The sequence below is a fragment of the Ochrobactrum sp. BTU2 genome (genome assembly GCF_024539785.1).
In the GTDB taxonomy this organism is placed as follows: Bacteria; Pseudomonadota; Alphaproteobacteria; order Rhizobiales; family Rhizobiaceae; genus Brucella; species Brucella anthropi.
In genome coordinates this window covers 1-57,347 of the sequence record NZ_JAHWRG010000004.1, presented here as the reverse complement: position 1 = coordinate 57,347, position 57,347 = coordinate 1, and the positions used below count along the sequence as shown (strand labels likewise).

The window sequence follows — 57,347 nt, the reverse complement described above, 5'->3', positions numbered from 1 at the left end:
AAGAACAGACCAATGGACAGAATAGACAGCACAATCGAGACGCCAATGCCGATGAAGCGTGCATTCATGAAGCTGATATTCGTCTTCTCAGGAACGAATTTCAGGAACGGCTCGATGACGAGCACTTTCAGCTTACGCTTGCGAACGTACCACGCCATGACCATGCGTACCAACGTCACATCAGTGAACATGGAGATCGCGATACCGAGCATCATGGTAATCGCAAAGCCGCGAACCGGGCCTGTGCCGAAGGTGAACAACAGCAAGGTCGAGATCAGGGACGTGACGTTAGCATCCACAATGGTGGAGAAGGCGCTATGGAAGCCCTTGTCCAGCGCGGCCATGGCTCCGAGGCCGCGTCGCGTTTCTTCGCGGATACGTTCATTGATGAGAATATTGGCGTCAACCGCGATACCAATACCGAGAATAATACCGGCGATACCGGGCAATGTCAGCGTTGCGCCAATGAGGCTCAAGGCAGAGAAGGTGAGCAAGGTGTGGAGCAACAGCGCCACGTTGGCAATCGTGCCCCAGACGCCATAAAGGAGCTGGATGAAGACCGCGACGAGTACGAAGCCCACGATACCTGTAATCAGACCCATCTTGATGGCATCGCCGCCAAGATCAGGACCAACAGTACGTTCTTCGATAACGGTCAGCGGAGCGGGCAGGGCGCCAGCGCGCAGGAGTGCCGAAAGAACAACTGTGTCCTGAACCGTAAAGCTGCCGGAAATCTGGCCCGAGCCGCCGGTGATCGGTTCACGGATGACCGGGGCGCTTAGCACCTTGCCATCGAGCACGATTGCGAACGGACGATTGACGTTTTTCGTCGTAATGTCCGCGAACTGGCGAGCACCGAGGCTATCGAAACGGAAAGATACGATCGGCTCGTTGGTGCGCTGGTCGAAACCTGCACGCGCGTCGGTGAGACGCTCGCCGGAAAGGGCGATCTGATCCTCGATCGGGTACTTGATGTTCGGATCCTTGGAATCCGGCATGATGGTCACGCCCGGAGGCGGCGCATCGTTCGGATTGGCATCGGCGACCATATGGAAGCTCATTTTCGCCGTGCTTCCGAGAAGCTGGCGAAGCTGCGCCGGGTCTTGAAGACCGGGAAGCTGAACGACGATACGGTCCGAGCCTACGCGCTGGATGGACGGTTCTGCAACGCCGACCTGGTCGACGCGCTGACGGATGATTTCAAGGCTCTGCTGAAGAGCGGCATCAAGACGATAGTTGAAACCTGCCTCGGTGAGGGTCAGGCGTACCTGATTGTCGTTCGAGGCAACATCTATGTCGTTGATCGCCGTACCGAAACCGCTGGTATTGACCTGCGAAATCAACGTGCGAAGTGCAGTTTCCGCCTTGGAACGCTGGTCCGCATCAGGGATGGTCACAACGACCGCATCGCCGACAGCACGGATCGACTGCGGCTGGATGCGTTCGGCACGCAGCTTGCTGCGGGCATCGTCAAGCAGAGAGCGCAAACGGTCTTTCTTCAGGCTCGCTGCATCGACTTCGAGCACGAGATACGAGCCGCCGCGCAAGTCGAGGCCGAGCGTGACCTGACGCTTCGGGAACCAGGACGGCATTGCCTCAAGTTGCTTTTGGGTGAAAAAGTTGGGCAAGGCAATGATAACGCCGATCGCAACGATCAGGCTATAAAGCACAACCACCCATTTGGAAGTACGCATGGATTAAGGTTCCGGTTGGTACGCCCCAATTGCCACTCATCAAGCAGCGGTGCGGGCATCGTTTGTAATGGTGTCAGGATTGGTTAAAGCCAATCTTCGAGGATGGCATATTATGCGCTTTTAGGAGGCGCACGGGCAGAGCCAAAATGTCTCTGCAAAACTGCGAGGCGCTGGAAATTCAGCGCCGCTTTGGCTGCTGCCGACTTTGGAAGAGCAAAAGCCACTGCCGCCACGGGCAGCGCTGCTCCGGTGCCATCAAGGTAAACAGCTTTGATCTTGGCTGCGATCGCTTCGATCAAGATCGCCCGCATGGGCTGCGGCGAGGGGGTGGATTGCTGGCGAACAGGGGTTGTCGGAGTGCCTTCGACCTGTCTTGCGACGATGCCGCCGGAGTGACCACGGGCAACATCTTCGTCCGGCGTTGAAAAATCCACGGCAAACAGAAAAGCCGTAAACGACAGAACGCACGTAACGAACAGCATGAAACCATGCCGCTTGTGCTGTTCCGTGTTTTTCATGCCCTTCATCAAATCGCCAAGACTTTCTTTAGAGTCGATCCGTGGAGTTGAGCCAGCTTTTCACACTCATTGCGAATCCTCATTAATCATTTGTGTTCGCACGAACAAGGAAATACTGGCATCAAGGCTCGTCTTATACGTTATGGGTCCGCTTCCTGCGCACCGTGAAATCTTGTAGACGGCCTACGCCTTGCATCCGTTTTAGGGCGCTTTATGTTGAAACCATGTCTTGTTTAACGGCAGAATTGAATTGGCATATTCATCGACGTTTCGTGTTCTTGCATTTTCTCTTCTGATCGGCGTTCTGTCGCCGGGTGGCATTGCGCCTGCCTTTGCGCAGGATAACAAGCCCTCGACTCCGCCGGCGGCACAAACTGCGCCCGCTGCCGCTCCGCAAAACGACTCAGCCCAGCAAGCGCCCGCTGCCACCGATCAGCAACAGGCACCAGCACCTGTTTCCAGCGTTGTTCAGCAACAAAAGCCTGTCATCAACGATCTGAAGCAACAGACGAAACGGATCAGTGATCAGCTTCCCAAGGCCACTTCGAACGATGAAACGCTGGCCAATCTCAAGCTCCAGCTGGACTCTCTTTCGAAGAAGCTTCTGGATGCTGGCGTTTCATTCCGTCCGCGTCTGACCGAAATAAATACGCGGCTGGAACAGCTTGGCCCCGCACCCTCTGGCGATCAGCCGCCAGAACCGGCAATCGTCAGTGAAGAACGCGCGCGACTGACCGCCGAAAAGGCCGAGATCAATGCCATTGTCGGCGAGACGGAAGACACATCGCTTTCCGTCAATCAGATGTCCGCAAAGATCGGCGACATGCGCCGAGACCTTTTTGCACGCACACTTTCACAACGCGTGAATCTCGATACGACGCTGGGTACAGAGGTTGCTTCGGCTGCCAGTAACCAGATGGTTTCACTCTGGCGCATCGTTCAGTCGTGGTGGCGTTTTGTAAGTACGTTCAAGCTCAAGTCATTTCTCGCTGCCGCGTTTTTTGCGTTTGCGGCGGCGCTGGTCATCCAGCTGGGTGCAAGACGCGTCCTCGGAACGCTCTATCAACGCGATCCAACGATCGAATCGCCCTCCTATCTAAGTCGCCTCTCAGTGGCTTTCTGGTCTACGGTTATACCGTCCGCTGCTGTGGGCGTATTCTTGGCGACGACTTACTTTTTAATGAACTATTTTAATGTCTTGAGAACAGATATTGCCGCTCTGATTCAGTCGCTTTTTCTCGTTCTTGGGCTCGTTTTCTTCATTCATAGACTGGCGTCTGCCTGTATCAGCTCGGATATGCCGCAGTGGCGACTGGTTCCGGTCGCACCACGTCCAGGACGCGTGTTGGGGTTGCTGATAACTGCCACGGCGCTGACAAGCGGGCTCGATTCTTTCTTCGGAAAGGTCAACCAGATTTTGTCATCGCCTCTGTCGCTGACGATGGCGAAAAGCCTGCTTGCTACGGTGATGGTTGGCGTTCTCATCCTGGCGATTGCGTTTCTGAAACCGGTTGAGCGCGAAAAGGATGGCGCTGTCCGCTCATGGCCGCGCGCATTCAGAACATTCCTGATCATATTGGGGCTTTTACCCATTCTGACCGCGCTGTTTGGCTATATCGGCATGGCGCGCTTCATATCGCAGCAGATCGTGGTGACGGGCGCATTTCTGGTTACGATGTATATGGGCTTCCTGACTGGGCGTGCAATTTCCGAAGAGCAGGCTTTCGCATCCAGCCAGATTGGCAAGGCAATGCGGGAGCGGTTTCATTTCGATGACGCAACCCTTGATCAGCTTGGCCTTGTGGCGGGCATATTGATCAATCTCGTCGTTGCCTTGATCGGCATTCCGCTCGTTTTGATGCAGCTCGGCTTCCAGTGGGCCGAACTTAAAAGCACCTTCTATCAGTTGATGACCGGTTTCCAGATCGGCAATATTTCGATCTCGCTCATGGGACTATTGACCGGCGTGCTGCTGTTCGTGATCGGCTATCTTCTGACGCGCTGGTTCCAGAACTGGCTCGACAACAGTGTTATGGCGCGCGGGCGGGTGGATTCTGGCGTACGCAATTCAATCCGCACAGTCATAGGCTATGTTGGCCTTTGTCTTGCCGCTCTGGTCGGTGTATCGGCAGCCGGGTTCAATATGTCGAACCTGGCTCTTATCGCTGGTGGTTTGTCTCTCGGTATCGGTTTTGGTCTCCAGAATATCGTCCAGAATTTTGTTTCTGGTCTCATTCTGCTCGCCGAACGTCCGTTCAAGGTCGGCGACTGGGTAGAAGCCGGCACGGTCAGCGGTATCGTCAAGAAGATCAGCGTGCGCGCAACGGAAGTGGAAACTTTCCAGAAGCAATCGATCATCGTGCCGAATTCGACGCTTATCAACGGTAACGTCGGCAACTGGACCCATCGCAACAAGCTCGGGCGCATCGATATCAATGTGCAGGCCTCTTATACGGAGGAGCCGCGCCGGGTCCACGCTTTGCTTCTCGAAATTGTTCGTGGCCATCCGTCGATCTTGAAGAATCCTGAGCCGTTCGTTTCGTTTCAGAACATGAACGATTCACTGATGATTTTTGATATCTACGCCTATGTGGCCGATATTACAGCGACGGGTGGTATCAAGAACGAGTTGCGATTCCAGATTGTAGAGCGCTTCCATGAGGAAGGATTACACCTGTCGTCTACTAGGACTGATCTCGTTCTCAGTGTGCCTGAAATCGAAAAACTCTCCGATTTGATGCAGAAGGAGAAAGAGCCTTCATCATCAGCCAAGAAGAAAAAGGCCCTGACAGAGAAGCCGGAAGTCGACGAGGATGCCGACGACCGGGCTTGATGAACGTTTCGTTCAGTTGCAGTTCAGTTTTGTCCGCTTATAAAGGGGATGACAGAGGGCAATAGGGCTCTTGCGACATTGGACATATCGCGGCGGGAGCGATGGAAAGGTCGGGACGGTATGAACAGAAATCAGGCCAACAGCTTGGGGAAGCTTGTTCTTGGTGCAGCAATCGGTTTTGCAGTTTCAACTGGCAGCGCTTATGCCGCGCAGATTTCCAATAATGATAGCGGCCCTCAGACGATTGTCGTTACGGAAGGCGCTTCTAAGCGCGAAATGATTGTCGCGCCCGGTGAAACTGTTGAATTTTGCGCCTCGGGCTGCTTCGTAACGTTTCCGAACGGGGACCGCGAAGCGTTGACCGGCGATGAAACGATCACGATCAGTGGTGGCAAAGCCACGTTGAAATAGTTTTCCCATTGCGGAATGTGAAAAGCCGAGGTGTTGCCTCGGCTTTTTTGTATGGAAAGTGTCCCGGTCAGCTGCGAGGCTTGAGGTTTTCCGGGTCGTAGAGAGGCTTGTAACCTATCGAAAGCACTTCAACCGGATAAGTCTCACCGAAATATTCCACATTCAGCTTGCGACCTTCCTGACAATAGGCCCATGGCAGGTACGCGAGCGCGATGTTCTTGCCAATCGTCGGGCCATAGGCGACTGAGGTCGTGAAAGACCGGCGGCCAAGTTCGTCGATGAGTGTATCTCCGGTACTCGGATCCTGTACCGGCATAATGCCGACAGGATACCTGGCCACACCTTTCGAATCGACATTGTCGGTTATGGCTAGCGTGCAGAGTATGGCAGGCTGATGCTCGCGGGCGCGATATTCCACATGCTTTGCCTTGCCGCGGAAATCCGCCTCCTTGACCTTCGGGCGAGCAAGATCGGCTTCGAGAAGGTTATACTCGGTCAGCAGATCGGCATTCTGCAGGCGTAAGCTCTTTTCCATGCGACGCGTGTTGGCATAGGTCTCGACGCCTACCGCAATTACGCCGGTGGAGCGAAGCGCATCCCAGACGGCAAGGCCGTCTTCGTAACGCATATGCAATTCCCAACCCTGTTCACCGACATAGGAAATGCGGAACGCGGTAACATCCTTGCCCGCAATCCGGATTGGCTTGATGGCAGCGAAGGGGAAGTTTTCCGCATCAAGACCTTCAGGGCTCTCAACGACCTTCTTCAGATTCTCGCGCGCATTCGGACCCCAGATGCCGATGGTGACGTATTTTTCCGTCACATCGGTGATCGTAACGTCAAAGCCCTTATCTTCGGCCACGCGACGCATATAGTGGAAGTCGCGAGGTCCGGCATCGGCACCATTGATCATACGGATGCGGTCTGCCATGCGGATTACCGTGAAGTCGGCCCGCACCATGCCTTCGTCGTCGAGGAAGTGGGTATAGATGCCCTTGCCGATATTGGCATCGCCGCCGATTTTAGCTGCACAGAGCCACTCCATCAGCTCGACATGGTCGGGGCCTTCAATGTCGTACATGGCGAAGTGCGAGAGATTGATGATGCCGCAATTCTCGGTCAGTTCGAGGTGTTCGGCATTGGAGACGCGCCAGAAGTGGCGGTTATCCCATTCGTTTTCGCGCACTGGTACGCGATCACCATACTTTTCGAGAAGGTGTTCATTGGCGGCATAGCCGTGCGCGCGCTCCCAGCCGCCAAGCTCCATGAAATGGCCACCGAGTTCGACTTCGCGTTCATAGAATGGTGAGCGGCGGATATTGCGGCCCTTGGAGAAGGGTTCACGCGGATGAACCGCCGGATTGTACACCTTCATCGCCGTTTCCGTGCAGCGATCCCAGATGAACTGCTCGGTCATCTGATGCGGGTAGAAACGGGAATAGTCGACGGCGTGATGATCAATGGACGTGCGACCGTCGGTCATCCAGTCGGCAATGAGCTTGCCCATGCCGGGACCGTCCTTGACCCAGATGGCGACTGCATACCATAGGCCGCGCACCTTCTGGCTTTCGCCCATGGATGGGCCGCCATCAGTCGTGACCTGCAGGAAACCGTTGAAGGAGTGGCTTTCATTATAGCCAAGCTCGCCCAGAATGGGCGTCAGCTCGATGGCGCGCTCAAGCGGTTCGAGAATCTGGTCCATCTCAAGATCGCGCTGTGATGGCGAGAGACGTGCTTCATGCTTTTCCAGAAGGTCACGCGGATGGCACAAGCGCGGGTTCTTTTCCTCGTAATAGCCCCATTCGATCTGGCCGCCTTCGGCAGTTTTCGGATCGCCGGTGTCGCGCATATAGGCGGAGTTACCCTGATCGCGCATGAGTGGCCAGCCGATTTCCTTGCCGGTGCCTTCAAACTCGTTATAGGGACCGAAGAATGTTAGCGGATGGTCAATTGGCATGACTGGCAGGTCTTCACCAACCATTTCGGCAATCAGACGTCCCCAAAGGCCAGCGCAGATGATGACATAGTCAGCTTCGATGGTGCCGCGATGCGTGACGACACCCTTGATGCGCCCGTTTTCGACGATTAGCGACTGGGCCGGGGTGTTGGCGAAGCTTTGTAGCTTGCCTGCAGCTTCAGCCTGATCAATCAGCTTGCCAGCGACGGTCTGCGAGCGCGGGATGACCAGACCGGCATCGGGGTCCCACAGGCCGCCTTGAACCAGGCTTTCCTCGATGAGCGGGAATTTTTCCTTGATCTCTGACGGTTCCATCAGGCGAGCACGAGTGCCGAAAGCTTTACCCGATGCGACCTTGCGCTTGATTTCGTCCATGCGGGCATCGTCACCGACGCGCGCTACCTCGATGCCACCGACGCGGGCGTAATGCCCCATCTTTTCATAGAAATCGATGGAGTAGAGCGTTGTCCAGCACGACAGGAAGTCATGGCTGGTCGCATAGCAGAAGTCGGACGCATGGGCAGTAGAGCCGATGTCGGTCGGGATACCCGATTTGTCGATGCCGACGATATCGTCCCAGCCGCGCTCGATCAGATGGTGTGCCACCGAGGCGCCGACGATACCGCCAAGCCCGACGATCACAACTTTTGCCTTCTTAGGAAACTCTGCCATTTTATGCGTCCCTAGAGCATTTCCAGCAAAAGTGCGTAGCGGTTTTGCGTCGGATAATGCGTGAAAAAGATGGATAGAGCGGTTCCAACGACTCCGTATTACCTGAAACCGCTCTCGTTGGTATTTGACAAAACCATAGTCGTTGGCTGGGCGCGACATTTGCCTTTATACGACATATTCGCAGCGTCAGACGACTGCATCGCAGCTTCTGGAAATCCCGGAAGGTTGAGCATCGGCTGTCCTGTTCGCGACATATCCAACAATCCTGTATCCACAGATGGTTCGATCTGTAGAACTGATTCCGGAAAAGCCTGTATGGTTTTGATTTTATTTTGAAAGCTGACAGGAGTGGAGCTGCTCCATTCAAGATGCAGCTCTATCTTTCTTTAGTGTCGTGCTTAAGCGGCGATGAGCATTTTGCGCTCTGCCCGTTCCTGTTGTGGCGAGCGTCCGTATAATTCCCGATAGCATTTGGAAAAATGCGACGCCGAAACAAAGCCACAGGCGACTGCGACTTCGACCACAGGCATGGACGATTGCAACAACAGATGCCGCGCGCGATCGAGGCGAATTTCCAGATAATAGCGCGCCGGAGACCGGCCCATCTCCTGTCGGAAAAGACGCTCCACCTGACGCCGCGAAAGACCAATCGTGTGGGCCACATTGATCAGTGCCTGCGGCTCTGAAAGATTGGCTTCCATCATCTCGATGATGGTGAGCACCTTGGAGTTCTGAATGCCGAGACGGGCCCGCAGCGGCAGGCGCTGGCGATCCTGCGGGCTGCGGACACGGTCGGTCAGTGCCTGTTCACAGATCTTGTTGACCAGATTGGCGTCGAAATCATCTCCAATCAGCTTCAGCATCATATCGAGAGAGGCGGTTCCGCCCGCGCAGGTGTAAAGGTTACCATCGACCTCGAACAGATCGGCATAGACCTCGGCCTTGGGAAAGGCTTCCGAGAAACCGGGGAGATTTTCCCAGTGAATGGCACAGCGTTTGCCAGATAGAAGCCCGGCCGCGGCCAGTATATGGGCGCCGGTACAAAGTCCACCGACTGCCACGCCGCGATTATATTCCTCACGCAGCCACGCAAAGACCGACTTGTTTCTGAATTCTTCCACGTAGACGCCGGAGCAGACGAATACCATCGAGGGGCGTTGCTCGCGCTGCAGGAAACGTCGCTCGTCTTCCAGCGATGCATTGACGGCGCATTCCACACCGTTGGATGCGGTCACCGGTTTTCCATCAACCGATGTCAGTCGCCATCTATAGGCATCATAACCCAGCATCCGATTTGCAATGCGCAATGGCTCAATGGCCGTTGCGAATGCAATCATCGAAAAGTTTGGAACCAGGAAAAAGACAATAGACCGCTTAACCGATGAAGCTTGGATCATGCCCGATCGTTCCCATTCTCGAAAGGCTCTGGCTGCGGTTCCCGACGCAGTTGAAGCCTTGTGTCTCCGTCACGACTCCGGGTCTTTTGGGCCCGGTTTTCTCCGGTCGCTTTCAGACCGGCAACCTTGCTGCGTTGGCCCGGTTTCACAGGGGGAGGGCGATGGCGCAAACAAGATAGTGTTCTATTGAGACACAGAACGGGTAGGTTGCAAAGTGCGGCTAAATGCCTGCCGCGAAAAGGTATTTTAATGTCGGGAAATTGAGGGCGGATCGCATGATCGCCCTCAATTGGCTTTACTGCCCACGCTTGAACTCTGCTGTGTTTTTGGCGATGCCCGGCAGACGATCATCCACGTTTGGCCAGCCGATATCGTGCAATATGTGTTCAGGTAGCGATTCCAGCACACGACGGCTGCGCTTCACCCGACGTTCGTACGACCAGGCTTCGATCCGTTTTTGCACTTCGGAGTAAAATGCCAGAAACCATAACTGTGCGTTCGCAACGGATGACGTTGATGTAAAGCGCACGACTGATGCCCGGCCGTTGGGAGCGGATTGGCATTGAACGGTCATTTTCTCTCTCCTCATTCAGGAAGTTCGGTTGATACGCTCGCTGCAGCTCTGCTTGTTCGTGTCCTCAATGTGCATTCTGCTTGACGTTCAATCAAACGAAATATAGAAAGGCTTAAGATCAGAAAATTTGAACAAAGAGCGGAAAAAACGGAGTCCGTCATGACAGCGCCCGTTCAACATCCCCTTCCGATGCTCGATATCGATGTGCTGCGCACATTTGTGGCAATTGCCGATACGGGAAGTTTCTCCTCTGCTGCGAACGCGGTGTTCCGCACGCCCTCTGCCGTTTCGATGCAGATCAAGAAGTTAGAGGAACAGATTGGTGTTGCAGTTTTCGATCGGGACGCACGCTCGGTTACGCTGACCAGCGATGGCGAGATTCTGCTCGGATATGCGCGTCGTCTTCTGGCTCTCAATCGAGAGGCAGTCTCGAAATTTGTTGCGCCCACAGTGACTGGAGTGGTTCGGCTAGGGTCGCCGGATGATATCGGCGAATGCGTATTGCCGCTCGTCTTGAAGCGTTTTGCCGAAAGCCATCCGGGCGTAACAGTGGATGTCGTGATCGACCAGAGTAGCAATCTGCGCAAGCGGCTCGATGAGCGGCGACTCGATGTTACGCTGATCAACATGTCCCATACGATACTAAACAAAGGCGATGTGGAAGTTCTGCTGGATGAGGAACTCGTCTGGGCGGGTGCCAAGTGTGGTACGGCTTATCGTCGGGAGCCTCTGCCTCTTTCGATTTGGGAAGAAGGATGTGCCTGGCGCGGCAATGCGCTTGAAGCGCTTGAGACTAGCGGCCGTCCTTACCGCATTGCCTATATGAGCTCGCATTCGACAGGACAGCGGGCTGCGATCATGGCTGATCTTGCCATTGCGCCATTTGGTAAAACGCTATTGAGCGATGGAATTGTCGCTCTGGGGCCGGAACATGGTTTGCCCGCTCTGGGACGTTATCAGCTGGGTATAATTGTGAAGCCGGAAGCCGGGCCGCACATTCAGGTCGTTGCTGACCATCTGCGGAATGTTTTCGAAGGTTATCGCCGTTCCGGCCGGTTTGAGACTTTTCGTTCCAGCTGATGACAGATCACAGTTTATTGGGACGGGAACTAATGCATTCTCTTGCCAGCGAAAAACGCTGCGCTAGATTTCTTTTGTGACAGCCGAGTGAATCGGCTTCACCGCCAGATGCCGGGCAGGGGCTTCGTATGTGGCGGGAGGCATAACTGGTTTGAATAGACTTGGAACTCTATGCACCTACCCCTGAAAGGGGAGGATTGCACATCCCATTGGAGAGACTGTCATGAAGCTGACCCGACTTGTCCCAGTTGCTATCGTTCTCTGCGCATTCACGCTTGCGTCCTGTGCAAATACTGTTCGCGGCGTTGGCCGCGACGTAAAAGGCACCGCTCATGCGGTTCAGGAAACAGTAGAATAAGAGAATAAATGGCCCGGGTTTCCCGGGCCTTTCCTTTATGGAACCAGAAAATAGCTGACGGTTATGTGCTTGTCTGGTCGGGTTTTATATTCAATTTCGGTGGTAGTGATACCGTCATGAGGTATTGTGATGTTCGCATTTTGCAACAAAGCAGCAATGCGTTCATTGGGTTCAGCGCCACCGAACCACATAACGAGTACGGGTGATGTCAGGTAAGCTCTGGCATCGGGCGTTTCGGGATGAACCACGCGCAACGACGAATCAAATAGTCTGAAATTGCCCGGTATCTGTGCATTGTCCGTCAGGATCGTCTTGAACGGTCCTTTCGCCTGCACTTCCTCGTAGAAATGACGATAATCGAGCTGGCCGTAAGGCGGAGAGCTGGAGCCATAGGTCAGGTAATAGCTCAACACTGGCGGGACGATAAGCGCTACGACAGCGCTCACGACAGCGAAGTCGATCAAGGCCCTGTTTCCGGTCCTGTAACGAGCAAAAAGGCTTGCCATCAGTGCCGGAGTGAGGAACAGAACGGGCTGCAGCCAGCGATCTTTCACGTTGTTTGCGCCGGTGGCGATAACGCCAACGAGAACAATAACCAGTCCGACTAGGATCAGGAGCCGCAGGAATTTCTCGCCGGTGGTGAGCGGAACGGAGGGGGCGGTTTTCTTCTGCCAGTGAATGAGTGCGATGATACCCGCGATTGCCAGGGCAAGGATCGAGAACAGAAAGGCTGCTTCTATCAGGCTCTCGACGCCCATCAGCCGGTCGAAGAAGACATTGCCGGAAGCGCCGATTTCAAACTTACTCGCGCGCGCCATGACGCTGGATTTGTGTGCGAACATCCAGAGCGCAGTTGGTCCGAAGCAGATGGCGAATGCCAGAATCGTAACGAAACTCAGCTTGGAGAGCAGTATCCGGCGGTATTCGGGAATGAGAAGTCCTGTCATGATCAGCATGATCAGGAAGAATGAGGCATTGAATTTGCCGAGGATAGCCGCAGCCATCGCGATGCCTAATGCGGCGGCAGAGACGACACTGCGCCTGCGCATATGCCAGGCAAAGGCCAGGAAGGCCCAGCCACAACCGGCGGTGCCTGCAACTGAATGGGTCAGGGCGCGTTGTGATTCCCAGCCGATTTGCGGGATGAGAAACAGACCAAGCATACCGGCTGACGCGACAATGCGCGAAAAACCGAGCAGTCTCATAGCGCCGTAAACGCTTAGGAACAGGCTTGCAAGAATGCTGAATTTCACGATCTGGAGTGTGAACATCGATGTGCCCAGCACCGATGCAACCAGATTGGTAATCCAGGTATAGAGAGGGGGTTGTGATCCGCCATACCCCCAGTCCAGGTAGCCGATATTGGCCAGCTGCTCGGCGTCATCAAGGCCTGCGCCGTTGGAAACAACGGTGACAAGAATGGTTTGGAACGCGAAATAGCACAGCACGAAAATTACAGCCAAAGGCAGGCCGAAAAGTTTCTTATCGGCAGTGGAAACAGCGGTGGCTGGTCGTTGTGCAGTCAAATTCATTGCCCTGAATAAAAATCACCTGTGTAGCAGGCTTCATTGGAAGCGCTCTGCATTTCACAGGATTATGTCCGGATTTCAATCGAACAGCTCTAAATGCTTTGTAACAAAGGCGTGTAATTGTGCATTCCCTGATGATCAAGGGCAACGGGCCAGTTTCAGGCAACTATTTGTAGGTTCAAATGGCAAAAACCGCGCTGCCAGAGGTGCACGGTTTTGCCAATTACGCATGGCATCTCCGCCGAACAATACACTGGCGGGATATACTGAGCTCCGGTACGCAGTACCAGATCCGGAGCGTTGAGCCGGGTGAACCCGTCTCGTGCTCCTTTCTAGCCCAACATCGTTACCGTACGGTTATCAGAGACTTAAGCAAATCTAAACAATGCGATTTTTTTGCGTGGGCAATTGTTTAATCTGCTCCAGATTTGGAGCGCAGGTAATTGATGATGCCTGAGAAGTCTTCGGCGCCATGGCCTTCACCATCAAAAAGACTGTAAAGTTCCTGTGCATGTGCGCCGAGCGGTGTTTCAGCGCCAGCGCTTTGCGCGGCTTCCTGCGAGAGCTTGAGGTCTTTCAGCATCAAAGCTGCCGCAAAACCGGGTTTATAGTCGCGGTTTGCAGGTGATGTTGGAACCGGTCCCGGAACCGGACAGTAGGTTGTCAGTGACCAGCATTGCCCCGATGATGTTGACGCCACATCGAAGAGCGCTTGGTGGGACAGGCCCAGTTTCTCAGCCAGAACAAAGGCCTCGCTGACACCGATCATCGATATGCCGAGGATCATGTTGTTGCAGATTTTCGCCGCTTGTCCTGCGCCGTCACCGCCGCAATGCACGATCTTTCCAGCCATTGGCTGCAGGATCGGCTCCCCGCGTGTGAATGCGTCGTCGCTACCGCCAGCCATGAAAGTCAATGTCCCTGCGGAAGCGCCACCGGTGCCGCCGGAAACAGGCGCATCAATGGAAAGATGTCCGTGGCTTGCGGCCAGCTCATGTGCCTTGCGTGCTGAATCTACATCGATTGTCGAGCAGTCGATGAAAAGTGAGTCTTTTCGAGCATTTGGTGCAATGTCCTCATAGACGGAGAGAACGTGCTTTCCGGCGGGCAGCATGGTGATCACCACGTCAACGTCGGCAACCGCATCCTGCGCGCTCGAGGCTATCGAGAGACCATTGGCCTTTGCCTCATCGAGATGTTGCGGCAGGAGGTCGAAGCCGCGAACGGTGTGACCGGCTTTCACGAGGTTGGCGGCCATCGGGCCACCCATATTGCCAAGGCCGATAAATGCTATTGTGGCCATAAAAAATTCCTCCCTTGGCGGTTACTAATTCAGAACTAGCGTCCGATCATCTGGCGTGCGATGATCACACGCATGATCTCGTTCGTACCTTCGAGGATCTGGTGTACGCGCAGATCGCGGACAAGCTTTTCGATCCCGTATTCATGCAGATAGCCGTAGCCGCCGAAGAGCTGCAGCGCTTCGTTCGCCACATTGAAACCCGTGTCAGTGACAAAGCGCTTGGCCATTGCCGACCATTTGCCCGCATCGTGGGTTTTTCGATCAAGCTTGCTGGCAGCGGAGTAAAGAAGAAGGCGTGACGCGGAGAGTTCCGTCTCCATGTCCGCCAGGCGGAATTGCAGCGCTTGAAAACGGTCAATTGTCTGACCGAAGGCTTTGCGCTGGCTGCAATATTCCAGTGACTTGTCGAGCGCCGATTGCGCGCCGCCGAGCGAACAGGCAGCAATATTGAGCCGACCGCCGTCAAGCCCGGCCATCGCTATGCGAAACCCTGTTCCTTCTTCACCGAGAAGGTTTTCAGCCGGGACGCGACAATTGTCGAAAATGACGGTTCTTGTCGGTTGTGCGTTCCAGCCCATCTTGAATTCATTTGCACCAAACGAAAGGCCGGGTGCATCTTTTGGCACAACGATGGTGGAAATCCCCTTGGGGCCGTCCTCGCCGGTACGCACCATCGTCACATAGACATCCGTGGCGCCTGCACCGGAAATGAACTGCTTGGAACCGTTGAGGATATAATGATCGCCATCGCGTGTAGCGCGTGTTCTGAGCGCCGCCGCATCCGAACCCGATCCGGGCTCGGTCAGGCAGTAGCTGGCAAGCCATTCCATTGACGTGAGCTTTGGCAGAAAGCGCAGGCGCTGTTCGTCATTGCCGAAAGTGTCGATCATCCATGCGGCCATGTTGTGGATGGAGACGAAAGCCGAGAATGAAGGGCATGCAGTTGCCAGTGCCTCAAAAATGAGAACTGCGTCGAGCCGCTTCAGCTCCGAGCCGCCCACATCTTCACGCACATAAATGCCGCCCATGCCGAGCGGTCCAGTCTCTTGCAATACGTCGACGGGGAAATGCTTGTCGCGGTCCCATTGCAATGCATGCGGGGCAACGCGATCACTGGCGAAGGCTCGCGCCATGTCCTGAATGGCAAGCTGATCTTCGTTCAGTTCGTACTGGTTCTGGTCGGCAGCATCCATGGTTTCCTCCCTGTAGCACCGCACCTTTTCACCGGACTAGATCATAACCGTGTGAGACTGCCAACGCTCCATTGGAATAATGTTGCTCACATTTGTAATAAACTGATGCGCATTTTTGCATAGACGCTCGCCGATTGAGGTCCCGTTGCCAGAAAGTTCAGTTTAAGCTACGCAGCAGTCCATGGCACGCGCAATCATGTTTCAGGGAACGGGTTCGGACGTCGGCAAAAGTGTTCTTGTTGCCGGACTATGCCGGGTTGCGCGCAATCGCGGCCTGAATGTTCGACCGTTTAAGCCGCAAAACATGTCCAACAATGCGGCAGTCAGCGACGATGGTGGCGAAATTGGTCGGGCGCAGTGGTTGCAGGCGCTGGCTTGCGGTGTGCCGTCGTCTGTCCATATGAATCCGGTACTCCTCAAACCGCAGACTGACATGGGTAGTCAGGTTATCGTCCAGGGACAAGTGCGAGGCGAGGCGCGCGGGCGCTATTATCAGGAATTGAAACCGCAGCTCATGGCGGCTGTCATGGAATCCTTCGCCAGGGTCAGCGAAGGCGCGGACCTTGTGCTGGTGGAAGGGGCGGGGTCACCAGCTGAAATCAATCTGCGGGCCGGTGATATCGCCAATATGGGGTTTGCCACACAGGCCGATGTCCCGGTTGTTCTGGTCGGTGACATAGACAGAGGTGGCGTGATTGCGTCTCTCGTCGGCACGCACACAATTCTGTCCGAACAGGACCGCGCCATGGTTCGCGGATTTCTGATCAACAAGTTCCGGGGCGATATTTCGCTTTTTGATGACGGGCTGGCTGCCATTACCCGGTTTACCGGCTGGCGTTCTTTCGGCGTTGTCCCGTGGCTGAAAGCGGTATCGAGACTGCCAGCCGAAGATTCTGTCGTTCTTGAACGTGCCGTTCGCGGAGACAAGAAGTCGCTCGTGGTTGCTGTGCCGATGTTGCCGCGCATTGCCAACTTCGATGATCTTGATCCGCTAAAGGCTGAACCGGATGTAGAAGTGGTCATGGTGCCGCCTGGTTCGAGCATTCCCGGCGATGCGGGCCTTGTCGTTCTGCCGGGGACAAAGTCCACGATAGCCGATATGCAGGCGGTTCGGGACAATGGCTGGGATCGCCAATTATCTGCCCACGTGAAACGAGGCGGTCATGTGCTTGGTATCTGCGGCGGGTTCCAGATGCTTGGTCACCACATCAGCGACCCTGCTGGTATCGAGGGGCATGTACGCGACATTGATGGTCTTGGGCTGCTCGATATCGAAACGGTGATGGAACCTGAAAAAGTGGTCCGCAACGTGCAGGCGACCGCGCTTCTCCATAATGTGCCGCTGGAGGGCTATGAAATCCATATCGGCCGCACGACTGGACCGGATATGGGGTGGCCTTTCGCTCGAATTGGCGAGCATGACGACGGAGCCATATCACCAGATGGGCGCATCATGGGGACCTATCTCCACGGTGTTTTCAATGCGGATGAATTTCGCCGGAGATTTCTGCAGAATCTTGGTGTGCAGAGCAGTTCAGTGAACTATCGCGCCGGCGTTGAAGCTGCATTGGATGAACTGGCCGAAGGGCTGGAAGCATGTCTCGATATCGATGCACTGTTTAATTTGAAATGAGGTCGTCAATCATCGGTCGCGATTGACGACGATGGGGCGAAAGCCTAGTGTCGAAACCATGCAACAGGTTTTTGCCGGGACGAATCCCGGCAATACCAAAAAGGGAATGCGACGGACGGACCCAATCCGGGCGTCTTTATCGCAGCCGACCCCGCGACTGTAGAGCGGAGAGGGATGAGGCAAACCGGGCAACCGGTAACCACTGGAGGCTGCAAAGCTTCTGGGAAGGTAGCTTCAATCCCCGCGACCCGTGAGCCAGGAGACCTGCCTGTTGCGTGAGGGCATTGAGCCCGAACCCCATGGGAGGTTTTTCCCTGCTGCCTGCACGGAGGTTGTCATGGCTGCACGTACTCAAAATTCTGTTTCCAGCACACTCGCAATGCCGCTCGCTGCCCGTCTGGGCACGGCTGTGGTTTCACTGCTTCTCGGCGCGTTCCTGATCTACGGCGTAGGGCTTGCCCATTCTGATACGTTGCACGATTCAGCGCACGATACGCGCCATTCCTATGGTTTTCCCTGCCACTGAGCAGTTTAACATCTTTCGGAATTGAAGCTGAGCAAAGCTCGATGGTGGACGGCCATCGGCGCGAAATTGCTATTGAGGGACAGAAATGTTGATCCGTTATTTGTTGGCGACGCTTGCTGCCGGGCTTTTGGCCGGGCTGCTGGTTACTCCCGCCATGTATTTGAAGACAGTGCCTTTGATCCTGCAGGCCGAAACCTATGAAGATGCTGGCGGTGGCCATAGTCACGGCGAGGCGGAAGCCACACCGCATGATCATGGTGCCGCTGCCGAAAGTGCCGAGGAAGAAGGGGCTGAATTACCATTTGGGCGGTTGGGCAATACGATCCTTGCCAATCTCGTAGCAGGTGCAGGTTTCGCCTTGCTGCTTGGTGGCGTGGCTTTGCTTCTCGGACGCCGCATTACGGTGCAGAATGGGATTTATTGGGGCGTTGCCGGTTTCTTCGCGGCCGCGTTTCTGCCTGCATTGGGTTTATCGCCGGAATTACCGGCAATGCCTGCGGCTGATCTGGCTGAACGTCAGCTCTGGTGGCTCGCTACCGTGGTGCTGAGCGGTTTAGGCCTCTATCTCATCGTGTTGCGCCAGGAAATCTGGGCAAAGACCCTCGGTCTGGTGCTGATCGTGGCGCCGCATCTTTATGGTGCTCCGCATCCCGAAGACATCTCGTCACCGATTCCATCACTGCTTGCTTCGCAATATGCGGTCGCATCGCTGGCGACGAACCTGTTCATGTGGGCCGTGATCGGCCTCGCACTTGGCTGGTTCATCCAGCACTACGCATCGTCCGAGATTGAGGGCTGATGAAAATGGCTTCGCCGGGAAAATCGGTTCTGGTTCTTGGCGGAGCCCGTTCGGGTAAGTCGTCCTATGCCGAGAAAATGGTTGAATCCTCGGGACTTCAGCCACTCTATCTGGCAACAGGACGTGCCTTCGACAAGGAAATGGAAAACCGCATTGCCATTCATCGCGACCGACGTGGTTCCGAATGGCAGACGGTGGAGGAGCCACTCGATCTGGTCGGTGCACTGACATTGAATGCTGCTGCGGATCGGTTCGTGCTGGTCGATTGTTTGACCCTGTGGCTGACCAATCTGATGATGGCCGAGCGCGATATAGCGACAGAGACGGCAAGTCTTGTCGCCATGCTGCCGGATCTTGCCGGGCCTGTGGTTTTTGTTTCGAACGAAGTTGGACTAGGGATCGTGCCCGAAAATCGCATGGCACGGGAATTTCGCGATCATGCAGGCTTTCTGCATCAGGCAGTGGCCGCGATTGCGGATGAAGTTTATTTCATGGCGGCAGGGTTGCCGCTCAGGATGAAGGGATAAATCGATGCAGGGACAGAAAATTCCCGCAACAGTCATCACGGGTTTTCTCGGATCGGGCAAAACGACGATGATCCGCAACCTGTTGGAAAACGCCAATGGAAAACGCATTGCGTTGATCATCAATGAGTTCGGCGACCTCGGTGTCGATGGCGGTATTCTGAAAGGTTGCGGTATCGAGACTTGCCGCGAAGAAGATGTGATCGAACTCAACAATGGTTGCATCTGCTGCACCGTTGCCGATGACTTCATCCCGACCATGACCAAGCTTCTGGACCGCGCTGATCGCCCCGATCATATCGTGATCGAGACGTCCGGTCTGGCATTGCCGCAGCCGTTGGTCGCGGCTTTCAACTGGCCAGAAATCAAGACGCAGGTAACAGTCGACGGTGTAGTAACCGTGATCGACGCCGCAGCGGTGGCCGAGGGGCGTTTTGCCGATGACCACGACAAGGTGGATGCGCAGCGCGCAGCGGACGAATCTCTTGACCATGAAAGCCCCTTGGAGGAACTTTTTGAGGATCAGATTCATGCAGCCGATCTGATTGTTCTCAACAAAGCTGACCTGATCGACGCCTCAAGGCTGGATAGTGTGAAAGCCGATGTGGCCGAGCGTTCGCCCCGCCGCGTGAATATGGTTCCTGCGAGCTTTGGCAAGCTTGGGGCTGATGTTCTGCTCGGCCTCGGCGTTGGCACGGAAGACGACATCGCCAACCGCAAATCCCACCATGAAATCCATCATGCAGATGGACATGAGCACGATCATGACGAGTTCGAGAGCTTCGTAGTCGAAGTGGGCTCTGTGGGCGATCCCAAGCTGTTCACGGAAAAGCTGAAAGCGGTCATTGCGGAACACGATATTCTTCGTTTGAAGGGCTTTGTCGATGTGCCGGGCAAGCCGATGCGACTGGTCGTGCAGGCGGTTGGTCCGCGTATTGAGCATTATTTCGACCGTCCATGGGGCAAGGATGAAGCGCGCTCCACGCGACTGGTCGTGATCGGGTTGCATGATATCGATGAAGCAGCCATCGCCAAGGCCGTGAAAGACGCTGTCTGACCGATGCATCTTCTTCTTGCCCAGAAAGGAACAATCAGCGACGGCAATGAAGCCGTCGATCTCGGCCAGACGCCGGGAGAGATATTGTTCCTTTCCGCTGCCGATACCGAACTGGCCAGTTTGGCGCAGGCACACAGACTTGCGCCGGATTTGCCAAGCTTGCGGCTGGCCAATTTCCTGAGTCTCACCCATCCCATGTCGGTGGACGCTTATGTGGAGCGTACTGCCAGATATGCGAGCCTCATCGTGGTGCGCATCATTGGCGGCGAGACATACTGGCCTTACGGGTTGGAAGCGCTGCATGCTTGTGCACTCAATCACGGTATCAAGATTGCCGTATTGCCGGGAGACGACAAGCCGGATCATGGGCTGGACCGGTTTTCAACGATCTCTGCGCACGAGCGAAATGAACTCTGGCAGTATCTGATCGAGGGCGGGGCTGTGAATGCCGGTGCATTCCTTCACTACTGCGCTGCGCTGATAGCGGGTTCCGAGAAGCCGGAAAGTGCTGCACCTCTGCTCAAGGCTGGTCTGTGGTGGCCGGGAGAGCATGTCTCCTCGCTGGATAGTATTCGCACGCACTGGAGCGATGCAAAAGCACCTGTCGCTGGCATTATTTTTTATCGGGCGCTGGTGCAAAGCGGACAGACGCAGCCGGTCGATGCGCTGATTGCTGCTTTGCAGGCAAAAGGTCTCAATCCGCTTCCGATATTCGTTTCGAGCCTCAAGGATCGATTGTCTGCGGCAGTCGTCGACGGTCTGTTCGAGGATTGTCCGCCGGATATCGTTTTGAATGCCACGGGGTTTGCAATTTCTTCGCCGGGGGCGGAGCGCAAGCCGACTGTCCTCGATAAGCGCGGCAATGTGGTGTTGCAGGTGATTTTTTCCGGCACGCCGAAGGCGGTTTGGGAAAGCTCGCAGCAAGGTCTGCTTGCGCGTGATCTGGCGATGAATGTCGCCTTGCCGGAAGTGGACGGGCGTGTGCTTTCGCGTGCCGTTTCCTTCAAGTCTGCAAAGCAGTTTGATGCGGCAGTGGAAGCGAATATCGTGACACACGAGCCGCATGAAAACCGCGTGGGCTTTGTGGCGCAACTTGCTGAAAACTGGGTTCGGTTGAAGCGAAAATCACCTGATGAAAGACGTGTTGCGCTTATCCTCGCGAATTATCCGAACCGTGACGGACGGCTTGGAAACGGGGTAGGTCTCGACACGCCTGCCGGGACGGTTGAAGTACTGCGCGCCATGGCGAAGAATGGCTATTCCGTCGCTGACCTTCCCGTAGACGGTGATGCATTGATGCGTGCCTTGACGACAGGACCGACCAATGCTGCGCATGACGGGCGTGAAATCCGTGACACGATTTCACTGAATCAATACAAGGCTTTCTTCAAAAAACTTCCCATTGCGATTCAGAAAGAAATCGAAGAGCGTTGGGGTGCGCCGGAAAACGATCCTTATTTTGCGCAGGAGCTTGCCGCTTTCGCATTGCCGTTGATGCGGCTGGGTGAAACCTTCGTGGGCATTCAGCCGGCACGCGGTTACAACATCGACCCGAAAGAGACATATCATTCACCTGATCTGGTGCCACCTCACGGCTATATTGCCTTCTACGCTTTTCTGCGTGAGGTCGCAGGCATCGATGCCATTGTGCACATGGGGAAGCACGGAAATCTGGAATGGCTGCCGGGGAAGGCTTTGGCGTTATCGGAAAATTGCTATCCCGAAGCTGTGTTCGGCCCCACGCCGCACATCTATCCTTTCATTGTGAATGATCCGGGCGAAGGCACGCAGGCCAAGCGTCGCGCCAGCGCGGTTATTATCGACCACCTGACGCCGCCGCTGACGCGCGCTGAAAGTTATGGGCCGTTGAAAGACCTTGAAGCGCTGGTGGACGAATATTACGAGGCCTCCGGCGTCGATCCGCGCCGCCTGCTCAGACTGAAAGGACAGATACTCGATCTCGTGCGCGACATCGGGCTTGATCGCGATGCGGGCATTCACGACCATGACGATGAGGACATGGCGCTGCAAAAGCTCGACGCCTATCTCTGTGATCTCAAGGAAATGCAGATACGTGACGGTCTGCATATTTTCGGGCTGGCGCCTGAAGGCAGGCTGCTGACGGATCTTCTGGTTGCGCTGGCACGTGTGCCACGCGGTGTTCCTGTTTCGCTCGGTGTTGCGCCGGGAGATCAAAGTCTCCAGCGTGCAATCGCTGCGGATTGCGGGCTTGGCGAAACATTCGATCCGCTGGACTGCAATATGGCAGAGGCGTGGACAGGTGCCAAACCGGAACTCCTGCTGGCTGCGAGCCCTGCAACATGGCGCATTGCGGGTGATACGGTGGAGCGTATCGAACTGCTGGCAGCCAGCTTTGTTGCAGGCGCGATAGAGTGCCCCGCAGACTGGCCGCAGACGCAGGCGGTTCTCCAATCCATTGAGGCGCATCTGCGCCCCATGGTGGTTTCCTGCGGGCCTTCGGAAATAGATGGATTTCTTGCCGCACTTGGCGGGCGGTTTGTGCCGCCGGGACCATCCGGCGCACCGACACGCGGCCGTCCCGATGTGCTGCCAACCGGTCGTAATTTCTTCTCTACTGATAGTCGCGCCGTTCCCACTCCGGCAGCATGGGAACTTGGACGCAAATCGGCGGAACTCCTGATCACCCGTTACACGCAAGATCATGGTGAATGGCCGACATCGTTCGGCCTGACCGCGTGGGGCACATCGAATATGCGCACCGGCGGTGATGATATTGCGCAGGCTTTGGCGCTGATCGGCGTCAAGCCGCTCTGGGATATGGCGTCACGCCGGGTGACTGGATACGAAATTATTCCGATTGCAAAGCTTGGTCGTCCACGTGTCGATGTGACATTGCGCATTTCCGGCTTCTTCCGCGACGCGTTTCCAGAACAGATTGCATTGTTCGACAAGGCCGTGCGTGCAGTAGGCGCTCTTGATGAGGATGCCGTGGACAATCCAATCGCAGCGCGTATGCGAATTGAACAGGTGCGTCTTGTTGCAGAAGGGTCAGACGAAAAGACTGCGGAGCGGCGTGCGGGCTATCGTGTCTTCGGGTCCAAACCCGGCGCTTATGGAGCAGGCCTGCAGGCCTTGATCGACGAGAACGGCTGGGCGGGACGCAACGATCTGGCGGAAGCCTGGCTTGTCTGGGGCGGTTACGCCTATGGCGCAGGCGAGGAAGGGCAGGCTGAGCGCGGCCTTCTCGAAGAACAGCTGCGTTCGGTTCAGGCTGTTGTGCAAAATCAGGACAATCGTGAGCACGACCTTCTCGATAGCGACGATTACTACCAGTTCGAAGGTGGGATGGCTGCGACCGTTGAAAGCTTGAGTGGCGCAATGCCTGCGGTTTATCACAACGACCATTCCCGCCCGGAAAAGCCGGTCATTCGTGCGCTGGAAGAAGAACTTTCGCGCGTCGTACGTGGTCGCGCGGCCAACCCCAAATGGATCGCAGGCGTCATGCGCCACGGCTATAAGGGCGCGGCAGAGATTGCGGCAACTGTCGACTATCTGTTCGCCTTCGCGGCGACCACCGGCAAGGTCGGGAACCATCATTTCGAGGCGGTCTATCAGGCTTATATCGCCGACAAGTCGGTGCATGATTTCATGGCCGAGAAAAACCCGGCAGCACTTGCCGAGACGGCAGCGAAACTCAACGATGCTATCTTGCGCGGCTTCTGGACACCTCGCTCCAACTCTGCGCGGTTCGAGCTGGAAACATTGAGTTCAAATCTTCAAAAATTGAATCCGGAAAGGGCGGTAAATGGCTGAGAAATCGGAAAAACTTCTTTCGATGACGGAAGAGGAACTGAATGCACGCCATGCGGACAAGATGCGCAAGAAGAAAGCTGCCCGCGACAAGATTCAAGCGACAAAGACTGAAGAAAAAGGGCTGGTGATCGTCCATACCGGTAAAGGCAAGGGCAAGTCGACGGCCGGTTTTGGGATGGTTTTCCGTGCGCTGGGTCACGGAATGAAAATCGGCGTCGTGCAGTTCGTCAAAGGCTCGTGGGACACGGGTGAGCGCTGGGTGCTCGAAAAGTTCCCCGAACAGGTGACTATTTCAGCACTAGGCGAAGGCTTTACCTGGGAGACTCAGGACCGAACGCGAGACATCGCCATGGCGCGTGGGGCATGGGAACAAGCCAAAGCCATGATATTGGATGAAAGCTACGATATGGTGCTCTGTGATGAGCTGAATATCGTGCTTCGCTACGATTATCTGCCGGTTGAGGAAGTGATCGAGGTTCTCGAAGCCAAGCCGGAGATGAAGCATGTCATCATTACCGGTCGCAATGCCAAGGACGAGCTGATTGAAGCGGCCGACCTCGTGACGGAGATGGAAATGATAAAGCATCCGTTCCGCTCTGGTGTGAAGGCACAGAAGGGTATTGAGTTTTGATGATTGCTAGCTGGCAATTCTGGGCACTGATGTCGGCGGTGTTTGCCGCATTGACCGCCATCTTCGCTAAGGTCGGTATTCAGGGCATCAATTCTGATTTCGCCACGCTCGTGCGCACGCTGGTCATCATTGGCGCGTTGTGCCTGTTCCTGACCGTTACCGGCCAATGGCAGAAACCCGGCGAGATTTCCGGAAAGTCGTGGCTGTTTCTGGTGCTGTCAGGTCTGGCGACCGGTGCTTCGTGGCTTGCCTATTTCCGGGCCTTGCAGATCGGGGATGCATCGCGCGTCGCGCCGATTGATAAATTGTCGGTTGTGCTGGTGGCACTGTTCGGTGCGGCATTCCTTGGCGAGCGCATGTCCACCCTCAACTGGTTTGGCATTCTGCTTATCGGCTGCGGCGTGGTGCTGGTCGCGCTTCGGATTTAGAGCGTATCCCGAAAAGTGTGAAACGGTTTTCGGAAAAGATGCGCGATTCAAAACAAATATTTAGAGCGCCGATCTGATCCAATCAGATCGAAATGCGCTCTAAAACCCAACCCACTGGCGCAGCGGATTGGTTCCGTCCATCAAAAGGCGAACTGCCAGCGCCAGGCTGACAACGATCAAAAGCGGTTTGATAATGCGTGAGCCGACCTTCATGGCGAGGCTTGCGCCAATCTGTGCGCCGATAAACTGGGCGACGCCCATACAGATACCGATCTTCCAGTTGATGACGCCGACAGCGGCAAAGGTTGCAAAGCCGCCGACATTGGACGCACAGTTGAGAAGCTTCGTGTGCGCGGTGGCTTTCAGCACACCGAAGCCGGCCAGCGCCACGAAAGCGAGCATGAAGAACGAACCGGTCCCGGGGCCGAAAAGGCCATCATAAAAACCGATCAGCGGAACGAGTGTTACGCCGAAAAGAAACGGGCCGATACGTCGCGCACGATCAACATCGCCAAGGCTCGGCTTGATGGCAAAGTAGACTGCAATCGCGATGAGGAGGATTGGCAGCGCTGCACGCATGATGTCGACCGGCAGAACCGTTGCGAGTAAAGCGCCGAACACTGAACCGATGAGCGATGCAAGTGCTTCAGGCCACTGTTCCTTGATGTTTACATGCCCTTTGCGTGCATAGGCGATGGTTGCCGATGACGAGCCGAACAAGCCTTGCAGCTTGTTCGTGCCAAGCGCTTCAACGGGTGGAATTCCGGCCAGTAGCAAGGCGGGGATTGTAATCATTCCGCCACCACCGGCGATGGAATCGATGATCCCGGCGATGAATGCCGCAGCCGTCAGGAGCAGGGTAAGTGTATCGAAAAATTCAAGCATAGGGGAAGCCCAAGGGAGAGGTGGGCGCAACATAGAGCAGCTGCTTTCCTAACGCTAGTCGGACAAGGATAATCTTCGAAGAAAGCCAGTGCGTTGAGCGCGATTGTTTTCCGGTGCATCCGGCGTTATTCATTATATTCAGGCTGAAAGTTTTGAGGGGTTCCATGAGCGAGAGCATCTTTGAGCGGATTACCGCTTTTCTCAGCAAGAAGAGCGCCGTGCAGCGCGTGGCCGATGATCCGGCGCTCGCATCTGAACTGCTTTTGCTGTTGCATGTGGTGTTTGCCGATGGCGACCAGCATCCTGCTGAAATAGCGGCGTTCAAGGAAATTGCCGAAAGGAATTTCGGCATTCCGCCGGAAGAGCTTCCGGAAGTGGCCGAGTATCTCAAGGATTTCGCCTACGAGACGACAACCAAGCAAGCTGCCAACATGCTGGCCGAGATGGCACCGGATCGCCGTTTGGCGCTGCTTAGTGACCTCGTAAAGATTGCCTGTTCCGATCACCGGCTTGACCGTTCCGAGGCAACGATGATCCAGCGCATTGCCGATACACTCGGCGTCAAGCCGGAAGAGCTGCACAAAGCACGCCAGTCGTCGCCCTGTGGGTTCTAAAAACTACAGCACAGTCCTCGGCATGGGCGGTTCGTCCGGCGTGACATTCGACGAGCTTTTGGCTTTGGCCGATCAGGTGTTGTTACAAGGCTGCCGTTCGCGGCCTGACGCTATCGCAACCTTGAGTACCAAGTGTGGCGAGCTCGCATGGAACGAGCTTGCAGCGCACTATGAATGTGCGCTTTGTTTCTTCGATGCCGAGCGGCTGGAAAAGGAAACTCCGCGTCTCGAAAACCCATCGGAGACTGTTTTCGAGACAATTGGATGTCATGGTGTCGCTGAAGCGGCTGCGCTTGCTGCCACCGGTCCGAATGGCTTTCTTGTGGTCGAAAAAACCGTATCAGGCCGGGCAACTGCCGCATTGGCTGTCGCCCGGTCCCGACTTCGGATTATGCGGCAATAGTCTTACGTCGCTGAATAATGTAGGCCACGAGCGTAGCGATCGAAAGCAGAGTTGCGGTCGCTGTGATGACGGCAACATAAGCACTCTCAAAAGCCGCCGATGCCAGTGCCGTCAGAGTTTGTGCATCTGCTGGCGATAGGGATTGAGCTGCCAGAAGCGCTTCGTCCAGACTGTCGCGCACGATTGCGGGGATACCTGCACCTTCAGGAATCACAAGGCTTGCCGTGTAGAATACGGACAAAATGCTTCCGAAAACCGTGACACCGAGAGCATTGCCGAGTTCAAAGGAAACTTCTTCAACGGAAGCTGCCATGCCTGCCTTTTCAACCGGTGCATTGGTCATGATCGCCGACGATGCACCTGTCATGGCAGCTCCCACGCCGAAGCCGAGAATCGCAAGCCCGACCAGATAGAACGATGCCGAAGTCTTGTAAGTCAGAATGTAGACAATAACGCCGAGTGCTGTGATCCCCAGCGACGACCACAGAAGCTTGCCGGTACCAAGGCGCGGCAGCATGATGCCAGCGAGCGGCCCTGCAACGAAAGCGGCCAGAGGAATAGGCAAGATTGATAATCCGGCATGCAAGGGTGTCATGCCTTCGATCAGCTGCATGCGCTGGCTGAAGACGAGCTCCATCCCCGTCATTGAACCGGACGCCACCAGAGCTGCGAAAACACCCATCGAAAACAGCTTGTTGTTGAACAGAGAAAAGTCGATCAGCGGTGCTTCGCTTGCGAGCTGCCTGCGCACGAAGATGAATGATGCGACCAACCCGATTGCAAGCGCGGCTGTAAATACAGTCATGGACGCATCGCGCTTTGCGAGTTCCTTCACGGCATAGGTGAGTGCAATCAATCCAACCATAATCTGGATCGAACCGATCAAATCCCATTTGCGCTTGGAGCCGAGCGGACGGTTTTCAAGTGTGAAGACGGAGAGTGACAGTGCAACCAGTACGACGGGTACGTTGATAAGGAAGACCGATCCCCACCAGAAATATTCCAGCAGAACGCCGCCTGCCACAGGGCCGATGGCGGCGCCGCCTGATGCAATAGCCGCCCAGATGCCGATTGCAAGCGAGCGTTCCTTGTCATCGGTGAACGTCAACCGAATGATGGAGAGCGTTGCGGGCATCATCATGGCTGCGCCGCAAGCGAGAAATGCGCGAGCGGCAATAAGGAATTCCGGGTTTGGCGAGTAGGCCGCGCAGAATGAGGCAAGCCCGAAGACTGTGAGTCCAGACATGAACATGCGCTTGTGGCCGACCTTGTCGCCAAGCGTGCCGAGGCCGGGCAGGAGCCCTGCAACGACGAGCGGATAGATGTTCATGATCCAGAGCTTTTCGGAAGCGCTGGCCGCGAGATCGTGGGTGAGGCGGGGTAGCGCCGTATAAAGCACCGTCATGTCCACGACGATCAGAAACAATGCGCTGGAAACAATGGTCAGAACCAGCCAGCGATTTTTCGGCAACATTGGATAGTACCTTTTCAATACGCTTGTATTCAAACTTGCGAGGAGGGCTCACTTAATATAAATCCGTCTGTATGGAAAGTGAAAATTTGCACAAAATAGGCAGGCCGCGCTCAATCGACCGTGACCATGTGCTCGATATGGCTGAAAAGCTCGTCGCCGAAGGTGGGCTGGTCGCCCTCACCATGGATGCCGTCGCACAGGCTTCTGGTGTGACCAAAGGGGGCGTTCAGTATTGCTTCGGCAATAAGGACGGGCTTTTGAAAGCGATGATCGGGCGGTGGGGCGATCGTTTCGACGCACAGGTCGACAAGAAAAAGCAAGGCCGCATGGACGCGCTTTCTCATATCGCCGCCCATATTCGCGTGACCCGCGAAAGCGATGCCGAAGACGACTCGCGCTTTGCGGCCATGATGACCAGTCTCATTCCTAACACCGAACATCTGGATGAAACCCGTCTCTGGTATCGCAAGCAATGGGATGGGCTTGACGTCTCCACACCGGAAGGGCGCAGGACTCGGCTGGCCTTCATAGCCAATGAAGGTGCATTCCTGTTGCGCAGCTTCAATTTCTTCGAACTGACGGATGAGGAATGGCAGTCGATCTTCAACGATATCGAAGAGCTTTTGCCGGAAACGGATTGACTTTCGACATCACGGAAAGTCATGTCCGCAGTTCAGGAAGGGGAAATCGTGACTGTTCATTTCATTGGAGCCGGCCCCGGCGCGGCGGACCTTATCACCGTGCGCGGTCTGCGCCTCATCGAGCAATGTCCTGTCTGCATCTATGCGGGCTCGCTGGTGCCGAAGGAGGTTGTTGCCGGAGCACCGAAGGATGTGCGTCTGGTCGACAGTTCATCGCTAACGCTGGACGAGATTATCGCTGAGATGGAAGCAGCACATGTGCAAGGCCTCGACGTTGCGCGAGTGCATTCGGGCGACCCGTCGATTTATGGCGCTATGGCTGAACAGATGCGTCGGCTGGACAGTCTAGGCATTCCATATGATGTGACGCCGGGGGTGCCAGCTTTTGCAGCCGCTGCCGCTGCCATGAAGCAGGAACTGACCATTCCCGAGGTCAATCAGACAATCATCCTGACCCGTACCTCGATGAAATCGTCTGCCATGCCTGAAGGCGAAGACCTTACCACACTCGGGCGGTCGGGTGCGACGCTGGTGATCCATCTTTCCATCCGGAACCTCAACAAAATCGAGGCCGAGCTGACACCTCTTTACGGTGCTGATTGCCCGGTGGTTATCGCCTATCGCGTTGGATGGCCTGATGAACAAATTCTACGCGGTACGCTGTCAGATATAGCGGAGAAGGTGGCTGCATTCGGGTTGAAACGTACGGCAATGATTTTTGTCGGGCGCGGACTGGACCCTAAAAGCTTTCGCGATTCAGCGCTTTACCATGAAGCGCACAGCCACGCGGCGCGTTCAAAAACCTAGTGCTTTGCGGGCGAATATGATTGCCTCTTCTGGCGAGGTGACAACGTTTCTGGCCGCGACCGGTGGCCGAGAAATCATCATGACCGGAAGTCCCAGTGCACGGGCAGCCTCGATTTTTGCATAGGAAATGGTGCCGCCCGAATTGCGGCTGACGATCAGCCCGATCCTGCGGCCTTCCAGAAAACGCTTCTCCGCAGCGTAATCGCCGGGTCTCGCCAGAACGATTTCGCAATCCTGTGGTAGTGCCACATCCGGTGGATCGATCATGCGGATGACGAAATGAGCATCGGCACGCTTCGCAAAAGGGGCGATATGCTGGCGACCGAGCGCCAGAAACACACGCTCGCCGGATGGGATGGCGTTCGCGGCTTCGGCTTCGTCGGAAATATCAATCCAATGATCTCCCGGCTTTTCCTCCCAGGCGGGGCGCTCCAGCCTCACCAACGGTATGCTGCGCTTGCCTGCCGCCTGCATTGCATTTTGCGAGATGCGTGCGGCATAGGGATGGGTCGCATCAATGATGAGGTCTATCCGTTCTTCGTCGAGATAGGCAGCAAGCCCATCAACACCTCCGAAGCCACCGCTTCGAACCGTTCCGGTCAGTTTGGCTGGATTGCTGGTACGCCCGGCAAGCGAGGTAATGGCATTGACGGGCAGCCCTGCGAAGGCCGTTGCAAGTGCCGCAGCCTCGGTCGTTCCGCCGAGAATGAGTATCTTGGGGTCAGACGCGCGCAAGGATATTCCCACTGCGATCAGTTACGATAATCTCGACCGCGACCGGCGCGCCGCGAAGGGTTTCGAGCGCGGTTTCCTTCGCCTTGAGCGCAATTGGCGTGGCCATGTCGAGGCCGATTGATTGAGTCAGTTCAAGTACTTCCAGCGCAGTGTTCGCAAAGAGAATCTGATCCTTCATGCTTTCCGGCGCGCCAGCCTTTTCGGCGAGGGTCCAAAGGAAACTCTTGTCCACTTGCGACCGTGAAGAATGGAGGTCGAGCGCACCTTGCGCAAGCTTCGTCAGCTTGGCGAAACCGCCTGCGATCGTAAGTTTGTCGATAGGATGCTCGCGCAGATATTTGAGCACACCGCCAGCGAAATCGCCCATGTCGAGAATGGCAAAATCGGGCAGATCATAGAGCGCCTGCGCAGCATCCTCGGACGTCGAACCTGTCGCGCCGAGGACATGTTTCTGCCCGGCTGCGCGTGCAACGTCGATGCCGCGATGGATCGAATGTATCCAGGCTGAACACGAAAACGGGTGGACCACACCAGTGGTGCCGAGAATGGAAATACCGCCGACGATACCGAGACGCGGGTTCCATGTCTTTTTGGCAATCTCTTCGCCGCCGGGCACTGATATCGTAATGACGATATCCGCGGGCAGGCCGTATTCGGCGCAAATCTGCTCGCAGATTTCGGTCATCATGCGGCGCGGGACCGGATTAATAGCTGCTTCGCCCGGAGGGATTTGAAGGCCAGGTCGCGTAACTGTGCCAACGCCTTCACCTGCACGAAAGACGACGCCGGTTCCGGGTGGGGCCGGGAATACGGTCGAGATGATCGTGGCACCATGGGTCACGTCAGGATCGTCGCCTGCATCCTTGACGATGCCTGCCATCGCATAGCCATCGCCCAGCCCTTCATAGGCGAGCTGGAAATAGGGTACTTCCCCCTTGGGCAGAATTATACCGACGGGATCAGGAAATTCACCGGTAATAAGCGCCGTCAATGCCGCCTTGGTGGCAGCGGTTGCGCAGGCGCCCGTGGTCCAGCCGCGGCGGAGCTCGGCTTTTTCCTGACTTTTATTCGTTGGAGCGGTTTCGTCATTCATGGACGCCTTATAATGTATCTGATAGCTGTGCCGCCAGATAGAATAGTGGTTGATGAAAATGAACAAGGCTGAAGAAACGGCTGCATGTGTCATTGCGAGGAGCAAAGTGACCTTGCCTGCGATGGAGCCCGGCCATGTCTGGCTCGTTGGGGCCGGGCCGGGCGATCCCGGTCTTTTGACGCTTCACGCTGTCAACGCCCTGCAACAGGCGGATTTCATCGTTTACGACGCGCTGGTGGATGATGCCTGCCTGTCTCTCAAGAATGCAGATGCTGTTTTGGAATATGCAGGCAAGCGCGGCGGCAAGCCTTCACCGAAACAGCGTGATATATCCCTGCGGCTTGTCGAACTTGCAAAATCGGGAAAGAAGGTGCTGCGCCTGAAAGGCGGTGATCCGTTCGTATTCGGACGGGGAGCAGAAGAGGCGCTGACCTTGGTGGAGCATGGTGTTCCGTTTCGCATCGTTCCCGGAGTGACCGCAGGAATCGGCGGCCTTGCCTATGCAGGCATTGCAGCCACCCATCGCGATATCAATCAATCGGTGACCTTTCTGACCGGTCACGATGCCAGCGGCTCGATGCCTGACGGAATCAACTGGACTGGGATCGCCAAGTCTGCGCCGGTTATCGTCATGTATATGGCGATGAAACATATAGACCTTATCGCCAGGCGGCTGATCGAGGCAGGGCGTTCGCCGGATGAGCCTGTCGCCTTCGTGTGCAATGCAAGCCTCCCCAACCAGACCGTACTTGAAACGACATTGGCGCGGGCTGCAAAAGATGTTGAAGCGGCGGGGCTGAACCCGCCTGCAATTGTGGTCGTAGGTGAAGTGGTTCGTCTGCGTGCCGGGCTGGACTGGATGGGGGCGTTGAACGGCAAAGCCCTGTCCAGCGATCCGCTTGCCAGACGAAATCAAAATGAGGGAGTGCGAAGCGCATGAAGGGGTTCATGATAGCAGCGCCGGCTTCCGGGTCTGGCAAGACAACGGTAACGCTGGGTTTGCTGCGCGCCTTGAAGCGGCGGGGAGAAGCGCTTGCGCCGGTCAAGGCCGGTCCCGACTATATCGACCCCGCCTACCACAAGGCTGCAAGCGGGGTGGATTGCTTCAATCTGGACCCTTGGGCGATGCGCCCTGAACTTATCAGTGCACTGTCCTCCCGCATGACGGAAAGTGGTGCCAGGCTATTGGTTGCCGAGGGCATGATGGGGCTCTTTGACGGAGCGATGGACGGCAAGGGTTCATCTGCCGATCTTGCCCGGCTTCTCGATCTGCCGGTGGTGCTGGTGGTGGATTGTGCCCGGCAATCACATTCCATTGCCGCTCTTGTCTGGGGTTTCAGCCAGTTTCGCAAGGATGTGCTGATTGCGGGCATCATCCTCAATCGCGTTGGCAGCTCCCGGCATGAGGCTATGTTGCGCGGCGCATTGGAGCCGCTCCGTATTCCGGTTCTTGGTGCATTGCCTCGCGATACTGCTCTTTCCTTGCCGGAAAGGCACTTGGGGCTGGTGCAGGCGGGCGAGCACTCCGATCTTGAGAGCTTTCTCGAACACGCTGCAGATACGATGGAAACGCATATCGATCTGGACGCGCTGCAGACGATCTGGTCGCGACCGAAGCGCTTCGATGCGATGGCCAATGTCCCGCGCCTGAAGCCGCTGGGCAACCACATTGCCGTTGCCCGCGATGACGCATTTGCCTTTGCCTATGCGCATTTGTTTGAAGGCTGGCGCAGGCGAGGGGTGGAGATTTCATTCTTCTCACCGCTCGGCGATGAGTCTCCGAGACAGGATGCCGATGCAATCTATCTGCCGGGCGGCTATCCTGAATTGCATGCAGGGCGTTTGGCGCAGGCAGGACGCTTTCAGGCGGGCATACGCGAAGCTGCAGCCCGTGGGGTAACAGTTTACGGCGAATGTGGCGGTTACATGGTTCTCGGCGAAAGCTTGCAGGATGCGGAGGGTGTTGCGCATCCAATGCTGGGTCTTTTGCAGCTTGAGACGAGTTTTGCGAAAAGAAAGCTTCATCTTGGCTACCGGGTGCTGGAACCGCTTGAAGGTTCTCCCTGGACGGAGCCACTGAAAGCGCATGAGTTTCACTATGCCAGCATCGTGCGTGAAGGAAAGGCTGATCGTCTTTTCCGTGTGCGTGATGCTGTCGGCGACGATGTTGGCGAGGCAGGCCTGAGAGTCGGCTCCGTTTCAGGCTCGTTCATGCATGTCATCGATTTTTGCGGAGAGAAAGCTTGAGTGCAGAAATCGAGCATGGCGGCGCGCTCGACAAGGCCGTCGCGCGTTTTGGTGGCAGGCCGCAAGACTGGCTCGACCTTTCGACGGGCATCAATCCAGAGCATTTTCCGCTTCCCGAACTGACACCTGAAATCTGGAACCGTCTGCCTGATGAAGGATTGTTACAGGAAACGTTGCGACTGGCCCGCAGCTATTATCGACTGAACGAGAAAGTACCGATCGTTGCAGCGCCGGGCACGCAGGCTTTGATCCAGCTCGTTCCAACGCTGATCGCGCCGTCGACGGTAGCCATCCTCGGACCGACCTATCAGGAACACGCTGCTTCGTTCGCCGCTTCCGGCTGGAAGGTTGTGCAATGTGTGACGCTTGATGAAATTCCGAGTGAGGCAACAGCGGCAGTCATCGTTAATCCGAACAATCCAGACGGTCGCGTGATTTCGAAAGAGGCTCTCCTGCAACTTGCACAGAAACTCGGTGCTCGCGGCGGGTTTCTGGTTGTTGATGAGGCGTTCGCCGACGCGCATGAGGCTGTCAGCATTGCGGCAAATGCGGAAGATGCACCGATGATCGTGCTGAAATCCTTCGGCAAGTTTTTCGGGCTTGCTGGCGTTCGTCTGGGCTTTGCAATTACAGGCGGTCGTCTTGTTGAAGCGTTGGAGCGGCGGCTTGGACCATGGGCGGTTTCTGGCCCGGCACTGGCAATCGCCAATCATGCTTTCAGCGATGCCGGAACGCTTGCGGATTATCGCGCCCGTGTTGATCTGCGGCGGGCGGAGTTGTCGGCTGTTCTGGACAAAAGCGGTCTGAAGGAAATTGGCGGCACGGCGTTATTTTCTCTCGTCGAAGACGTGGATGCAATCGGGATTTACACCAGATTGTGCGAGAGACATATTCTGATCCGGAAATTCGATTACGCCCCGCGCTGGTTGCGCATTGGTTTGCCTTTGGATGATGTGGCGCTTGCGCGGTTCGAAAAGGCGTTGAAATTTTGATTCAGTTTTTCTGGTCAAGCTCATGGAAATAAAGCTGATTATTCTTTCGCTGGCGCTTCTTCTGGATCGCTTTGTCGGCGACCCGCCGCAGCTATGGCAGAAGGTGCCGCACCCCGTCGTCCTGTTCGGGAAAGCAATTTCGTGGGGCGAAAAGCGCTGGAACAATCGCAATCTCTCTGCCTCGGTGCTTCGCCGAAACGGCATGTGGCTGACGATCGGGCTGGTGATGGCCTGTGTGGTTCTGGGGCTCATCCTTGAACTCTCGTTACCCTTCGCCGGGACTGCCGGTGCAGTTGCCGAAATCCTGATCGTGACGGTGTTGCTTGCACAGAAAAGCCTTGCCGATCATGTGCAGGCGGTCGCACTGGCATTGCGTGAGGAAGGGATCGAAGGCGGTCGTCGGGCTGTGTCGATGATCGTCGGGCGCAATCCCGAACATCTCGATGAAGGCGGTGTCAGTCGTGCAGCGATAGAAAGCCTCGCGGAAAACGCTTCAGATGGTATCGTTGCACCTGCGTTCTGGTTTCTGGTCGGTGGGCTACCTGGTTTGTTCGCCTACAAGCTGATCAATACCGCTGATTCCATGATCGGCCATCTGAATGATCGCTATCATGACTTTGGTCGTTTTGCCGCAAAGCTGGACGATGTCGCTAATTATATCCCAGCCAGACTGACCGGACTGCTCGCCTCCCTTGCCACCGCGATCACGAAAGACAGGCTTTCAGGCAAAGAAGCGTTTTCCGTTATGCGCCGTGATGCACGTCTGCATCGCTCGCCCAATGCTGGCTGGCCGGAATCGGCTTTTGCAGGCGGGCTGGGGCTGGCGCTTGCCGGTCCGCGCCAATATGGGGCGGAGAAAGTCGAAGGGCCGATGCTGAATGCATCCGGCAAGCGCGACGCCAACGCTGATGATATCGATGCCGCGCTTCATCTTTTCTGGTCGACGATGAGCCTGATGACCGGACTGATGATTGCTGCAAGCCTGATTGGGCTACTTGTCGGCTAGCACGAACCGCTTGCCATCGAACCGCTGCAGGCGGTTCGGGTTGTCGGTTCGGACACCATTGCCATCGAACTTGATCGAGCCAAGAACGGTTTCAAAGGAATTATTGCGGAGTGTGTCGATAATCGGCAGCTTCTGCTCGTCGGCACGCTTGATCACATCCGCAGGGATTTCCGCACTGGCATAGCCAATGATTGCATAGGCGTCTGCAAGTTTCCCGGCTTGACGCAATGCATCGATTGCTGGCTTTGCCGTCGAGAGTTCCTGCGGACGGAGCGGGGCAATCATCAACGTGCCCTGACTTAGGGGTTGTGTGCCGGGTGCTGCGTCAAGAAGACTGCCGCCTGCAATTGTCAGCGGGTAGTTGAGCGCGGTAGCGCTTGCGCCTATAGCCGCAATATCGTCGCGTTCACCGCCGACATAAACATGGGTAGCGCCTGCGCGCCGCAACCGGGCGACCAGAGCATTCTGGTTATCGAGACCCGGTCGGTAGGTGTCTGTGAAAACCGGCTGTAGTTGTTGCTCTTTAAGGCTGGCTAAAACGCGTGCAGCTCGTTCGCGTCCTTCGATGGTACCATCATCGATGATTGCGAAAGATTGCGCGCGCCAAAGGCTGCCAAGGAAGCTCCCGGTTGCCTGTGTTTCCTTGTCGAGGCCGGTTGCAAGACGGAATACCGCCATCGGCACGGGGGCACGTCTTTCAGTCAACGTGGCTTCGCTGACGCCTGATGTCACAACAGGTATGTTGCTGGCTGCGAGAACCGGAAGTGCTGCTTCAAGCGCTTCCGGGCACAGAAAGCCGGTGACGACCCGGACGTTTTCCTTGACGAAGCGTTCTGCGGCTTCCTTGCCGCCTTCAGCATCGCAGCGATCATCGAAAATAACGAGTTCTGCGCCTTTTGCAGTGGCGGCTACACGAGCGCCTTCCGCCAGCTGATTGCCCAATGGAGCGAACGTTCCGGACAGCGGTGCTGCGAGCCCGACGCGCATATCCTCCGCCTGCGCCAGTACTGAACTGGCCAGCAGTATAAGGATGATACTTGTCAGCGCTGCGGTCGGACGTTTCCCAAGCTCGATCACGTGATCCGTCTTCATTAAACAATTCGTGGCATTTTCAACGAAAAGTGGGTAGCTGTTTCCTGGCCTTTGTGCAATGCCCGTTATGTGGGCCCCTTATTTGGGCTCGTTATGCGGACTTGTTACCAGGGTAGCTGGCTTCAGATAACATGCCATAGGGCGAGACGGATTCTGTTGGACGTGCAAACGATTAAGAACATCATTTCAAGTGCAGCTTCGGTGGAATCCAAGTCCTATCGGGATGCCATGAGTCATTACGCCGGCGCAGTACAGATCGTCACGACTGCCGGTAGTGCGGGAAGGCGTGGTCTGACGCTGACGGCGGCCTGTTCGGTTTCGGATAATCCGCCGACGATCCTGATTTGCCTGCAAAAGATTCATGAAGAAAACCGGCTGTTCATCGAAAACGGCGTGTTCGCCGTCAACACGCTCGCGGGGTCGCACCAACAGCTCGCAGACGCTTTTTCGGGCCGTATCGGCCTGACCCAGGATGAGCGGTTCGAACTGGCGCGCTGGGATGTTCAGGTGACCGGAGCACCCATATTGCAGGGTGCACTTGCCGCTTTCGATTGCCGGGTGGTCAGCGTGCAGGATCACTCCACGCATCACGTCCTTTTCGGGGAAGTCGTGGGCCTGCGGTCCAAAGCCGAGGACGAGGCGCTGGTCTATCTCAACAGGCGCTATCATACGCTGGAGCTGTAATCCGATGAGCCATAGAATGTTGAAGCATGGAATAGGTGGCCTGTTTGGGGCATTGTTTCTGTTTTCAACTGTGATGGCATCCGGGGCAGCGTCTTTGCCGCCATACAAGGACGATTATTTCGCCTATCCCGGCATTATCAGCAGCGCTGACGATGGTGATTACAAGGTTATCGATTACAACGAGATGCGCGATATCAACGGGCGCGATGCGGTGCCTGAAAAGCGCGTGAAAGATGCTTATGTCTCGCTGAAGGCGCGCGCTTACCAGAAGGACGTTACCTTTCAGACTGCTGCCGGGCCGGTGAAGGCCATGACAGCAGGCAAGCGCGAAGGCGCGTCCTTTATCGTCATCTACCTGCATGGTAGGGGCGGTAATCGCCTGCAAGGTATGAATGATTTTACCTTTGGCGGCAATTTCAACCGTGTGAAGAATCTCGCGGCATTGAATGGCGGTCTCTATATCACGCCGGATTTCAAGGATTTTGCCGATGCGGGTGAGGCGCAGATTGCCGGATTGATCGAAGCAGCCAAGGCATCATCACCGAGCGCTCCGTTGATCCTGTCCTGCGGCTCGCAAGGCGGAACACTATGCTGGCGCATAGCGGCTGATGAAAAGGCGGGGAACCAGCTCGCAGGCCTTATTCTGCTCGGCTCGCTTTGGGATGACGGATTTTTCAAGTCACCCGCATTCAAGAAACGTGTGCCAGTCTTCTTCGGACATGGCAGCCGTGATCCGGTTTTTGCAATCGACAAGCAGGAAGCCTTTTATCGCGAGATCCGCAAGCGCGCGCCGGGTTATCCGGTCCAGTTCCGGCGTTTCGAAAGTGGTAATCACGGCACGCCGATCCGCATGTCCGACTGGCGCGAGATGCTGAACTGGATTCTAGCAAAACAGTGATGCCAGACTGTGGATGCGAATCGAAATTCTGGCAATGTGACCTTCCTGCCACTCGACAATCGAGCAAAACCGAATAGTTATCGAACTTAAAATTTTACCTACTCAGCAGATCCTATGAGGTAGATCATGTACGGACGCGCCCGCACCGGAGCCCGTTTTCTAGCCATTGCCATGTTGGCCCCGCTTGCCGCTGCCTGCACGACGACTGTACCAACCACGACGGCGACGCCGGGCAAGACCGATGCCCCGATCAGCGCGCCGACGATTTCGATGCCTCGCTTCACGCCGACGGCTTATGTCGATCCGGCGCTCGCGCAGCCGTGCATCACTGCCGCTGCCAACAAGTATTTCCTGCCGGAACACGCTATCTCTGCCATCAACTCCCGTCCGGGTGCAGCAGGCGGCACCGATGTCGATCTCAAGGTCGATCTGCGTACCGCTGTTTGCCAGCTGACCGCCATGGGCGGTGTGCGCGCTGTTATCGATACGTCGCCGAAGAGTGCCGATCAGGTTGCAGCTGAAGCGGCAGCAGCCAAGGTCGATGCAACCGCCGCTGCCCAGCCGAAAAAGGCTAAGGCGAAGAAGAACTGATTCAACAATCAGGGATAACACATGAAAAAGGCAGGGTTTTCCCTGCCTTTTTTGTTTGTCATTTCTCTGGCTTTTCGCCGTACCAGCGCGGTGTATAAACCCACTCCCTGCCATCAGACTTCGCAAAAACTTGCGTGTGGGACGAGCCGACAATCACAACGGTTCGCATATCGACATCATCTGGTGTCAGTGCGCCGAGCATGGTTGTCCGTGTAGTCTCAGCCGGTCTGCCTATGTCGCGCCCAAGGACAACGGGCGTTTCGGGAGACCGATATTGCCGCAGGATTTCAAGCGCGCGACCAAGCTGATGCGGACGTGCCTTGGAGATGGGATTGTAGAACGCCATGGCGAGATCGGCTTCGGCGGCAAGCGCAAGGCGCTTCTCGATAATTTCCCAGGGTTTCAGATTGTCCGATAGCGAAATAATGCAGAAGTCGTGTCCAAGCGGCGCTCCGATCCGCGATGCGGCGGCCATTGCAGCGGAAATGCCGGGCTGGATGACGAGCTCCACGCCGTGCCATGCCGCATTTTCCGTTTCGTGAAGCGCCTCCACGACTGCCGCAGCCATGGCGAAGACACCGGGATCTCCCGAAGAAACCATGGCGACATGTCGCCCGGAAGCAGCGAGTTCGAATGCATGATGTGCCCGTTGCATTTCTTCCCGATTATCAGTCATATGAACGATCTGATCGGCGCGGAAAGGACGAAGGTTTTCTTCCGCCATCCGCACATAGGTCTCATAGCCGAGAATGTCTTCGGCCTGTTCCAGTTCGTGCTGAACGGCAGGCGTCATTAGCTCTCGTGATCCGGGCCCAAGGCCGATAACGACCAGCTTGCCACGTTTTCGACCGACAAACAGAACATCTGCCGGGGTGGCAGCCACGGCAATGGCAAGCCCCAAGCTCTCCATCAGTTGAACCGGCTGTTCCACCGAATGAAGAACGATCTCACGAGCATCGGTTGCATTCGCCACATAGCGCAGCGGGACACCAATTTTCGCCGCAGCCTCTTGGAGCCGCGGCGAAGTACAGTCTTTTTCGTGGGCGAGAAGCAATGCCAGCGACGCTGGGACAATCCCCGCCTTGGCAAGTGCATCTTCAATATCGTTCTGAATGTTCTCGCTGACCCTATCGACGCCAATCGCCACACTGCGCGGATGATAAATCAGCTCGTCTGGCTGGGGTGTGCGGATGTGGGGCGTTATGCTGATCGTCAGCGCACCGTCATTGGCGAAAGGCAGTTTGGAATTAGCAAGCCAGCGTGATTTTCCGTCAAGCTGCACCTTCTGTCCCGCAAGCAGGTTCGACGTGAAATTTTTCGCGTCGTCAGTACTGGCAAGGGTCAGTTCGGCAGGCGGGTGCAGCAGATTGATACCGAACCGCAGTTCGCCGGACGTGGTTATGGCAGGCGCAACCTCAAGTGCTGCCGCAATCTGCCGAGCCATGTCATTGACACCGGAGAGACCACCCAGAAGCGGCACAACTGCGCTTCCATCTTCGGCGACAGCAAGAACCGGCGGTTCGACGCGCTTGTTCTGCAGCAATGGTGCCAGCGCCCGGATGACGATACCGGCTGCACAAAGCGCGATGATGGGGCGGCCCTCCTCATAAAGCGACCTGACCGCATCGCCGAAATGCACGAAGGTTTCATCCAGCGACGCAACACGGTTCTGGAGGCCGCGTATTTCGGCGCGTTCCAGCACCGATGCGATCCGCCGCGCGGCAGGAACCGCGGCTTCTCCGAGAACCAGAATCGCAGGAATCACGCGCCGTTCCATTTTTGCCCCGGAACGAGAATGATTGAAAAATAGGGACAGTCGCTACTGTCGACTTCGGCAAGTGGCACAATGCGCTGATTGGCCATGGTGGCGCGCTCAACATAGAGCGCACGGTCCATGAGACCGAGCTCGCCCAGCACAGCGCGGACCTTATCGAGGTTTTTGCCAAGCTTCATGATAGCTGCAGCGCCTGTATCCGCGAGCCGTCGCGTCAGTTCTTCTGCGCTCATGACGCCGGAGAGAACGGATAATGTCTGATTGCGATAGACCAGTGGCGCGCCCAGTACAGCCGAAGCGCCAAGGACGGAGCAGACACCGGGCACGACTTCCGTTTCATACTGATCGGCAAGCCGGTCATGAATATACATGAACGAGCCGTAGAAAAACGGGTCGCCTTCCGCTATCACGGCCACATCCTGACCTCTATCAAGATGGCTCGCTATCGTGCTCGTTATCTCGCCGTAGAAATCGCTGACGATCTGTTCGTAATCCATATGCGCGGGAAGCTTTTCCGTCGTCACTGGATAGATCAACGGCACCAGAACCTGTTCCGGTGAAAGATATTCCTCGACTATTGTGAGGGCATTGCCCTTCTTCCCCTTGGCTGCGTGATAAGCCACAACCGGTGCGCTTTTGAGGAGACGCAGGGCTTTAAGCGTTATCAGTTCGGGATCGCCGGGGCCAACGCCCAGGCCAAACAGTCTGCCTTTTACCGTCATTATTCGCGCTCCGAGGCAAGCGCATTGACTGCCGCCGCCGTCATGGCGCTGCCACCGCGTCTTCCGCGTACAATCACATAAGGTACACCGCGGCTGTTGGCGGCGAGTTCGTCTTTGGATTCTGCCGCGCCGACAAAGCCAACCGGCATGCCGATGATGAGCGCAGGTTTTGGCGCGCCAGCATCCAGCAATTCGAACAGGCGGAAGAGGGCGGTCGGTGCATTGCCGATTGCAACAATACTGTTGCCGAGATGCTGGAGCCAGAGGTCGAGCGCTGCAGCCGAGCGGGTATTGTCGATCTTCGTTGCAAGCTCGGGAACCGATGGGTCGTTCAGCGTGCAGATGACTTCATTATTGGCAGGCAGACGAGAGCGTGTAATACCCTCTGCCACCATGCGTGCATCACAAAGAATGGGCGCACCGGCGAGCAGAGCGTCGCGTCCGGCTTTGCCAGCGCCTTCCGAGAAAGCGAGGTCATTGACCACATCCACCATGCCACAGGCATGAATGACACGGACTGCAAGCTTTTCCAGATCGGCTGGTATCCGGCTTAGATCGGCCTCGGCGCGAATGATGGCGAAGGACCGGTCGTAAATGGCCTGCCCATCGCGAATATAGTCTGTCATGGTGACCGCTCTAATCAGTGTCGGGCGTTCAGAAGGCACGCCGCTTCGTCAATGGTGATATCAGTCGCCAATAGCCGTCCAAAGCGCGATGGTCCAGCCCCGTCTTGCGGAAACGTCTCTTGCGCGTAAAGATCGTAGCGACCTGTCGAGCGCGCCAGAAGCGTGTGCGGCAAAGGTGCAAGTGCTGCGCATGACTTGGCGCATCCCGTGATGTGCACGGATGATTTTCCCGGTGCCAGATATGTTGCCAGCCTTTTACCGTCTGTCTGTGTGTCGGCGAGTGCGGAGACGCAGCCATTTGATCCCGAACAGGCACGAAGCCGCGCATGTGGGGCCTCGGCTTTCGTTTCGAGGTCAAGCGAACGAAGTTTTTCGGTTACTTCACCAATCTGGGTTTCGCCTACATAAGGCAGGATAACGCCTTGCCACGGCGTAAGGCGCAGTTCACGTTTTCCGCTGTCGGAGAGGTCTGCCAGATCAGCAAGTTGCTGCGACGCCAGCCGTCCCATGAGCGGCATGGCACCGACATAAAATGAACCGTCAGATTGCTGGTTGTTGCCGAGATGCGAAAATGGCATCGGTGCCTTGCGCTTCCAACCGGTTGCGGGGTGGATGGGGAACGACAATCCCCGGTTCAGTTCCGCCAGAAGTTTTGATGGAGGGGTGGCCTCGAACAGATGCTTCATCCGTGCAAAACTGCCTTGGCGTAAAAAATGGTGGAGCAACGCTTCCATGAAGGGCAGGGCGTGCTGTGCGTCTATAGCCCCCATCGCTTCCCTGTCGGGAGACGAAGCAAGGCCAAAGGCAAAGGTTTCGCCGTCTATTGCCGAAAGCCAGATGTCACCCGGATGGGAAATCATCGCGCAGTCTTCGCCACCGTCGATCTGCAACGAGAATTTCGGCGACAGGGCATAGAAAGCCTCATTGGCCTGCAGCATGTTCAGCACAGATGATGCCAGTCCGGTGACGTTGCATATCTGGCCCCGGTCAATGCCAGCGGTGGGGCTGACCATCACATTGCGAATATCATCCGCGCCGGGATTGTCGGCGCCAAGGCCAGCCGCCTGAAGTGCCGCGACGGCATCGTTCCAATGTCTGGGCGCAATACCGCGCAACTGGATATTGGAGCGAATCGACAGCTCTATCGCGCCCGCATCGAAACGTTCGGCTATTGCTGCAATTGAACGCGCCTGATCGGCAGAAAGGCGACCGAGCCTCAGTTTGATACGGGCAATAGCCCCATCCCTGGCCATAACCATACGCGAAAGACCGGGGCAGGCGTTGCGCCTGTCGGGTTGGGCTTGCCGCGACTGAGTGATTTGCTGGCTCGACATTTCAGCCTTATACGCCTTGCCGCTTGCACTTGCTACTGCCCCGCCATACGAACAGGGAAAAGGAGCATCGCGCATGGCACGCTGGCTGACAGTGATCGGGATCGGTGAAGATGGACTGGATGGGCTTGGGAAAACGGCCCTCGCGGCACTCAATTCCGCTGCGGTCATTTTTGGCGGCAAGCGTCATCTGGATTTTCTGAGTGGCGATATCAAAGCTGAACGCGTGGCCTGGCCATCTCCATTAGACGAAGCTTTCGCGATGATTGAGGCATATCGCGGCCAGCCGGTGGTTGTGCTGGCAAGCGGCGATCCAATGTTTTTTGGTGTGGGAGCGACTTTGTCCCGGCATTTCTCGCCAGAGGAAATGCTTGTTCTTACCTATCCGTCCTCTTTTTCGCTTGCTGCTGCACGCATGGGCTGGCCGCTTCAGGATGTGCGAACGGTCAGTGTGCATGGTCGCCCGTTCGAGCTTTTGCTCCCGCACATTCTGCCTGGCGAGAAACTTCTTGTGCTCAGCAATGACGGTTCGACGCCAACCAAAGCCGCGGCAATCCTCAAGGACAAGGGTTTTGGCCAAAGCCTGATGACGGTGCTTGAACATATTGGCGGGCCGAAGGAAGGCCGGGTTCAGGGTTCCGCCGAAAACTGGTCGCACGGGCGATGTGCCGATCTCAATGTGCTGGCGATTGAATGTGTCGCTGCGCCGGATGCGCGCGCGTTTTCTCCCGTCGCTGGCCTGCCCGATGAAGCGTTTGAGAATGACGGACAACTGACCAAGCGCGACGTTCGTGCTGTCACTCTATCGCGATTGCAGCCATTGCCGCGTCAACTGCTTTGGGATGTCGGCGCCGGTTGCGGATCGATCGGCATTGAATGGATGCGTGTTCATCCTTCATGTCGCACGATTGCCATAGAAGCGAGTGAACAGCGGCAAACCATGATCGAGCGAAATCGCGCGGCATTGGGGGTTCCGGGATTGCAGTTGGTCAAGGGCGGGGCGCCCTGTGCACTGGAAGGGCTGGAAACGCCGGATGCGATCTTCATCGGCGGCGGTGTAACGGATGACGGCGTGCTGGAAGCCTGCTGGAACGCGCTGAAACCGGGTGGCAGGCTTGTCGCGAATGCAGTGACCTTGCAAAGCGAGATGCTGCTTTTCAACTGGCGTGAGAAATTCGGCGGAGAATTGACGCGTCTTGGCGTTGCGCAAGCGGGCGCACTTGGCTCTTTCGATGTCTGGCGACAGGCACTGCCCGTCACAATTTATTGCGGGTTCAAATCGAAATGATGACTTGAATAGTCATGTTATATTCGGGTAAGGCTGGGAAAATTGTTTCCCAAAGGAGGACGGGGCATGTCCGAACTCAACGCCAATACCCGCTTTGCGCTCACAAATGCCGGTCATGTGGTCAATCAGCTCCTCGATCATTTTGTCGAGCATGCCGACGTGCATCGGCAGGGCAGCACGGCCAAGCTGGTGCTGAGCTTCGGTCAGGCTGATGTGCAATGGGATGATGAAACGGTTAGCGTCGACGTCAAAAGCGAGGACGAAACCGGTCTTGCCTATATGAAATATTCCATCGCCGAGCATGTGCTGGAATTTCTCGACAAGGGCAGCGCCAAACCGAAGATTATCTGGGAAGGTGATGGGGCCGCTGGACTACCGCTGCCTTACTTCCGCGAGATGCAGGTCGTCGCAGTATCGAACGTAACGCCGCATATGCGTCGTATTCGTCTGAAGGGCGACAACCTGTTCCGCTTCTCGCAGTTGGGCCTTCATATCCGCCTGCTGTTTCCTCCAGAAGGTCTGGCCAAGCCGCAATGGCCCACAACCGGCGAAGATGGCCGTCCTGTCTGGCCGGATGGCGAAGCCAAGCTTGCCACACGTGTCTATACGATCCGCAACATCGATAGCGTAGCCGGCTGGGTGGATATCGATATGGTCGTCCATGGCGATGATTGCGATGCGCCGGGTTCCGGCTGGGCTGTCAGTGCCAAGCCGGGCGATATTGTCGGGATGACGGGTCCGGGCGGTGGTGATGCAGGCGATGCGAAGTGGTATCTGCTTGCGGGCGATGAAACCGCGCTACCTGCCATCGGGCGCATTCTGGAGCGTCTGCCGGAAGGGACCAAGGCGGTCGTGCGCGTCGAGATTGGCAGTGCTTCGGAAGAGCAGGAACTTGTCTCGCGAGCTGATGTCGATCTGCAGTGGCTGAACCGCGACGGTGCGGAAGCCGGAACGACGACATTGCTGCAGGATGCGGTCCGCGCAGTCGAACTACCGGAAGACGAGGATGACATTTACGTCTGGGCCGGTTGCGAGTTCAACGCATTCCGGTCGATCCGCACCTATATGCGCAAGGAACGTAATATTGCGAAGGATCGCCAGCTTATTGTCGCCTATTGGCGGCGCGGGCAGGATGGCGACACACCGCGCAAGGCATCCGACGATTGATGCAATGAAAAAGGGGACCGGCAGGTCCCCTTTGTTTTTTCGCATGTCTTTATCCCAAAGCTGGTTGCCCCTTCTGGGAGACAAGCTTTTGCATTATCTGCGGAAGCCTTCGCTGGCCCGCATCAGGTTCTTCGTATAGTCGGCATGGATATTGCCGCTGACAAGATCGTCTGCCTGCAGCTGTTCCACGACCTCTCCATTACGCATGACAGCAAGCCGGTCGCACATATGGGTCACAACGCCAAGATCGTGGCTGACCATGACGAAGGTCAGGTTGCGGTCACGCCGAACCTGTTCGAGCAGGTTCAAGACTTCCGCCTGAACCGATGCATCGAGCGCTGAGGTCGGCTCATCGAGCAGCAATATGCTGGGCTCAACGATCAGGGCGCGGGCAATGGCGATACGCTGGCGCTGGCCGCCTGAAAGCTGGTGCGGATAGCGAAAGCGGAAGCCGGAACCGAGGCCGACTTCATCGAGCGCCTTCACGATGCGCTGTTCCGTGTCGCCGACGCCATGGATGGCAAGCGGCTCCAGCAACAGTCGATCCACGGTCTGCCGGGGATGCAGCGAGCCGTAAGGGTCCTGAAACACCATCTGGACATTGCGATAGAATGCCTTGTCGCGCGGCGTCTTCAGCAATTGCCCGTCTATGCGGATTTCGCCGTCTTCAACGGGTGCCAGTCCTGCAACGGCACGCAGCAGGGTCGACTTGCCGGAACCGGATTCCCCCACGAGACCGTAGGATTCGCCACGCGCTACGTCGATGCTCACCGATTTCAGCGCATGGAAATGGTCGAAATAGACGTCGATATTGTCGACGCTCAGTGCAGATGCCGTGCTCATAGTTTCCCCTGTCATAGCTTCCAAGCCTCCTCGCGCTGCAAGGTTGGCAGGGGATGGCGATCGGCTCCGATTTTCGGCATGCAGTTCAGCAATCCTTGCGTATAGGGATGTTTCGCATTGGCGAGGTCCTTTGCCGCAATTTCCTCCACGATCTTGCCCGCATACATGACGATAACGCGGTCGCAGAATGAAGAAACGAGGCGCAGGTCGTGGCTGACGAAGATCAGCCCCATGCCGCGTTCGGCAACCAGTCTGTCGAGAATGCCGAGCACTTCAAGCTGAACCGTCACGTCGAGGGCCGAAGTTGGTTCGTCGGCGATCAGCATTTCCGGCTCGGCGACCAGCATCATGGCGATCATGACGCGCTGGCCCATACCGCCCGAAACTTCGTGCGGATAAAGGCTCATGACGCGTTCAGCATCACGAATCTGCACGGCTTCGAGCATGGCGATTGAGCGCTTGCGGATTTCATCGCTGCTGAATTTGCCATGGGCCTTCAGCGTTTCGGCGATCTGCTTGCCGATGGTCATGACAGGATTGAGCGAATATTTCGGGTCCTGCAACACCATGGCGATGCGGCCACCGCGCAAGGCGCGGCGCTCACGAGCCGACACATTAAGAAGATCGATGCCATCGAACTCAAGTTTCCTGGCAGTGATCTGCGCATGGAGCGGCGTGAGTCCCATGATGGCGCGACCGGTCTGGGATTTGCCAGAGCCGGATTCGCCAACAATACCGAGACGCTCGCGGCCAAGCTCGAAGCTGACACCGCGCACGGCCTCGATTGCGCCTGTGCGCGTCGGGAAGGTGACGCGCAGGTCATCAACAGTCAGAAGAGGCTTCATTGGTTGTTACCCCGCGGATCGAGCGCATCGCGCAGGCCATCGCCCAGAAGATTGAAGCCAAGGCTGACGATGAGGATCGCGATACCCGGCATGGCGGCAACCCACCACTGGTCGAGAATGAAGCGGCGACCGGAAGCGATCATCGCGCCCCATTCCGGCAATGGCGGCTGTGCGCCGAGGCCGAGGAAGCCGAGGCCTGCTGCCGTCAGGATGATGCCTGCCATGTCGAGCGTCACACGCACGATCAGCGAAGATGTGCAGAGCGGCATGATGTGGCGTACGACGATGCGGATCGGCGAAGCGCCCATCAGGCGAACGGCGGAGATATAGTCCGAGTTGCGCACAGTGAGCGTTTCCGCACGCGCAATACGCGCATAGGGTGGCCATGAGGTGATCGCGATGGCGATGATAGCATTTTCGATGCCGGGTCCGAGAGCAGCAACGAAGGCCAGCGCGAGAATGAGCTTCGGGAAGGCAAGGAAGATATCGGTGATGCGCATCAGTACGGCATCGACCCAACCACCGGCATAACCGGCGACAGTACCGACCAGAAGGCCGATAGGCGCGGCGATGATGGCGACCAGCAACACCACATAGAGGGTGAGGCGGGAGCCATAGATCAGACGCGAAAGAATATCGCGGCCCTGATCGTCGGTGCCGAGCAGATAGCCGGGTGTTCCCGGCGGCAGCAGGCGGGCATTGGCGAGATCGCCGATAACCGGCGAATGCGGCGCCAGCACATCGGCCAGCGCTGCGACGACGAGCAGGCCGATGATAATCAGAAGGCCGAGGACGGCCAGCTTGTTGGCGGTGAAACGCCGCCAGACCATATAGGCGCGGCCAAGACGGGCCTGGGTGCGCGATTGGGGTCGCTCGGTAAGCAGCCATTCACGCCATGAGAGGTTGGAAATATCTGTCATTTGGCTCATCGTACGCGCGTCCTTGGATCGAGAACCCGATAGAGAAGATCGGACACGAGGTTGAGCGCGATAAAGACCGACCCGATAACGATAGTGCCACCGAGAACGGCATTCATATCAGCGTTTTGGAGGGAATTGGTGATGTAGAGTCCGAGGCCGGGCCAGGAGAAGATGGTTTCGGTCAGAACCGAACCTTCCAGAAGTCCGGCATAGGAAAGCGCAATCACAGTCACGAGCGGGACGGCGGCATTGCGCAGCGCATGGCCCCAGATGATGCGGGTTTCCGAAATACCCTTGGCGCGAGCAGCAACGATATATTCCTGTTCCAGCTCATTGAGCATGAAGGAACGGGTCATGCGGCTGATATAGGCCAAGGAGAAGTAGCCGAGCAAAGCCGACGGCAGGATAAGGTGGGAGACGATATCCTTGAGAGCTGGCCAGTCGCGCTGGATGATCGCGTCGATCAGGTAGAAACCGGTGATCGGAGTGAACGTGTATTCGAATGTGATGTCGATACGTCCGGGACCCGAGGTCCAGCCGAGCCGCGCATAGAAGATCAGAAGTGCCAGCATACCGAGCCAGAAGATCGGCACCGAATAGCCAACGAGGCCGATCACGCGCACAATCTGGTCGACGAGGCTACCACGCTTCACGGCGGCGAGAACGCCGAGCGGAATGCCGAACAAAGCGCCGATGATGGTGCCGACGGTAGCGAGTTCCATGGTCGCCGGGAAAACGCGGCGAATGTCGGTCATGACCGGATTGGTCGTCAGTACCGAAGTGCCGAAATCGCCTTGCAGCACGCCCTTAACGTAAAGATAGAACTGCTGGTAATAGGGCAGGTTGAAGCCCATCTCTTCCCGCACGCGCGCCACGACATGCGCAGGAGCACGGTCGCCGACGATGGCAAGCACGGGGTCGATCGGCACCACACGGCCAATAAAGAATGTGACGGCCAGAAGGCCCAGATAGGTCGTGATGACGATAACCAGAAAGCTGGCTAACGACGCGGCAAGGACCGTTGAACGCCGGGGCGCTCGCCTTACCTTTTTCGTGGTTACAGTGTTACTCAATGTTTTGACCGCTTCCGACAATGAGAACATTTCAGAACAGGGGTGATCTGAAGTCCCAGTCATCTTTGCTTGAAAAGCCCTAGAACGGTTTTGATGAGCCGTTCCATTTCGTGTTGTGACGCATTTCCGGACACGAAAAAGGTTCGCTGGAAACGCTCTGGAGCGGCTTTCCTTTTTGATTCAGAAAACCGCTCCATCTTCTTGTTTTTAGGCCGATTCAGCGCATGAAAAACTTTCATGCGCCAAGGCGTGACCGACTATTCCTTGCTGACGTTCGCCAGGAAGTTGGAGTCGAATGTCGGGCCGAGCTTGTAGCCCTTCACGTTGCCGCCAATGCCGGCAACTTCAACCTGCTGGAACAGCATGACGAACGGGCTCTGGTCGAGAGCTTCCTGTTGAAGCTTCTTGTACTGTTCAGCACGCTTGTCGTTGTCGCGTTCCAGAAGAGCTGCCTGCGTCTGCTTGGTTAGTTCCGGGATGTCCCAGGCGTTGCGCCATGCAAGCGTCTTGGTCGATGCGTCGTCGCTATTATCCGGGTTGCTGGTGAAAGCTTCGGCGTTGGAATTCGGATCCCAATAGTCCATGCCCCACTGGCCGATATACATGTCGTGGTTACGGGCACGATACTTGGTCAGCGTCTGCTTGCCGTCGCCGGGGATGATTTCGATCTTCACGCCAGCCTGAGCCGCAGTCTGCTGGAAGGATTCGGCAATGCCGGTGACCGGCTGGCCGTTACGGACGTCGAACGTGACCGAGAGACCGTCCTTCAGACCCGCCTTGGCGAGAAGTTCCTTCGCCTTGGCAACGTCGAGCTTGTAAGGCGCAGCATCGAGAGAACCAAGAACGCCCTTTGCCTGATAGGTCTGGCGGATTTCACCAATGCCCTTGATGAGGGTCGAGCCGATTGCATCATAATCGACCAGATATTTGAACGCTTCGCGAACTTCCGGCTTGGCCAGATTTGCGTTCTTCTGGTTGAGGCTGATGTAATAAACCGTGCCCTTGGCAGCGCTGGCGGTCGTCAGCTTGTCGTTCTTCAGAACGGCTTCGTAGTCGCCCGGCTCCAGATTGCGTGCCACATCGACGTCGCCGGATTCAAGCATCAGGCGCTGCGTCGCGCTTTCCTTGACGTGACGATAGAAGACGCGCTTGAGCTTGGCCTTTTCGCCGTAATAATTGTCGTTGCGTTCCAGAATGACGACTTCATTGGCGCGCCATTCGCGGATCGCGAACGGGCCCGAACCTGCCGACTTGGTCTTCAGCCATGCGTTGGCATAGTCGGTGTCGTATTTGTAGTCGTCGGTCGGCGTAACCTTCTCGGCGTGTTCTTCGAGGAGCTTCTTGTCGACGACAGCAGCGACGGTCGCGGTCAGGCAGTTCAGCACGAAGCTTGGTGCATACGGCTTGTCGACGGTGAAGACGAAGGTAGTATCGTCAACAGCTTTCGCCTTTTCGTTGACGTTATCCTTGGTCAGGCCGAACTGGGTCAGGATGAAGGCCGGGCTCTTGTCGAGACGCACGGCGCGTTCGAAGGAATAAGCCACGTCAGCGGAGGTAATCGGGTTGCCGGAAGCGAACTTGATGTCCTTCTTCAGCTTGAACGTATAGGTGAGACCATCGTCGGAAACGGTCCAGCTTTCAGCGACGCCCGGTATGACTTTCGACGTGTCGTTGATATCGAGGCGAACGAGCATGTCATAAGCGTTGCCGATGAATTCGGCCGGGCTCAGTTCGAAGGATTCTGCCGGGTCCAGCGTGATCGTGTCATCGATGGCCCATGCCTGAACCAGCGTGTCGGCTGGCGTGGCCGACCAGGCTGGATTTGCGGCCAGTACGGCGGCAAGTGCTGCACCCGCAGCCAGAATACGAAAACGTCCGAAATGCATCATGTTGAGAGTCCCCTTCCTATGATTTTGTTTGGGATTTTGTCTTTGTTTTTTCGCACATCTTGTTCCGAAAACCGTTTCACACTTTTCGGGATGCGCACCAGATCAGGCCGCTTCGTGCCAAGCCTGTTTCAGAACCCGTACCCAATTGCCCCGGCAAAGTTTTGCTAGCTCTTGTTCACTATAGCCCGCTTTTCGCAGTGCATCGACAAGGTTTTGCGTGCCTGCGGCATCGCCGATTTCGGCTGGAATTGTTGCGCCGTCATAGTCCGAACCGAGCGCTACGCAGTCGATGCCCATGCGTTCAACCATGTAATCCACGTGGCGAACTACATCGGACAGCGGCGTGTTGGCGTCTTCCTTGCCATCGGCGCGCAGCATCGTCGTGGCGTAGTTCAGTCCGGCAAGACCCTTGCTCTCGCGGATCGCATCAAGCTGACGGTCGGTCAGGTTGCGGGCGACAGGGGTGAGGGCGTGTGCGTTGGAATGGCTGGCGACCAGCGGCTGATCGCTCAGTTTGGCCACATCCCAGAAACCTTTTTCGGTGATATGCGCCAGGTCGATCAGAATGCCCTTGGTGTTGCACGCTTTGACCAGACGCTTGCCTGCATCGGTCAAGCCCGGGCCAGTATCGGGGCTCATCGGATAGGCGAATGGAACACCGTGAGCGAAAACGTTGTTGCGGCTCCACACCGGTCCGAGTGAACGCAAGCCGGCAGCATAAAAGACCTCAAGAGCAGCCAGATCGGCATCGATGGCTTCGCAGCCTTCCATGTGCAGCACGGCGGCGAATGTGTCGCTGTTCAGCGTTTCGTCAAGGTCGCGGCCATTGCGGCAAAGCTTCCAGCCTCCGGCAGCTTCCAGCTTCAACGCGATGGCGGCGATTTCGAGAGCGATGTCGAGGGAGGGACTACGTTCCAGCGGCACTGAAAGTGGCGTTTCGTAGTGGCCATTGGCATCCGGCTTGCCCAGTTCGATATGCTCGCCCGAAGGTATGTAGATGGCGCATATTCCACCGGCGAGACCGCCTTTGCGCGAACGGGGGAGATCGATATGGCCGATATCCGTCCCGTCGATAAATTCCTTGATCGGGTCTTGGCCCTTGCGGGCATTTTCCCAAAGCCGCAGAAGGACATCGTTGTGTCCGTCAAAAACGCGCTGCATTCTTTCATTCCTGACTGCATGGTCTGCGACAGCAGAGCCACATATCCAAGTGTTCAGGCGCGAGGAGACAACACGGCAAGGTAAGATAACCTCCCGATATGGTGGTTGAGCTTTTCGCTCTTATTGTTCCCCGCACTTCCACTGCCAATTTATAATCGGTTAGTGCCTGTCGGAGTCAAGCCATCGAATGACGTAGTCAGACTGCGAAATGAAGATAAATTTATGCAAAACGAAAGGGCTGCGCTATGAAACGCAGCCCTTTGTGCAAATGCAGAATTGCTTGATGCAAAAACAGAATGAAGTTTCGCATCGGATCGCGGGGCCTCAAGCATTTCCTGTTTCGCTTGAATCGTCGGAAATGCTCTAGCTGCTTGTTTTTAAGCATGTCCTTATCCCGAAACCGGTTCCCACTTTCGGGAGACATGCTCTAGAACTTGTAGTTCAGACCGGCCTTGATCGAATGGTTCTTCAGATTGTTGCGCTGTTCCACGCCGTTGACGCGGGACTTCACGTCGTTAAAGCGCTGGAAGTCATATTCGGCCTTTACGGAAAGCGGGCCGCTCAGGGCCTGTTCAACGCCAGCGCCAACCAGTGCGCCACCTTCCCAGCCCGGAGCCGAGGTGGTGTTGTCCTTGGCCTTGAAGCGGGTCACGCCGTAACCAGCCGTGCCGTAAACGAGCGTCTTGTCGAAAGCATAGCCGACCTTGCCCTTGGCATTGCCGTTCCATGACTGCTGAAGGCTGCCGCCATTGCCGATGCGATGTTCGGCTTCGGCGAAGTTTCCTTCGAGTTCTCCGCCAAACACGACATTGCCGCTCTGCATGTTTTTGCCCACGACAACGCCGCCAAGAGCACCAGTGCGGTTGGTGAAAGGACCGGGAACCCTGGACGAAGAAGCGCCGACCTGTGCGCCGATATAGTTGCCGGACCAGTCATGCGGGCCTGCGGCGACAGGATCATTATAGGAATAGTCGGTTGCTCCCATCATGTCGGCAGCGAAAGCCGAACCTGCAAAAGCAACGATTGCGGCGCCAAGCGCCACTGCGGTGATAGAACGCTTCAACATTTTTTACTCCGATTTTCCCGTCTGGAAACGCTGGCGGGAAACATGCCTGAATTCATTATATCCATCGAAAGGCTGTGCCTTCGAACTGGCTCTCGTCTCACCTCTGATTGTGTCCAAATTTAAGAAAATTCGAGCGATTTCCATGCAATGCGCAACCATTCTTCGCGCTATGCTTAACAATCGGTAACTGCTGGATGCGGAAATTTTTGTTAGATCAATCCCAGTCCACGGAAGCTGGCATGGCCGTGCTTTCCGACAATGACATGATCATGCACCGTGATGTTGAGTGCTTTGGCAGCGTTGACGAGCTGCTTGGTCATGTCGATGTCGGCGCGCGATGGTGTCGGATCACCGGAAGGATGGTTGTGGACCAGAATAATGGCGGTGGCGGAGAGTTCCAGAGCCCGTTTGACCACTTCGCGCGGATAGACCGGCGTGTGGTCCACCGTGCCTGTCTGCTGGACTTCATCGGCAATCAGTTTGTTCTTCTTGTCGAGAAACAGGATGCGGAACTGCTCGCGGGTCTCATAAGCCATGGCCGCAGTGCAATATTCGATCACCTTGTTCCATGAGCCGAGTACTTCGCGCTCCATGACGGTGCTGCGCGCACTTCGCTTGGCGACAGCCTCTACAAGCTTGAGTTCATGCGCCACAGTAGGACCGGCGCCGGGAACTTCGGCAATCAGCTTTTCGGGGGCGGCCAGTACTTCGGCAATCGAGCCGAACCGCATCAGTAGAGCTTTGGCGAGCGGCTTGGTGTCGGCGCGGCGAATGGCGCGAAACAACAACATTTCGAGCAGTTCATAGTCCGCCAGCGCATCGGGAGTATCCCGAAAGCGCTGTTTGAGACGATCACGATGTCCGGCATAATGCGGCTTGTCGATCTTCGGCGTCAGTTGAAGTGTATCACTGAAACCGGGCAACTCAGTGTTACCCGGCTCATTCTTGCTCTTTGCCATCCTGTTTAAACCCCCGCAAAAACAGACCAGACAATTATCGAGGCGATATCTCTTCGCCGTTATCTCATGGAAGATGGGCCGAAGACATTGGCCGGAGAGAGTGTAAATATCTCGCAGCCATCCTTCGTAACACCCACCGTATGTTCATATTGTGCCGTCAGCGAACGGTCTCTGGTAACCGCGGTCCAGCCGTCGGCGAGGACCTTCACGTGCGGCTTGCCGAGATTGATCATCGGCTCGATCGTGAAGATCATGCCTTCCTTGATCTCGACACCTTCATTCGGCGTGCCGTAATGGAGGATATTCGGCGCATCATGGAACAGCTGCCCTACGCCGTGACCACAGAAATCGCGCACAACGGAGCAGCGCTCGCCTTCGGCAAAAGTCTGAATTGCGGCGCCGATAGCGCCGGTTTTCACGCCAGGCTTTACGGCGGCAATCCCACGCAGAAGGCTTTCATAGGTGACTTCAAGCAGCCGCTCAGCGGCGCGCTTGATTTCGCCTACCGCATACATGCGGCTTGAATCGCCGTGCCAGCCATCAAGGAGATAAGTCACGTCGATATTGACGATATCACCCTCGCGCAGTGGCTTCTCGTTCGGAATGCCATGGCAGACGACGTGATTGATCGACGTGCAGGTTGATTTCGTATAGCCGCGATAGTTCAGCGTTGCCGGAAACGCGCCGTGATCCATGCCGAACTCGAACACGAAGCGGTCGATTTCATTGGTGGTCACGCCCGGCTTGACGATATCGTTGAGGGCATCGAGACAGCGTGCCGTCAGGTTGCAGACCGTGCGCATACCCTCGAAAGCCTCGGGGCCATAGAGCCTGATCTGGCCCGTATATTTCATGGGTGCGCTTGTTGCTTCGATATAGGTTACCATCACTCGATCCGTCTTAGTCTACTCAATTGGCACCAGCTCACTGGCATCAATGCTTTTGTCCGTTATGTGGCACCGAACGGCCCAAGCCTCAACCCCGTTTGCACGCGCACGTTCAAAAGCGCGTGCGTAAGTGGGGTCGAGATCACCCGAAATGCTGAATCTGCTGCAATCGTTTCGCTGGATAATAAACAGCATCACGCCCCGATGACCAGCGGCAACAACGTCGACGAGTTCATCAAGATGTTTTGCGCCTCGCGCCGTCACCGTATCGGGGAATTCCGCTAATCCGAGCGTGCGAATAAAGTGTACATTCTTGACCTCGACATAGGCTCGCTGGCGCGGACCGTCATCCAGCAATAGGTCGATGCGCGAGTTGCGGCCATATTTCTGTTCACGCTTGAGGCTGGCATATCCTGCGAGGTCAGGAATAAGACCGTTGAGGATTGCTTCTTCGGCGATCCTGTTCGGCAAGCCGGTGTTCACGCCGACCAGTGTGTTATCCGCTTCGACGATCTGCAGCGTATGGGCATATTTGCGGTGAGGGGCATCCGAAACACTCAGCCAGACGCGAGAACCTGGAGCGGTCAATCCGAGCATGGAGCCAGTGTTGGGCACGGAAGCAGTGATGAAGCGCCCATCGTCAAGTGTGACGTCGGCCAGAAATCTTTTGTAGCGGCGTTCCAGCCTGCCGGTAACCAAAGGTGTTTGAAAAATCATGCGTCGATTTAGAGTAGTTCGCCGCGTGCGCGAAAGGCTTTTCTGATTGCGTTGCGAAATTAGTCAGTGAACGAGAGCAGTTGGCCTAGAACAGCGCCTTAACGACGTCGGCCCAGCTCATATCCGCACCGAGAACCATTGCGGCTGCAACGAGGCCGGCGCCGAGAAAGGTGAGGGTGGTTCTTGTTTCGCTTGTCATTATTCTTCCCCATCAAATCACTTGTTCGAAGTTGGGAAGAATTTCGCGGGAGAATTTGCCCGGATTGTGATGCGATAATGGCTATTCCGGGCAATTTGCGGGCTTTTTACAGATAGGGTAAACGCCCCCCGCTTTTGTTACTGTTTTACCCAATTGAAGACGAGTTCCTCGCGGAAAGCGAAGCGGACGACGTGACTTGCCACGACCTCTTCGAGGCGGGCGAGGTTTTCTTCCGAGGTTTCAACCGTTGTGGTCAGTTTTTCCGCATCGGCATCGAGAATCACGAGACGATTCTCGCCGAGATCGATGGTGCCGTGTTCCGGCGTGAATTCGACTGCGAATTTGTGCGCCCAATGTTTGCAGAGCTGCTGAAGGTAGCGGCTGGCATGGGCGGTGGGAACGATTGCTGTTGCTTTCGACATTATGCTGTCCTTTCGAAAAGGTTGCAGCCCGGCGCGTAACAGCATCCTGGCAATTCAGCCAGTAATATTTGCGTCAATTCTAAAGGAAAAGAAAAACCAGCAATGGTACGCCCAAGGGGAATCGAACCCCTGTCTGCGCCGTGAAAGGGCGCTGTCCTAACCGCTAGACGATGGGCGCCTGCTGGTGTGGGGCGCTTATAGTCAGGAAATTTCTGACATGCAAGCCCCTTTTTTCACCTGTCTGTGAATAAGTTCAGGTAGCACGAAGCGACGCCAATCAGGCGCTAATGGATTGAATTATAAGGGAAAAAGAAAAACCAGCAATGGTACGCCCAAGGGGAATCGAACCCCTGTCTGCGCCGTGAAAGGGCGCTGTCCTAACCG

The 57,347-nt window shown here is 56.2% G+C and carries 53 protein-coding genes, 1 tRNA gene and 1 riboswitch (1 of these 55 running past the window's edge); of the genes, 25 read left to right on the top strand and 29 right to left on the bottom strand.

The features are described from left to right. Positions 1 to 1,694, bottom strand: the 5' portion of a protein-coding gene (gene secD / locus KWJ32_RS12720; protein ID WP_012091842.1) for a protein translocase subunit SecD. It extends 841 nt beyond the left edge of the window; 1,694 of the gene's 2,535 nt are visible here — the first part of the coding sequence; its start codon is at positions 1,692 to 1,694; the stop codon falls past the left edge of the window. A gap of 110 nt (positions 1,695 to 1,804) precedes the next feature. Then, positions 1,805 to 2,221 carry a hypothetical protein gene (locus KWJ32_RS12715; RefSeq protein WP_010659823.1) on the bottom strand — a complete coding sequence of 139 codons (417 nt, stop codon included), beginning with the start codon at positions 2,219 to 2,221 and terminating at the stop codon, positions 1,805 to 1,807. A gap of 241 nt (positions 2,222 to 2,462) precedes the next feature. Here KWJ32_RS12715 and KWJ32_RS12710 point away from each other — a divergent pair, with 241 nt between their 5' ends. Together KWJ32_RS12710 and KWJ32_RS12705 are read left to right on the top strand one after the other, a co-directional pair. Next, on the top strand, positions 2,463 to 5,045 hold the full coding sequence (locus KWJ32_RS12710) for a mechanosensitive ion channel family protein (RefSeq protein ID WP_151609986.1): 2,583 nt from the start codon (positions 2,463 to 2,465) through the stop codon (positions 5,043 to 5,045). A gap of 120 nt (positions 5,046 to 5,165) precedes the next feature. Next, entirely contained in the window at positions 5,166 to 5,456 is a 291-nt protein-coding gene (locus KWJ32_RS12705; RefSeq protein ID WP_012091845.1) for a hypothetical protein, read from the top strand. A gap of 67 nt (positions 5,457 to 5,523) precedes the next feature. Here KWJ32_RS12705 and KWJ32_RS12700 read toward each other — a convergent pair whose 3' ends face one another. The 3 genes from KWJ32_RS12700 to KWJ32_RS12690 form a co-directional block, all read right to left on the bottom strand. Beyond that, positions 5,524 to 8,085 carry an FAD-dependent oxidoreductase gene (locus KWJ32_RS12700; protein WP_012091846.1) on the bottom strand — a complete coding sequence of 854 codons (2,562 nt, stop codon included), beginning with the start codon at positions 8,083 to 8,085 and terminating at the stop codon, positions 5,524 to 5,526. Positions 8,086 to 8,483: 398 nt separating this feature from the next. Beyond that, complete coding sequence (locus KWJ32_RS12695; RefSeq protein ID WP_012091847.1) at positions 8,484 to 9,482, bottom strand: GlxA family transcriptional regulator; 999 nt, start codon at positions 9,480 to 9,482, stop codon at positions 8,484 to 8,486. A 295-nt stretch (positions 9,483 to 9,777) separates the two neighbouring features. Then, positions 9,778 to 10,056, bottom strand: coding sequence for a DUF1127 domain-containing protein (locus tag KWJ32_RS12690; RefSeq protein WP_012091848.1), 279 nt, complete (start codon positions 10,054 to 10,056; stop codon positions 9,778 to 9,780). A 159-nt stretch (positions 10,057 to 10,215) separates the two neighbouring features. Here KWJ32_RS12690 and KWJ32_RS12685 point away from each other — a divergent pair, with 159 nt between their 5' ends. Next, entirely contained in the window at positions 10,216 to 11,136 is a 921-nt protein-coding gene (locus tag KWJ32_RS12685) for a LysR family transcriptional regulator (protein WP_012091849.1), read from the top strand. Between the two features lie 223 nt (positions 11,137 to 11,359). After that, a complete protein-coding gene (locus KWJ32_RS12680; RefSeq protein ID WP_012091850.1) occupies positions 11,360 to 11,494 on the top strand; it encodes an entericidin A/B family lipoprotein in 135 nt (44 codons plus the stop codon). 35 nt (positions 11,495 to 11,529) lie between these two features. Here the strand turns inward: KWJ32_RS12680 and KWJ32_RS12675 are convergent, their stop codons facing one another. From KWJ32_RS12675 to KWJ32_RS12665, 3 genes are all read right to left on the bottom strand, one after another. Continuing rightward, on the bottom strand, positions 11,530 to 13,026 hold the full coding sequence (locus KWJ32_RS12675; RefSeq protein WP_012091851.1) for a glycosyltransferase family 39 protein: 1,497 nt from the start codon (positions 13,024 to 13,026) through the stop codon (positions 11,530 to 11,532). Between the two features lie 409 nt (positions 13,027 to 13,435). Continuing rightward, positions 13,436 to 14,326: a 3-hydroxyisobutyrate dehydrogenase gene (gene mmsB, locus KWJ32_RS12670; RefSeq protein WP_012091852.1), complete on the bottom strand. Its 891-nt coding sequence runs from the start codon at positions 14,324 to 14,326 to the stop codon at positions 13,436 to 13,438. Positions 14,327 to 14,361: 35 nt separating this feature from the next. Continuing rightward, the gene (locus KWJ32_RS12665; protein WP_012091853.1) at positions 14,362 to 15,519 is read right to left on the bottom strand and encodes an isobutyryl-CoA dehydrogenase; all 1,158 of its coding nucleotides are present in this window, start codon (positions 15,517 to 15,519) and stop codon (positions 14,362 to 14,364) included. 181 nt (positions 15,520 to 15,700) lie between these two features. On the opposite strand from KWJ32_RS12665, the gene KWJ32_RS12660 reads away from it, so the two are divergent. The 8 genes from KWJ32_RS12660 (at position 15,701) to KWJ32_RS12625 (ending at position 24,912) form a co-directional block, all read left to right on the top strand. Continuing rightward, complete coding sequence (locus tag KWJ32_RS12660) at positions 15,701 to 17,152, top strand: cobyric acid synthase (protein ID WP_012091854.1); 1,452 nt, start codon at positions 15,701 to 15,703, stop codon at positions 17,150 to 17,152. A 48-nt stretch (positions 17,153 to 17,200) separates the two neighbouring features. Next, positions 17,201 to 17,439: riboswitch (cobalamin riboswitch) on the top strand. Between the two features lie 50 nt (positions 17,440 to 17,489). Further along, positions 17,490 to 17,678: a CbtB domain-containing protein gene (locus tag KWJ32_RS12655; RefSeq protein WP_006467114.1), complete on the top strand. Its 189-nt coding sequence runs from the start codon at positions 17,490 to 17,492 to the stop codon at positions 17,676 to 17,678. 85 nt (positions 17,679 to 17,763) lie between these two features. Further along, positions 17,764 to 18,477: a CbtA family protein gene (locus tag KWJ32_RS12650; protein ID WP_012091855.1), complete on the top strand. Its 714-nt coding sequence runs from the start codon at positions 17,764 to 17,766 to the stop codon at positions 18,475 to 18,477. 5 nt (positions 18,478 to 18,482) lie between these two features. Further along, a complete protein-coding gene (gene cobU / locus KWJ32_RS12645) occupies positions 18,483 to 19,004 on the top strand; it encodes a bifunctional adenosylcobinamide kinase/adenosylcobinamide-phosphate guanylyltransferase (protein WP_012091856.1) in 522 nt (173 codons plus the stop codon). A 4-nt stretch (positions 19,005 to 19,008) separates the two neighbouring features. Next, complete coding sequence (gene cobW, locus KWJ32_RS12640) at positions 19,009 to 20,058, top strand: cobalamin biosynthesis protein CobW (RefSeq protein ID WP_012091857.1); 1,050 nt, start codon at positions 19,009 to 19,011, stop codon at positions 20,056 to 20,058. Positions 20,059 to 20,061: 3 nt separating this feature from the next. Continuing rightward, a complete protein-coding gene (gene cobN / locus KWJ32_RS12635; RefSeq protein WP_151609984.1) occupies positions 20,062 to 23,853 on the top strand; it encodes a cobaltochelatase subunit CobN in 3,792 nt (1,263 codons plus the stop codon). Next, a complete protein-coding gene (gene cobO, locus KWJ32_RS12630) occupies positions 23,846 to 24,484 on the top strand; it encodes a cob(I)yrinic acid a,c-diamide adenosyltransferase (protein ID WP_010659839.1) in 639 nt (212 codons plus the stop codon). Before cobN ends, cobO begins: the two co-directional genes overlap by 8 nt. Continuing rightward, positions 24,484 to 24,912, top strand: a complete 429-nt coding sequence (locus KWJ32_RS12625) for an EamA family transporter (RefSeq protein WP_012091859.1) — start codon at positions 24,484 to 24,486, stop codon at positions 24,910 to 24,912. Before cobO ends, KWJ32_RS12625 begins: the two co-directional genes overlap by 1 nt. A 99-nt stretch (positions 24,913 to 25,011) precedes the next feature. Here KWJ32_RS12625 and KWJ32_RS12620 read toward each other — a convergent pair whose 3' ends face one another. Then, a complete protein-coding gene (locus tag KWJ32_RS12620) occupies positions 25,012 to 25,797 on the bottom strand; it encodes a TSUP family transporter (protein ID WP_125335300.1) in 786 nt (261 codons plus the stop codon). A gap of 164 nt (positions 25,798 to 25,961) precedes the next feature. Here KWJ32_RS12620 and KWJ32_RS12615 point away from each other — a divergent pair, with 164 nt between their 5' ends. After that, positions 25,962 to 26,411, top strand: coding sequence for a TerB family tellurite resistance protein (locus tag KWJ32_RS12615; protein ID WP_010659842.1), 450 nt, complete (start codon positions 25,962 to 25,964; stop codon positions 26,409 to 26,411). Between the two features lie 22 nt (positions 26,412 to 26,433). Beyond that, on the top strand, positions 26,434 to 26,814 hold the full coding sequence (locus KWJ32_RS12610) for a cobalamin biosynthesis protein (RefSeq protein ID WP_040129224.1): 381 nt from the start codon (positions 26,434 to 26,436) through the stop codon (positions 26,812 to 26,814). On the opposite strand, the gene KWJ32_RS12605 is transcribed toward KWJ32_RS12610, so the two are convergent. Further along, positions 26,801 to 28,288 (bottom strand): MFS transporter, encoded by a 1,488-nt coding sequence (locus tag KWJ32_RS12605; RefSeq protein WP_012091862.1) that lies wholly within the window; start codon positions 28,286 to 28,288, stop codon positions 26,801 to 26,803. The two genes, KWJ32_RS12610 and KWJ32_RS12605, sit on opposite strands and share 14 nt — an antisense overlap. Before the next feature lie 86 nt (positions 28,289 to 28,374). On the opposite strand from KWJ32_RS12605, the gene KWJ32_RS12600 reads away from it, so the two are divergent. Further along, on the top strand, positions 28,375 to 28,929 hold the full coding sequence (locus KWJ32_RS12600; protein ID WP_010659845.1) for a TetR/AcrR family transcriptional regulator: 555 nt from the start codon (positions 28,375 to 28,377) through the stop codon (positions 28,927 to 28,929). A gap of 48 nt (positions 28,930 to 28,977) precedes the next feature. After that, positions 28,978 to 29,736, top strand: coding sequence for a precorrin-4 C(11)-methyltransferase (gene cobM / locus KWJ32_RS12595; protein ID WP_040130107.1), 759 nt, complete (start codon positions 28,978 to 28,980; stop codon positions 29,734 to 29,736). On the opposite strand, the gene KWJ32_RS12590 is transcribed toward cobM, so the two are convergent. Together KWJ32_RS12590 and KWJ32_RS12585 are read right to left on the bottom strand one after the other, a co-directional pair. Next, positions 29,725 to 30,471 (bottom strand): cobalt-precorrin-6A reductase, encoded by a 747-nt coding sequence (locus KWJ32_RS12590; protein ID WP_012091865.1) that lies wholly within the window; start codon positions 30,469 to 30,471, stop codon positions 29,725 to 29,727. The two genes, cobM and KWJ32_RS12590, sit on opposite strands and share 12 nt — an antisense overlap. After that, entirely contained in the window at positions 30,458 to 31,564 is a 1,107-nt protein-coding gene (locus KWJ32_RS12585; protein ID WP_012091866.1) for a cobalt-precorrin-5B (C(1))-methyltransferase, read from the bottom strand. Before KWJ32_RS12585 ends, KWJ32_RS12590 begins: the two co-directional genes overlap by 14 nt. A 58-nt stretch (positions 31,565 to 31,622) precedes the next feature. On the opposite strand from KWJ32_RS12585, the gene cobA reads away from it, so the two are divergent. From cobA to cbiB, 4 genes are read left to right on the top strand one after another with little or no spacing between them, the layout of a single operon-like run. Continuing rightward, the gene (cobA, locus tag KWJ32_RS12580) at positions 31,623 to 32,504 is read left to right on the top strand and encodes a uroporphyrinogen-III C-methyltransferase (protein WP_012091867.1); all 882 of its coding nucleotides are present in this window, start codon (positions 31,623 to 31,625) and stop codon (positions 32,502 to 32,504) included. After that, positions 32,501 to 33,811, top strand: coding sequence for a cobyrinate a,c-diamide synthase (locus KWJ32_RS12575; protein WP_012091868.1), 1,311 nt, complete (start codon positions 32,501 to 32,503; stop codon positions 33,809 to 33,811). Before cobA ends, KWJ32_RS12575 begins: the two co-directional genes overlap by 4 nt. Further along, positions 33,808 to 34,803 (top strand): threonine-phosphate decarboxylase CobD, encoded by a 996-nt coding sequence (gene cobD, locus KWJ32_RS12570; protein ID WP_012091869.1) that lies wholly within the window; start codon positions 33,808 to 33,810, stop codon positions 34,801 to 34,803. Before KWJ32_RS12575 ends, cobD begins: the two co-directional genes overlap by 4 nt. 22 nt (positions 34,804 to 34,825) lie before the next feature. Then, on the top strand, positions 34,826 to 35,809 hold the full coding sequence (gene cbiB, locus KWJ32_RS12565; protein ID WP_151609983.1) for an adenosylcobinamide-phosphate synthase CbiB: 984 nt from the start codon (positions 34,826 to 34,828) through the stop codon (positions 35,807 to 35,809). Here the strand turns inward: cbiB and KWJ32_RS12560 are convergent. Beyond that, positions 35,795 to 36,886 carry a branched-chain amino acid ABC transporter substrate-binding protein gene (locus KWJ32_RS12560; RefSeq protein ID WP_151610107.1) on the bottom strand — a complete coding sequence of 364 codons (1,092 nt, stop codon included), beginning with the start codon at positions 36,884 to 36,886 and terminating at the stop codon, positions 35,795 to 35,797. The genes cbiB and KWJ32_RS12560 overlap by 15 nt on opposite strands. Before the next feature lie 177 nt (positions 36,887 to 37,063). On the opposite strand from KWJ32_RS12560, the gene KWJ32_RS12555 reads away from it, so the two are divergent. From KWJ32_RS12555 to KWJ32_RS12545, 3 genes are all read left to right on the top strand, one after another. Next, complete coding sequence (locus KWJ32_RS12555; RefSeq protein ID WP_010659854.1) at positions 37,064 to 37,585, top strand: flavin reductase; 522 nt, start codon at positions 37,064 to 37,066, stop codon at positions 37,583 to 37,585. A gap of 73 nt (positions 37,586 to 37,658) precedes the next feature. Continuing rightward, positions 37,659 to 38,483: an alpha/beta hydrolase gene (locus KWJ32_RS12550; protein WP_231771490.1), complete on the top strand. Its 825-nt coding sequence runs from the start codon at positions 37,659 to 37,661 to the stop codon at positions 38,481 to 38,483. Positions 38,484 to 38,609: 126 nt separating this feature from the next. After that, the gene (locus KWJ32_RS12545) at positions 38,610 to 39,074 is read left to right on the top strand and encodes a hypothetical protein (protein WP_151609981.1); all 465 of its coding nucleotides are present in this window, start codon (positions 38,610 to 38,612) and stop codon (positions 39,072 to 39,074) included. A 58-nt stretch (positions 39,075 to 39,132) separates the two neighbouring features. Here the strand turns inward: KWJ32_RS12545 and cobJ are convergent, their stop codons facing one another. Genes cobJ through cobG form a run of 4 tightly spaced genes read right to left on the bottom strand, consistent with a single transcriptional unit; the run spans position 39,133 to position 43,530 of the window. Next, the gene (gene cobJ / locus KWJ32_RS12540) at positions 39,133 to 40,851 is read right to left on the bottom strand and encodes a precorrin-3B C(17)-methyltransferase (protein WP_151609980.1); all 1,719 of its coding nucleotides are present in this window, start codon (positions 40,849 to 40,851) and stop codon (positions 39,133 to 39,135) included. Continuing rightward, positions 40,836 to 41,570 carry a precorrin-2 C(20)-methyltransferase gene (locus KWJ32_RS12535; RefSeq protein ID WP_151609978.1) on the bottom strand — a complete coding sequence of 245 codons (735 nt, stop codon included), beginning with the start codon at positions 41,568 to 41,570 and terminating at the stop codon, positions 40,836 to 40,838. The genes cobJ and KWJ32_RS12535 overlap by 16 nt, the downstream gene beginning before the upstream one ends. After that, positions 41,570 to 42,196, bottom strand: coding sequence for a precorrin-8X methylmutase (locus KWJ32_RS12530; protein ID WP_151609976.1), 627 nt, complete (start codon positions 42,194 to 42,196; stop codon positions 41,570 to 41,572). Before KWJ32_RS12530 ends, KWJ32_RS12535 begins: the two co-directional genes overlap by 1 nt. Positions 42,197 to 42,210: 14 nt before the next feature. Further along, positions 42,211 to 43,530, bottom strand: a complete 1,320-nt coding sequence (gene cobG / locus KWJ32_RS12525) for a precorrin-3B synthase (protein WP_151610106.1) — start codon at positions 43,528 to 43,530, stop codon at positions 42,211 to 42,213. A 73-nt stretch (positions 43,531 to 43,603) separates the two neighbouring features. Between cobG and cbiE the strand changes: the two genes are divergently transcribed. After that, entirely contained in the window at positions 43,604 to 44,815 is a 1,212-nt protein-coding gene (gene cbiE, locus KWJ32_RS12520; protein ID WP_151609975.1) for a precorrin-6y C5,15-methyltransferase (decarboxylating) subunit CbiE, read from the top strand. 66 nt (positions 44,816 to 44,881) lie between these two features. Next, positions 44,882 to 45,982, top strand: coding sequence for a siderophore-interacting protein (locus tag KWJ32_RS12515; RefSeq protein ID WP_151609973.1), 1,101 nt, complete (start codon positions 44,882 to 44,884; stop codon positions 45,980 to 45,982). Between the two features lie 93 nt (positions 45,983 to 46,075). Here the strand turns inward: KWJ32_RS12515 and KWJ32_RS12510 are convergent, their stop codons facing one another. The 12 genes from KWJ32_RS12510 to KWJ32_RS12455 form a co-directional block, all read right to left on the bottom strand. Next, complete coding sequence (locus tag KWJ32_RS12510) at positions 46,076 to 46,825, bottom strand: ABC transporter ATP-binding protein (protein ID WP_040129229.1); 750 nt, start codon at positions 46,823 to 46,825, stop codon at positions 46,076 to 46,078. Positions 46,826 to 46,836: 11 nt separating this feature from the next. After that, entirely contained in the window at positions 46,837 to 47,670 is an 834-nt protein-coding gene (locus tag KWJ32_RS12505) for an ABC transporter ATP-binding protein (protein ID WP_151609971.1), read from the bottom strand. Continuing rightward, positions 47,667 to 48,599 carry an ABC transporter permease gene (locus tag KWJ32_RS12500; protein WP_012091882.1) on the bottom strand — a complete coding sequence of 311 codons (933 nt, stop codon included), beginning with the start codon at positions 48,597 to 48,599 and terminating at the stop codon, positions 47,667 to 47,669. Before KWJ32_RS12500 ends, KWJ32_RS12505 begins: the two co-directional genes overlap by 4 nt. Then, entirely contained in the window at positions 48,596 to 49,663 is a 1,068-nt protein-coding gene (locus KWJ32_RS12495; RefSeq protein ID WP_040130111.1) for an ABC transporter permease, read from the bottom strand. Before KWJ32_RS12495 ends, KWJ32_RS12500 begins: the two co-directional genes overlap by 4 nt. Positions 49,664 to 49,920: 257 nt before the next feature. Next, a complete protein-coding gene (locus KWJ32_RS12490) occupies positions 49,921 to 51,552 on the bottom strand; it encodes an ABC transporter substrate-binding protein (protein WP_012091884.1) in 1,632 nt (543 codons plus the stop codon). Between the two features lie 102 nt (positions 51,553 to 51,654). Continuing rightward, positions 51,655 to 52,713 carry a dipeptidase gene (locus KWJ32_RS12485; RefSeq protein ID WP_012091885.1) on the bottom strand — a complete coding sequence of 353 codons (1,059 nt, stop codon included), beginning with the start codon at positions 52,711 to 52,713 and terminating at the stop codon, positions 51,655 to 51,657. A gap of 427 nt (positions 52,714 to 53,140) precedes the next feature. Then, positions 53,141 to 53,779, bottom strand: coding sequence for an outer membrane protein (locus KWJ32_RS12480; RefSeq protein WP_010659869.1), 639 nt, complete (start codon positions 53,777 to 53,779; stop codon positions 53,141 to 53,143). A 209-nt stretch (positions 53,780 to 53,988) separates the two neighbouring features. Next, positions 53,989 to 54,738: a DNA repair protein RadC gene (gene radC, locus KWJ32_RS12475; protein WP_151609967.1), complete on the bottom strand. Its 750-nt coding sequence runs from the start codon at positions 54,736 to 54,738 to the stop codon at positions 53,989 to 53,991. 59 nt (positions 54,739 to 54,797) lie between these two features. Next, on the bottom strand, positions 54,798 to 55,625 hold the full coding sequence (gene map / locus KWJ32_RS12470; protein ID WP_010659871.1) for a type I methionyl aminopeptidase: 828 nt from the start codon (positions 55,623 to 55,625) through the stop codon (positions 54,798 to 54,800). Between the two features lie 18 nt (positions 55,626 to 55,643). Beyond that, positions 55,644 to 56,342 carry a DNA/RNA nuclease SfsA gene (gene sfsA, locus KWJ32_RS12465; protein ID WP_151609965.1) on the bottom strand — a complete coding sequence of 233 codons (699 nt, stop codon included), beginning with the start codon at positions 56,340 to 56,342 and terminating at the stop codon, positions 55,644 to 55,646. A 336-nt stretch (positions 56,343 to 56,678) separates the two neighbouring features. Beyond that, positions 56,679 to 56,963 (bottom strand): DUF2218 domain-containing protein, encoded by a 285-nt coding sequence (locus tag KWJ32_RS12460; protein WP_010659874.1) that lies wholly within the window; start codon positions 56,961 to 56,963, stop codon positions 56,679 to 56,681. Between the two features lie 103 nt (positions 56,964 to 57,066). Beyond that, positions 57,067 to 57,141, bottom strand: a tRNA-Glu gene (locus tag KWJ32_RS12455). Positions 57,142 to 57,347 lie beyond the last annotated feature (206 nt).

Coding starts and splice junctions, on each gene's coding strand:
- KWJ32_RS12715 (WP_010659823.1), bottom strand. CDS start 2,221: ATGAAGGGCATGAAAAACACGGAACAGCACAAGCGGCATGGTTTCATG.
- KWJ32_RS12705 (WP_012091845.1), top strand. CDS start 5,166: ATGAACAGAAATCAGGCCAACAGCTTGGGGAAGCTTGTTCTTGGTGCA.
- KWJ32_RS12700 (WP_012091846.1), bottom strand. CDS start 8,085: ATGGCAGAGTTTCCTAAGAAGGCAAAAGTTGTGATCGTCGGGCTTGGC.
- KWJ32_RS12695 (WP_012091847.1), bottom strand. CDS start 9,482: ATGATCCAAGCTTCATCGGTTAAGCGGTCTATTGTCTTTTTCCTGGTT.
- KWJ32_RS12690 (WP_012091848.1), bottom strand. CDS start 10,056: ATGACCGTTCAATGCCAATCCGCTCCCAACGGCCGGGCATCAGTCGTG.
- KWJ32_RS12685 (WP_012091849.1), top strand. CDS start 10,216: ATGACAGCGCCCGTTCAACATCCCCTTCCGATGCTCGATATCGATGTG.
- KWJ32_RS12680 (WP_012091850.1), top strand. CDS start 11,360: ATGAAGCTGACCCGACTTGTCCCAGTTGCTATCGTTCTCTGCGCATTC.
- KWJ32_RS12675 (WP_012091851.1), bottom strand. CDS start 13,026: ATGAATTTGACTGCACAACGACCAGCCACCGCTGTTTCCACTGCCGAT.
- mmsB (WP_012091852.1), bottom strand. CDS start 14,326: ATGGCCACAATAGCATTTATCGGCCTTGGCAATATGGGTGGCCCGATG.
- KWJ32_RS12665 (WP_012091853.1), bottom strand. CDS start 15,519: ATGGATGCTGCCGACCAGAACCAGTACGAACTGAACGAAGATCAGCTT.
- KWJ32_RS12660 (WP_012091854.1), top strand. CDS start 15,701: ATGGCACGCGCAATCATGTTTCAGGGAACGGGTTCGGACGTCGGCAAA.
- KWJ32_RS12655 (WP_006467114.1), top strand. CDS start 17,490: ATGGCTGCACGTACTCAAAATTCTGTTTCCAGCACACTCGCAATGCCG.
- KWJ32_RS12650 (WP_012091855.1), top strand. CDS start 17,764: ATGTTGATCCGTTATTTGTTGGCGACGCTTGCTGCCGGGCTTTTGGCC.
- cobU (WP_012091856.1), top strand. CDS start 18,483: ATGGCTTCGCCGGGAAAATCGGTTCTGGTTCTTGGCGGAGCCCGTTCG.
- cobW (WP_012091857.1), top strand. CDS start 19,009: ATGCAGGGACAGAAAATTCCCGCAACAGTCATCACGGGTTTTCTCGGA.
- cobN (WP_151609984.1), top strand. CDS start 20,062: ATGCATCTTCTTCTTGCCCAGAAAGGAACAATCAGCGACGGCAATGAA.
- cobO (WP_010659839.1), top strand. CDS start 23,846: ATGGCTGAGAAATCGGAAAAACTTCTTTCGATGACGGAAGAGGAACTG.
- KWJ32_RS12625 (WP_012091859.1), top strand. CDS start 24,484: ATGATTGCTAGCTGGCAATTCTGGGCACTGATGTCGGCGGTGTTTGCC.
- KWJ32_RS12620 (WP_125335300.1), bottom strand. CDS start 25,797: ATGCTTGAATTTTTCGATACACTTACCCTGCTCCTGACGGCTGCGGCA.
- KWJ32_RS12615 (WP_010659842.1), top strand. CDS start 25,962: ATGAGCGAGAGCATCTTTGAGCGGATTACCGCTTTTCTCAGCAAGAAG.
- KWJ32_RS12610 (WP_040129224.1), top strand. CDS start 26,434: ATGGGCGGTTCGTCCGGCGTGACATTCGACGAGCTTTTGGCTTTGGCC.
- KWJ32_RS12605 (WP_012091862.1), bottom strand. CDS start 28,288: ATGTTGCCGAAAAATCGCTGGCTGGTTCTGACCATTGTTTCCAGCGCA.
- KWJ32_RS12585 (WP_012091866.1), bottom strand. CDS start 31,564: ATGAATGACGAAACCGCTCCAACGAATAAAAGTCAGGAAAAAGCCGAG.
- cobA (WP_012091867.1), top strand. CDS start 31,623: ATGAACAAGGCTGAAGAAACGGCTGCATGTGTCATTGCGAGGAGCAAA.
- KWJ32_RS12575 (WP_012091868.1), top strand. CDS start 32,501: ATGAAGGGGTTCATGATAGCAGCGCCGGCTTCCGGGTCTGGCAAGACA.
- cbiB (WP_151609983.1), top strand. CDS start 34,826: ATGGAAATAAAGCTGATTATTCTTTCGCTGGCGCTTCTTCTGGATCGC.
- KWJ32_RS12550 (WP_231771490.1), top strand. CDS start 37,659: ATGGCATCCGGGGCAGCGTCTTTGCCGCCATACAAGGACGATTATTTC.
- KWJ32_RS12545 (WP_151609981.1), top strand. CDS start 38,610: ATGTACGGACGCGCCCGCACCGGAGCCCGTTTTCTAGCCATTGCCATG.
- cobJ (WP_151609980.1), bottom strand. CDS start 40,851: ATGGAACGGCGCGTGATTCCTGCGATTCTGGTTCTCGGAGAAGCCGCG.
- KWJ32_RS12535 (WP_151609978.1), bottom strand. CDS start 41,570: ATGACGGTAAAAGGCAGACTGTTTGGCCTGGGCGTTGGCCCCGGCGAT.
- KWJ32_RS12530 (WP_151609976.1), bottom strand. CDS start 42,196: ATGACAGACTATATTCGCGATGGGCAGGCCATTTACGACCGGTCCTTC.
- cobG (WP_151610106.1), bottom strand. CDS start 43,530: ATGTCGAGCCAGCAAATCACTCAGTCGCGGCAAGCCCAACCCGACAGG.
- cbiE (WP_151609975.1), top strand. CDS start 43,604: ATGGCACGCTGGCTGACAGTGATCGGGATCGGTGAAGATGGACTGGAT.
- KWJ32_RS12515 (WP_151609973.1), top strand. CDS start 44,882: ATGTCCGAACTCAACGCCAATACCCGCTTTGCGCTCACAAATGCCGGT.
- KWJ32_RS12510 (WP_040129229.1), bottom strand. CDS start 46,825: ATGAGCACGGCATCTGCACTGAGCGTCGACAATATCGACGTCTATTTC.
- KWJ32_RS12505 (WP_151609971.1), bottom strand. CDS start 47,670: ATGAAGCCTCTTCTGACTGTTGATGACCTGCGCGTCACCTTCCCGACG.
- KWJ32_RS12500 (WP_012091882.1), bottom strand. CDS start 48,599: ATGAGCCAAATGACAGATATTTCCAACCTCTCATGGCGTGAATGGCTG.
- KWJ32_RS12490 (WP_012091884.1), bottom strand. CDS start 51,552: ATGATGCATTTCGGACGTTTTCGTATTCTGGCTGCGGGTGCAGCACTT.
- KWJ32_RS12485 (WP_012091885.1), bottom strand. CDS start 52,713: ATGCAGCGCGTTTTTGACGGACACAACGATGTCCTTCTGCGGCTTTGG.
- KWJ32_RS12480 (WP_010659869.1), bottom strand. CDS start 53,779: ATGTTGAAGCGTTCTATCACCGCAGTGGCGCTTGGCGCCGCAATCGTT.
- radC (WP_151609967.1), bottom strand. CDS start 54,738: ATGGCAAAGAGCAAGAATGAGCCGGGTAACACTGAGTTGCCCGGTTTC.
- map (WP_010659871.1), bottom strand. CDS start 55,625: ATGGTAACCTATATCGAAGCAACAAGCGCACCCATGAAATATACGGGC.
- sfsA (WP_151609965.1), bottom strand. CDS start 56,342: ATGATTTTTCAAACACCTTTGGTTACCGGCAGGCTGGAACGCCGCTAC.
- KWJ32_RS12460 (WP_010659874.1), bottom strand. CDS start 56,963: ATGTCGAAAGCAACAGCAATCGTTCCCACCGCCCATGCCAGCCGCTAC.